General features: G+C 72.7%; 39 protein-coding genes, 1 tRNA gene, 1 other RNA gene and 19 pseudogenes (1 of these 60 only partly in view). 29 read left to right on the top strand and 31 right to left on the bottom strand.

The window, feature by feature from the left end; genetic code table 11:
* Nucleotides 1–862, bottom strand: the 5' portion of a protein-coding gene (gene zapE, locus ACZ411_RS14825; protein ID WP_464171366.1) for a cell division protein ZapE. It extends 203 nt beyond the left edge of the window; 862 of the gene's 1,065 nt are visible here — the first part of the coding sequence; it begins with the start codon at nucleotides 860–862; its stop codon lies beyond the left edge, outside the window.
* Between the two features lie 160 nt (nucleotides 863–1,022).
* Between zapE and ACZ411_RS14820 the strand changes: the two genes are divergently transcribed.
* The 9 genes and pseudogenes from ACZ411_RS14820 (at nucleotide 1,023) to ACZ411_RS14780 (ending at nucleotide 8,690) form a co-directional block, all read left to right on the top strand.
* The gene (locus ACZ411_RS14820) at nucleotides 1,023–1,934 is read left to right on the top strand and encodes a sulfurtransferase (RefSeq protein ID WP_464171365.1); all 912 of its coding nucleotides are present in this window, start codon (nucleotides 1,023–1,025) and stop codon (nucleotides 1,932–1,934) included.
* Nucleotides 1,931–2,371 (top strand): SufE family protein, encoded by a 441-nt coding sequence (locus ACZ411_RS14815; protein ID WP_464171364.1) that lies wholly within the window; start codon nucleotides 1,931–1,933, stop codon nucleotides 2,369–2,371. The genes ACZ411_RS14820 and ACZ411_RS14815 overlap by 4 nt, the downstream gene beginning before the upstream one ends.
* Complete coding sequence (locus ACZ411_RS14810) at nucleotides 2,368–3,114, top strand: dihydrofolate reductase family protein (RefSeq protein WP_464171363.1); 747 nt, start codon at nucleotides 2,368–2,370, stop codon at nucleotides 3,112–3,114. Before ACZ411_RS14815 ends, ACZ411_RS14810 begins: the two co-directional genes overlap by 4 nt.
* An 85-nt stretch (nucleotides 3,115–3,199) precedes the next feature.
* Nucleotides 3,200–3,796, top strand: a pseudogene (locus tag ACZ411_RS14805) (DUF3000 domain-containing protein).
* Nucleotides 3,793–5,273 (top strand): annotated as a pseudogene (locus tag ACZ411_RS14800) (ribonuclease D). The pseudogenes ACZ411_RS14805 and ACZ411_RS14800 overlap by 4 nt, the downstream one beginning before the upstream one ends.
* Before the next feature lie 70 nt (nucleotides 5,274–5,343).
* Nucleotides 5,344–6,555, top strand: coding sequence for a thiolase family protein (locus ACZ411_RS14795; protein WP_094115864.1), 1,212 nt, complete (start codon nucleotides 5,344–5,346; stop codon nucleotides 6,553–6,555).
* Nucleotides 6,474–7,979, top strand: a pseudogene (locus tag ACZ411_RS14790) (3-hydroxyacyl-CoA dehydrogenase NAD-binding domain-containing protein); the annotation flags it as partial. The gene ACZ411_RS14795 and the pseudogene ACZ411_RS14790, both read left to right, overlap by 82 nt.
* A gap of 91 nt (nucleotides 7,980–8,070) precedes the next feature.
* Nucleotides 8,071–8,460 (top strand): 3-hydroxyacyl-CoA dehydrogenase family protein, encoded by a 390-nt coding sequence (locus ACZ411_RS14785; protein WP_464171376.1) that lies wholly within the window; start codon nucleotides 8,071–8,073, stop codon nucleotides 8,458–8,460.
* Entirely contained in the window at nucleotides 8,457–8,690 is a 234-nt protein-coding gene (locus ACZ411_RS14780; RefSeq protein WP_464171380.1) for a hypothetical protein, read from the top strand. The genes ACZ411_RS14785 and ACZ411_RS14780 overlap by 4 nt, the downstream gene beginning before the upstream one ends.
* A gap of 76 nt (nucleotides 8,691–8,766) precedes the next feature.
* Here the strand turns inward: ACZ411_RS14780 and dxs are convergent.
* The 5 genes and pseudogenes from dxs to dut all read right to left on the bottom strand — a co-directional run.
* Nucleotides 8,767–10,742: pseudogene (gene dxs / locus ACZ411_RS14775) on the bottom strand (1-deoxy-D-xylulose-5-phosphate synthase); the annotation flags it as partial.
* A gap of 89 nt (nucleotides 10,743–10,831) precedes the next feature.
* Nucleotides 10,832–13,647, bottom strand: a pseudogene (gene acnA / locus ACZ411_RS14770) (aconitate hydratase AcnA).
* Nucleotides 13,648–13,886: 239 nt separating this feature from the next.
* A pseudogene (locus ACZ411_RS14765) lies at nucleotides 13,887–14,474 on the bottom strand (DUF3159 domain-containing protein); the annotation flags it as partial.
* 233 nt (nucleotides 14,475–14,707) lie between these two features.
* Nucleotides 14,708–15,401: pseudogene (locus ACZ411_RS14760) on the bottom strand (DUF3710 domain-containing protein).
* Nucleotides 15,398–15,868: a dUTP diphosphatase gene (gene dut, locus ACZ411_RS14755; RefSeq protein WP_464171362.1), complete on the bottom strand. Its 471-nt coding sequence runs from the start codon at nucleotides 15,866–15,868 to the stop codon at nucleotides 15,398–15,400. The pseudogene ACZ411_RS14760 and the gene dut overlap by 4 nt, the downstream one beginning before the upstream one ends.
* A 38-nt stretch (nucleotides 15,869–15,906) precedes the next feature.
* On the opposite strand from dut, the gene ACZ411_RS14750 reads away from it, so the two are divergent.
* Nucleotides 15,907–16,356: a DUF3093 domain-containing protein gene (locus ACZ411_RS14750; protein WP_464171361.1), complete on the top strand. Its 450-nt coding sequence runs from the start codon at nucleotides 15,907–15,909 to the stop codon at nucleotides 16,354–16,356.
* Nucleotides 16,357–16,402: 46 nt separating this feature from the next.
* Here the strand turns inward: ACZ411_RS14750 and ACZ411_RS14745 are convergent, their stop codons facing one another.
* Nucleotides 16,403–16,696, bottom strand: a complete 294-nt coding sequence (locus ACZ411_RS14745; protein WP_012038342.1) for a DUF4193 domain-containing protein — start codon at nucleotides 16,694–16,696, stop codon at nucleotides 16,403–16,405.
* Nucleotides 16,697–17,022: 326 nt separating this feature from the next.
* Between ACZ411_RS14745 and sepH the strand changes: the two genes are divergently transcribed.
* The gene (sepH, locus tag ACZ411_RS14740; RefSeq protein WP_464171360.1) at nucleotides 17,023–18,237 is read left to right on the top strand and encodes a septation protein SepH; all 1,215 of its coding nucleotides are present in this window, start codon (nucleotides 17,023–17,025) and stop codon (nucleotides 18,235–18,237) included.
* A 41-nt stretch (nucleotides 18,238–18,278) separates the two neighbouring features.
* Here the strand turns inward: sepH and ACZ411_RS14735 are convergent, their stop codons facing one another.
* Nucleotides 18,279–19,418 carry an alkaline phosphatase family protein gene (locus ACZ411_RS14735; protein ID WP_464171359.1) on the bottom strand — a complete coding sequence of 380 codons (1,140 nt, stop codon included), beginning with the start codon at nucleotides 19,416–19,418 and terminating at the stop codon, nucleotides 18,279–18,281.
* 69 nt (nucleotides 19,419–19,487) lie between these two features.
* Here ACZ411_RS14735 and ACZ411_RS14730 point away from each other — a divergent pair, with 69 nt between their 5' ends.
* Nucleotides 19,488–22,034, top strand: coding sequence for a DNA gyrase/topoisomerase IV subunit A (locus tag ACZ411_RS14730; RefSeq protein ID WP_464171358.1), 2,547 nt, complete (start codon nucleotides 19,488–19,490; stop codon nucleotides 22,032–22,034).
* An 82-nt stretch (nucleotides 22,035–22,116) separates the two neighbouring features.
* Here the strand turns inward: ACZ411_RS14730 and ACZ411_RS14725 are convergent, their stop codons facing one another.
* The 3 genes and pseudogenes from ACZ411_RS14725 to ACZ411_RS14715 all read right to left on the bottom strand — a co-directional run.
* Complete coding sequence (locus tag ACZ411_RS14725; RefSeq protein WP_464171375.1) at nucleotides 22,117–22,374, bottom strand: hypothetical protein; 258 nt, start codon at nucleotides 22,372–22,374, stop codon at nucleotides 22,117–22,119.
* 158 nt (nucleotides 22,375–22,532) lie between these two features.
* Nucleotides 22,533–23,768: pseudogene (locus ACZ411_RS14720) on the bottom strand (toprim domain-containing protein); the annotation flags it as partial.
* A gap of 157 nt (nucleotides 23,769–23,925) precedes the next feature.
* Nucleotides 23,926–24,120, bottom strand: a pseudogene (locus tag ACZ411_RS14715) (ATP-binding protein); the annotation flags it as partial.
* Between the two features lie 287 nt (nucleotides 24,121–24,407).
* Between ACZ411_RS14715 and ACZ411_RS14710 the strand changes: the two are divergent.
* Nucleotides 24,408–24,636 (top strand): annotated as a pseudogene (locus tag ACZ411_RS14710) (DUF7455 domain-containing protein).
* A gap of 100 nt (nucleotides 24,637–24,736) precedes the next feature.
* On the opposite strand, the gene ACZ411_RS14705 reads toward ACZ411_RS14710, so the two are convergent.
* The 6 genes from ACZ411_RS14705 to ACZ411_RS14680 form a co-directional block, all read right to left on the bottom strand.
* Nucleotides 24,737–25,471 (bottom strand): glutamine amidotransferase, encoded by a 735-nt coding sequence (locus tag ACZ411_RS14705; RefSeq protein WP_104343075.1) that lies wholly within the window; start codon nucleotides 25,469–25,471, stop codon nucleotides 24,737–24,739.
* Nucleotides 25,468–25,866, bottom strand: a complete 399-nt coding sequence (locus ACZ411_RS14700; RefSeq protein ID WP_464171357.1) for a MurT ligase domain-containing protein — start codon at nucleotides 25,864–25,866, stop codon at nucleotides 25,468–25,470. Before ACZ411_RS14700 ends, ACZ411_RS14705 begins: the two co-directional genes overlap by 4 nt.
* Complete coding sequence (locus tag ACZ411_RS14695; protein ID WP_464171356.1) at nucleotides 25,827–26,747, bottom strand: Mur ligase family protein; 921 nt, start codon at nucleotides 26,745–26,747, stop codon at nucleotides 25,827–25,829. The genes ACZ411_RS14700 and ACZ411_RS14695 overlap by 40 nt, the downstream gene beginning before the upstream one ends.
* Nucleotides 26,748–26,750: 3 nt before the next feature.
* Entirely contained in the window at nucleotides 26,751–28,217 is a 1,467-nt protein-coding gene (locus ACZ411_RS14690) for an RNA polymerase sigma factor (RefSeq protein WP_464171355.1), read from the bottom strand.
* A gap of 231 nt (nucleotides 28,218–28,448) precedes the next feature.
* On the bottom strand, nucleotides 28,449–29,774 hold the full coding sequence (locus ACZ411_RS14685) for an MFS transporter (protein WP_464171354.1): 1,326 nt from the start codon (nucleotides 29,772–29,774) through the stop codon (nucleotides 28,449–28,451).
* Nucleotides 29,775–29,934: 160 nt separating this feature from the next.
* Entirely contained in the window at nucleotides 29,935–30,855 is a 921-nt protein-coding gene (locus ACZ411_RS14680; protein WP_104290256.1) for a proteasome assembly chaperone family protein, read from the bottom strand.
* Nucleotides 30,856–31,036: 181 nt separating this feature from the next.
* On the opposite strand from ACZ411_RS14680, the gene ACZ411_RS14675 reads away from it, so the two are divergent.
* The 3 genes and pseudogenes from ACZ411_RS14675 to sucB all read left to right on the top strand — a co-directional run.
* On the top strand, nucleotides 31,037–32,545 hold the full coding sequence (locus ACZ411_RS14675; RefSeq protein ID WP_464171353.1) for a leucyl aminopeptidase: 1,509 nt from the start codon (nucleotides 31,037–31,039) through the stop codon (nucleotides 32,543–32,545).
* 91 nt (nucleotides 32,546–32,636) lie between these two features.
* Nucleotides 32,637–34,010 carry a dihydrolipoyl dehydrogenase gene (lpdA, locus tag ACZ411_RS14670; protein WP_104290258.1) on the top strand — a complete coding sequence of 458 codons (1,374 nt, stop codon included), beginning with the start codon at nucleotides 32,637–32,639 and terminating at the stop codon, nucleotides 34,008–34,010.
* 54 nt (nucleotides 34,011–34,064) lie between these two features.
* A pseudogene (gene sucB, locus ACZ411_RS14665) lies at nucleotides 34,065–35,513 on the top strand (2-oxoglutarate dehydrogenase, E2 component, dihydrolipoamide succinyltransferase); the annotation flags it as partial.
* Nucleotides 35,514–35,541: 28 nt separating this feature from the next.
* Here the strand turns inward: sucB and ACZ411_RS14660 are convergent.
* On the bottom strand, nucleotides 35,542–37,170 hold the full coding sequence (locus tag ACZ411_RS14660; protein ID WP_464171352.1) for a protein kinase domain-containing protein: 1,629 nt from the start codon (nucleotides 37,168–37,170) through the stop codon (nucleotides 35,542–35,544).
* A 254-nt stretch (nucleotides 37,171–37,424) separates the two neighbouring features.
* Here ACZ411_RS14660 and ACZ411_RS14655 point away from each other — a divergent pair.
* Nucleotides 37,425–38,136, top strand: a pseudogene (locus ACZ411_RS14655) (DUF4191 domain-containing protein).
* A 54-nt stretch (nucleotides 38,137–38,190) separates the two neighbouring features.
* A complete protein-coding gene (locus ACZ411_RS14650; protein ID WP_464171351.1) occupies nucleotides 38,191–38,910 on the top strand; it encodes a J domain-containing protein in 720 nt (239 codons plus the stop codon).
* An 82-nt stretch (nucleotides 38,911–38,992) separates the two neighbouring features.
* Here the strand turns inward: ACZ411_RS14650 and ACZ411_RS14645 are convergent.
* Nucleotides 38,993–39,419, bottom strand: a pseudogene (locus ACZ411_RS14645) (RDD family protein).
* A gap of 196 nt (nucleotides 39,420–39,615) precedes the next feature.
* On the opposite strand from ACZ411_RS14645, the pseudogene glnA reads away from it, so the two are divergent.
* A pseudogene (glnA, locus tag ACZ411_RS14640) lies at nucleotides 39,616–41,041 on the top strand (type I glutamate--ammonia ligase).
* A gap of 121 nt (nucleotides 41,042–41,162) precedes the next feature.
* Here the strand turns inward: glnA and ACZ411_RS14635 are convergent.
* Together ACZ411_RS14635 and ACZ411_RS14630 are read right to left on the bottom strand one after the other, a co-directional pair.
* Nucleotides 41,163–44,186 carry a bifunctional [glutamine synthetase] adenylyltransferase/[glutamine synthetase]-adenylyl-L-tyrosine phosphorylase gene (locus ACZ411_RS14635; RefSeq protein WP_464171350.1) on the bottom strand — a complete coding sequence of 1,008 codons (3,024 nt, stop codon included), beginning with the start codon at nucleotides 44,184–44,186 and terminating at the stop codon, nucleotides 41,163–41,165.
* Nucleotides 44,187–44,247: 61 nt separating this feature from the next.
* Nucleotides 44,248–45,586: pseudogene (locus ACZ411_RS14630) on the bottom strand (glutamine synthetase family protein).
* An 86-nt stretch (nucleotides 45,587–45,672) separates the two neighbouring features.
* Between ACZ411_RS14630 and panB the strand changes: the two are divergent.
* Entirely contained in the window at nucleotides 45,673–46,542 is an 870-nt protein-coding gene (gene panB, locus ACZ411_RS14625; protein WP_464171349.1) for a 3-methyl-2-oxobutanoate hydroxymethyltransferase, read from the top strand.
* A gap of 41 nt (nucleotides 46,543–46,583) precedes the next feature.
* Here the strand turns inward: panB and ACZ411_RS14620 are convergent, their stop codons facing one another.
* Nucleotides 46,584–46,766 (bottom strand): hypothetical protein, encoded by a 183-nt coding sequence (locus ACZ411_RS14620; protein WP_104290266.1) that lies wholly within the window; start codon nucleotides 46,764–46,766, stop codon nucleotides 46,584–46,586.
* 74 nt (nucleotides 46,767–46,840) lie between these two features.
* Between ACZ411_RS14620 and ppgK the strand changes: the two genes are divergently transcribed.
* Nucleotides 46,841–47,662: a polyphosphate--glucose phosphotransferase gene (ppgK, locus tag ACZ411_RS14615; RefSeq protein WP_104290267.1), complete on the top strand. Its 822-nt coding sequence runs from the start codon at nucleotides 46,841–46,843 to the stop codon at nucleotides 47,660–47,662.
* 83 nt (nucleotides 47,663–47,745) lie between these two features.
* On the opposite strand, the gene rnpB is transcribed toward ppgK, so the two are convergent.
* The 7 genes and pseudogenes from rnpB to ACZ411_RS14580 all read right to left on the bottom strand — a co-directional run bounded on the left by rnpB (nucleotide 47,746) and on the right by ACZ411_RS14580 (nucleotide 52,158).
* Nucleotides 47,746–48,125: RNase P RNA component class A (gene rnpB / locus ACZ411_RS14610), an RNA gene on the bottom strand.
* A gap of 51 nt (nucleotides 48,126–48,176) precedes the next feature.
* The gene (locus tag ACZ411_RS14605) at nucleotides 48,177–48,911 is read right to left on the bottom strand and encodes a zinc ribbon domain-containing protein (RefSeq protein ID WP_464171348.1); all 735 of its coding nucleotides are present in this window, start codon (nucleotides 48,909–48,911) and stop codon (nucleotides 48,177–48,179) included.
* 89 nt (nucleotides 48,912–49,000) lie between these two features.
* A pseudogene (locus tag ACZ411_RS14600) lies at nucleotides 49,001–49,827 on the bottom strand (Nif3-like dinuclear metal center hexameric protein).
* A 51-nt stretch (nucleotides 49,828–49,878) separates the two neighbouring features.
* Nucleotides 49,879–50,088: a hypothetical protein gene (locus ACZ411_RS14595; RefSeq protein WP_464171347.1), complete on the bottom strand. Its 210-nt coding sequence runs from the start codon at nucleotides 50,086–50,088 to the stop codon at nucleotides 49,879–49,881.
* 123 nt (nucleotides 50,089–50,211) lie between these two features.
* On the bottom strand, nucleotides 50,212–50,781 hold the full coding sequence (locus ACZ411_RS14590) for a CbiQ family ECF transporter T component (protein ID WP_104290270.1): 570 nt from the start codon (nucleotides 50,779–50,781) through the stop codon (nucleotides 50,212–50,214).
* Between the two features lie 35 nt (nucleotides 50,782–50,816).
* Nucleotides 50,817–51,521 (bottom strand): energy-coupling factor ABC transporter ATP-binding protein, encoded by a 705-nt coding sequence (locus ACZ411_RS14585; protein ID WP_104343089.1) that lies wholly within the window; start codon nucleotides 51,519–51,521, stop codon nucleotides 50,817–50,819.
* Nucleotides 51,518–52,158: pseudogene (locus ACZ411_RS14580) on the bottom strand (biotin transporter BioY). The gene ACZ411_RS14585 and the pseudogene ACZ411_RS14580 overlap by 4 nt, the downstream one beginning before the upstream one ends.
* 67 nt (nucleotides 52,159–52,225) lie before the next feature.
* On the opposite strand from ACZ411_RS14580, the gene ACZ411_RS14575 reads away from it, so the two are divergent.
* Both ACZ411_RS14575 and ACZ411_RS14570 read left to right on the top strand, forming a co-directional pair.
* On the top strand, nucleotides 52,226–52,702 hold the full coding sequence (locus ACZ411_RS14575) for a TetR/AcrR family transcriptional regulator (RefSeq protein WP_464171346.1): 477 nt from the start codon (nucleotides 52,226–52,228) through the stop codon (nucleotides 52,700–52,702).
* On the top strand, nucleotides 52,687–52,833 hold the full coding sequence (locus ACZ411_RS14570; RefSeq protein ID WP_464171345.1) for a hypothetical protein: 147 nt from the start codon (nucleotides 52,687–52,689) through the stop codon (nucleotides 52,831–52,833). Before ACZ411_RS14575 ends, ACZ411_RS14570 begins: the two co-directional genes overlap by 16 nt.
* 74 nt (nucleotides 52,834–52,907) lie before the next feature.
* Here the strand turns inward: ACZ411_RS14570 and ACZ411_RS14565 are convergent.
* A tRNA-Val gene (locus tag ACZ411_RS14565) sits at nucleotides 52,908–52,980 on the bottom strand.
* Between the two features lie 91 nt (nucleotides 52,981–53,071).
* Here ACZ411_RS14565 and ACZ411_RS14560 point away from each other — a divergent pair.
* Both ACZ411_RS14560 and ACZ411_RS14555 read left to right on the top strand, forming a co-directional pair.
* The gene (locus ACZ411_RS14560) at nucleotides 53,072–53,257 is read left to right on the top strand and encodes a hypothetical protein (protein ID WP_464171344.1); all 186 of its coding nucleotides are present in this window, start codon (nucleotides 53,072–53,074) and stop codon (nucleotides 53,255–53,257) included.
* Nucleotides 53,258–53,440: 183 nt separating this feature from the next.
* Nucleotides 53,441–53,764: a hypothetical protein gene (locus ACZ411_RS14555; protein ID WP_464171379.1), complete on the top strand. Its 324-nt coding sequence runs from the start codon at nucleotides 53,441–53,443 to the stop codon at nucleotides 53,762–53,764.
* Between the two features lie 38 nt (nucleotides 53,765–53,802).
* Here the strand turns inward: ACZ411_RS14555 and ACZ411_RS14550 are convergent.
* Nucleotides 53,803–54,270: pseudogene (locus ACZ411_RS14550) on the bottom strand (peroxiredoxin); the annotation flags it as partial.
* Nucleotides 54,271–54,771: 501 nt separating this feature from the next.
* Between ACZ411_RS14550 and ACZ411_RS14545 the strand changes: the two are divergent.
* From ACZ411_RS14545 to ACZ411_RS14530, 4 genes and pseudogenes are all read left to right on the top strand, one after another.
* Nucleotides 54,772–55,515: a hypothetical protein gene (locus ACZ411_RS14545; protein WP_464171343.1), complete on the top strand. Its 744-nt coding sequence runs from the start codon at nucleotides 54,772–54,774 to the stop codon at nucleotides 55,513–55,515.
* A complete protein-coding gene (locus ACZ411_RS14540) occupies nucleotides 55,512–55,802 on the top strand; it encodes a hypothetical protein (RefSeq protein WP_464171342.1) in 291 nt (96 codons plus the stop codon). Before ACZ411_RS14545 ends, ACZ411_RS14540 begins: the two co-directional genes overlap by 4 nt.
* Nucleotides 55,803–55,956: 154 nt before the next feature.
* The gene (locus ACZ411_RS14535) at nucleotides 55,957–56,205 is read left to right on the top strand and encodes a hypothetical protein (RefSeq protein ID WP_464171374.1); all 249 of its coding nucleotides are present in this window, start codon (nucleotides 55,957–55,959) and stop codon (nucleotides 56,203–56,205) included.
* Between the two features lie 40 nt (nucleotides 56,206–56,245).
* A pseudogene (locus ACZ411_RS14530) lies at nucleotides 56,246–56,890 on the top strand (hypothetical protein).
* The last annotated feature ends 56 nt before the right edge of the window (nucleotides 56,891–56,946 follow it).

Genomic DNA, 56,946 nt, shown 5'->3' with positions numbered 1-56,946 from the left:
TCACGTCGCGGAGCGCGATGACGTCGACGCCCTCGATGACCTTGACGTACTTGGAGGGGTGCAGCCGCGCCAGGTGCGCGACGAGCTCGGGGAAGCCGTCGAGGGTGACGGCCGCCCCGCCCTGTCGCGCCGCGTCGGCGCGCGCGTCGAGGTCGTGGGCCTCGACCGTGACGGCGTGGCCCTCGAAGGCGCGACGGCGGTAGTCGAGGCCGTCGATGCGGATCGTGTCGAACCGGTCGCTCATGGCCTGGATCTCGCGCAGGAAGTCGGCGGCGGCGAAGCGGCCCTCCCCCAGGGCGTTCGGCGGGGTGTTGCTCGTCGCCGCGATGCGCGTGCCCGTCTGGACGAGGTCCGAGAGCAGGCGCGTCATCATCATGGTGTCGCCCGGGTCGTCGAGCTCGAACTCGTCGATCGCCACGAGCGTCGCCCCGCGGAGGATCCCGACGGCGCCCTGGTAGCCGAGCGCCCCGACGAGCGCGGTGTACTCGATGAAGGTGCCGAAGTACTTGGGTCCCGGCATGGCGTGCCAGAGCGACGCGAGCAGGTGGGTCTTGCCGACGCCGAACCCGCCGTCGAGGTACACGCCGGGCTTCGGCGCGGGCGCCTTCCGGCGGGAGAAGAGCCCGCCGCGGGACCCGGCGCGGTCGCCGGAGAACGCGCGGAGCACCTCGACCGCCTGCGCCTGCGTGTCGTACTCGGGGTCCGGCCGGTAGGTGTCGAAGCGGGCCTCGTCGAACTGCCGCGGCGGCACGAGGTGCGCGGCGATCTCCTCGCCCGTGATGCTCGGCGAGCGGCCGACGAGCGCGCCCACCCCCGCGCCCTGCGCGTCGTGGCTCCGCGATCCGATGTCGGCGTTCGTCACAGGTGGGTCTCCGGCTGTCATCGGGAAGGTCCCGCGCAGCGCGAACCGTTACCGTGGATGGTGGTCGACGCGGTGCCCTGGGCGCCCGCGGAACACCCACCAGACTAGACCGCGTCCCACCGAGCGCGGCCCCCGCGGCCGCGAGATCAAGGAGAGCCCCATGGCCGTCGAGCCGGACACCACCCCCAGGTTCGCCGAGTACGCCCACCCGGAGCGCCTCGTCAGCGGCGACTGGCTCCAGGAGCGCCTCGCCGACGGAGCCCTGACCCCGGGCCTCGTGGTCGTCGAGTCGGACGAGGACGTGCTGCTGTACGAGACGGGCCACATCCCCGGCGCCGTCAAGGTCGACTGGCACACGGACCTCAACGACCCGGTGCAGCGCGACTACGTCGACGGCGAGCGGTTCGCCGAGCTCATGTCGGAGCGCGGCATCTCGCGCGACAGCACCGTCGTCATCTACGGGGACAAGAGCAACTGGTGGGCCGCCTACGCGCTCTGGGTGTTCACGCTGTTCGGCCACGAGGACGTGCGCCTGCTCGACGGCGGGCGCGACAAGTGGGTCGCCGAGGGTCGACCGCTCACCACCGACGCCACCGAGGTCGCCCCCGTGGAGTACCCCGTGGTGGAGCGCCGCGACGAGGAGATCCGCGCGTACAAGGACGACGTGCTCGCGCACCTGGGCAACCCGCTGATCGACGTCCGCAGCCCCGAGGAGTACACGGGCCAGCGCACGACGGCGCCGGCCTACCCGGAGGAGGGCGCGCTCCGCGCGGGCCACATCCCCACCTCCCGCAACGTCCCCTGGGCGAAGGCGGCGGCCGAGGACGGCTCGTTCCGGACCCGCGCCGAGCTCGACGCCGTCTACCGCGAGGGCGCCGGCCTCGGCGACGGCGACGACGTGGTGGTCCTCTGCCGCATCGGCGAGCGCTCGAGCCACACGTGGTTCGTGCTCACGCACCTCCTCGGCTTCGACGGCGTCCGCAACTACGACGGGTCCTGGACCGAGCGGGGCTCCGCCGTGCGCGTCCCCATCGTGCAGGGCGCCGAGCCCGGGGAGCTGCCCTCCCGATGACCGGCTCCCCCGCGCTGCCCGCCGCGCTCGCCGAGATCCGGGACGACTTCCTCGCGCTCGGGCAGCGTGACCGGCTCCTCCTGCTGCTCGACTTCAGCAACGAGCTCCCGGCCCTGCCCGAGCGCTACGCCGAGCACCCGGACCTGCTGGAGCGGGTGGAGGAGTGCCAGTCGCCGGTGTTCATGTTCGTGGAGGTCGTCGACGGCGACGTGCACGTCCACGCCCAGGCGCCCGCCGAGGCGCCGACGAGCCGGGGCTTCGCGTCCATCCTCGCCCAGGGCCTCGAGGGGCTCCGGGCCGAGGAGGTGCTGGCGGTCCCCGACGACTACCCGTCCACGATCGGGCTGGACGCGGCGGTGTCGCCGCTGCGCATGCGCGGCATGACCGCGATGCTCGGCCGCGTGAAGCGCCAGGTGCGCGAGCGGCTCGCGGGGTGAGGATCACGCGGGTCCTGCCCGTCGCGGGACCGGGCGAGGACCCGGGTCCTCGCGGGCTCGACGACGAGGGCACGCGCGACTGGCTCGAGGGCCTCTACCGCCCGGCCTCCGTCGAGCACGTGCGCCTGAACTTCGTCGCGTCCGTCGACGGGAGCGTCATCGGAGCCGACGGGTCCTCCGACAGCCTCAGCAGCGTCGTCGACCGCCGGATCCTCGGGGTCGTCCGCGAGCTCGCGGACGTGGTCCTCGTCGGCGCCGGCACCGTCCGCACGGAGCGGTACGTGCTCCCCCGGCGCACGCCGCTGGCGGTCGCCACGTCCTCGGGCGACCTCTCCGGCCACCGCTTCGACCCCGCGCAGGCCGACGGCCGGCTCGTGGTGCTGTGCCCGCCCGAGGCGCGCGATCGCGCCCTCGCGACGCTCGCGGGCGTCCCCGCGGAGCTCGTACCCGTGCCCCTCGGCGCCGCGGCGGACGGGCGCCTCGGGGGCGACGACGTCGTCGACGCGCTCCGTGGCCTCGGCCTGACGAGCGTCGTCTGCGAGGGCGGACCCGCCCTCGCCGCCGCATTGCTGACGGCGGGCCGCGTGGACGAGCTGTGCCTGACCACGTCCCCGGAGCTCGTCACCCCGCGCATCCCGCTCGTCCCCGCCGGCTCCGGCGTGGACGCGCGGATGCGCCTCGCGCAGCTCCTCGTGGACGACGACCACCGCACCTACGCCCGCTGGAGCGTCGCCCGCGGCTGATCCCCTGGTCGCTGGCGGGATCGGCGGCCGGTCGCGCCTCCGGCGTGGCTCCTGGCCGCCGGGACGGCGGACCGAGTCTGCCCCCGTGGTAGACACCCGTGACAGCGCCGAGGATCCGCCCGAGTTCCGCGCGGCGCTCGACGCGCTCCGGCGCGCGACCACCCGGTCCGAGCTGGTGCTCACCGAGATCCCCTCGCCCGCCGGCGGGCTGGCCCCGTACGCCGTGGCGCTGGCCGCCGACGTGTCCCCCTCGGGCATGCCGCCGACTCCGAGCTCGGCACGGGCCGGTTCATCCTGCTGCACGACCCGGAGGAGCCGGACGCCTGGGGCGGCGCCTTCCGCATCGTCTGCTTCGCCCAGGCGCCGCTGGAGACCGACATGGGCACCGACCCGTTCCTCGCGGACGTCGCCTGGCTCCTGGCTCGTGGACGGCCTGGCATCGCGCGGCGCCCGGTACTCCGCGCCGTCGGGGACGGCGACGCGCATCATCTCCACCGGCTACGGCGAGCTGGCCCGGCAGGGCAGCGGCGCCAAGATCGAGCTCCGGGCCTCCTGGACCCCGGCGGACAGCGACGTGACCGCCCATGTGGAAGGCTGGGGGGAACTACTGTGCATGCTCGCCGGACTGCCTCCCGCGGGCGAAGGAGTGACACTGCTATCAGCGCGACGCACCCGGACGTGAACGCCCCGTCCGACACCCCCGACCCCGACGCGACCCCCGCATCCCCGGCGGCCGCACCCCGGCTCGGCCGCCCGGCCATGGGCGCCTCGCTGTTCTCCGACGTCCCGGGATCCACCGCCACCGACGCGGTCGTCGCCCGGACGCGCCCCCGCGCACGGCGTCCGGAGGCGCCGATCGTCCCGGACCCCGTCGCCCGAGCGCAGGCGCCGGCGACGGCACCGGAGCCGTCTCCCGCTGCGGAGCCCGCGGACGGACGCGCGCCGCTGCGCGAGGCGGCGGCCACCGGCGACCTCACCGTCATCGACACGCGCGAGGAGTACCTGCGCGCCGTCGAGGCCATCGCCCAGGGCACCGGTCCCATCGCCGTCGACGCCGAGCGGGCGTCCGGCTTCCGCTACAGCCAGCGCGCCTACCTCATCCAGGTGTTCCGTCGCGGCGCGGGCACCTTCCTGTTCGACCCGCCCGCCGTCGGCGGCTTCTCCGAGCTCGACGAGGTCATCCGCGACGTGGAGTGGGTCCTGCACGCGGCCAGCCAGGACCTCGCCTGCCTCCGGGAGGTCGGCCTCGACCCCCGGCGCATCTTCGACACCGAGCTCGCCTCCCGCCTGCTCGGCCTGCCCCGCGTCGGCCTCGGCACGGTCGTCGAGGAGCTGCTCGGGATCCACCTGGCGAAGGAGCACTCCGCGGCCGACGGTCGACCCGCCCGCTCCCGCGGGCATGGCTCGTGTACGCCGCGCTCGACGTGGAGCTGCTCGTGGACGTGCGCGACGAGATCGCCCGCCGCCTCGAGGAGCAGGGCAAGACGGCCATCGCCGAGCAGGAGTTCCAGGCGACCATCGCCAAGGAGGCCAAGCCCGCCCGGGTCGAGCCGTGGCGCCGCCTCAGCGGCCTGCACGGGATCCGCGGCGGTCGCAACCTGGCCGTCGCCAAGGAGCTGTGGGAGGCCCGCGACGCGTACGCGCGCGAGGTCGACACCAGCCCCGGCCGCCTGGTCCCCGACGGGTCCCTCGTCGCCGTGGCGCGCGTCCTGCCGCAGTCCAAGCGCGACCTCGCCGCCGTGCGCGAGTTCTCGGGCCGCGCGAGCCGGAGCGAGATCGACCGCTGGTGGGCCGCCGTCGAGCGGGGCCTCGCCGCCACCGAGTTCCCGCAGCTGCGCGGCACGGGCGAGTCGATGCCGCCGCCGAAGGCCTGGGCCGACAAGGACCCCGCGGCCGACCGGCGCCTCAAGCGCGCCCGCGTCGCCGTGCAGGAGGTCGCGACCGCGATGGGCGTCCCCCAGGAGAACGTGCTGACGCCCGAGGTGCTGCGCCGCGTCGCGTGGACGCCGCCCGCCGACCTCGCTCCCGCCTCCGTGGCGACGGCGCTCGAGTCGTGGGGCGCGCGGCCCTGGCAGATCGAGGCGACGGCCGCCGCGGTCGCCTCCGCCTTTGTGGATGCCGACCAAGCCGACGACGCGACGGACGACGGGGCCTCGTAGGAACAGTCAACGGATTCGGCTCCCCACCGGCCTCTCCCTAGGGTGGGGAAATCGATGCGAGGAGGCGTCAGTGGTCGAGAGAGCCGAAGTCCATTTCGTGGACGGGGTCCGCACCCCGTTCGGACGAGCGGGTGAGAAGGGCATGTACTGGCGGACCCGCGCCGACGACCTGGTGGTCAAGGCCATGATCGGGTTGCTGGAGCGGAACCCGCAGGTGCCGAAGGACCGGATCGACGAGGTCGCCATCGCGGCCACGACCCAGACGGGCGACCAGGGCCTCACCCTCGGCCGCACCGCCGCGCTGCTGGCGGGTCTCCCCCGCTCCGTCCCGGGCTACGCCATCGACCGCATGTGCGCCGGCGCCATGACGAGCGTCACGGCCACCGCGGGCGGCATCGCGTTCGGCGCGTACGACCTCGCCATCGCGGGCGGGGTCGAGCACATGGGCCGCCACCCGATGGGCTTCGACGCGGATCCGAACCCGCGGTTCCTCGCCGAGCGCCTGGTGAGCGAGGACGCCCTCAACATGGGCCGCACGGCGGAGCGCATCCACGACCGCTTCCCGTCCCTCACCCGTGAGCGCGCAGACAGGTACGCCCTGGCCAGCCAGCAGAAGACGGCGCTCGCCTACGCCGCGGGGCACATCCAGCCGGACCTCGTGCCCGTCGCCACGCGGAACGACGACGGCTGGGGCCTCGCGACCCGCGACGAGGCCATGCGGCCCGAGACGACGCTCGAGGGCCTCGCCGGGCTGCGCACCCCGTTCCGCCCCCACGGGCGCGTGACGGCCGGCAACTCGTCGGGACTGAACGACGGCGCCACCGCGGCGCTGCTCGCGAGCGGCGACGCGGTGAAGGAGCTCGGGCTCGCGCCGAAGATGACGCTGGTGTCGTTCGCCTTCGCGGGCGTCGAGCCGGAGATCATGGGCATCGGGCCCGTCCCGAGCACGGAGAAGGCGCTGCGCAAGGCCGGGCTGACCATCGACGACATCGGGCTGTTCGAGCTCAACGAGGCGTTCGCCATCCAGGTGCTCAGCCTCCTCGACCACTTCGGCATCGACGACGCCGACCCGCGCGTGAACGAGTACGGCGGCGCGATCGCCGTCGGCCACCCGCTCGCGTCGAGCGGCGTTCGGCTCATGAACCAGCTCGCGCGCCAGTTCGAGCAGCACCCCGAGGTCCGCTACGGCCTCACCGCCATGTGCGTCGGCCTCGGCCAGGGCGGCAGCGTCATCTGGGAGAACCCGCACTTCACCGGCAAGAGGAAGAAGAGGAACAAGTGACCGACACCAGCCGCTTCCGGGAGCTCGTGGCGCTCGATCCCGACGAGGTCGTCACGCACTCGCACGTCCGCGACGTGCCGCTGCCCTCCGGCGGCGTCCTCGCGCTCGTCACGCTCGACAACGGGCGCGACCACACGCGGCCCTCGACGCTGGGTCCCGCGACCCTGCTGGAGCTCGCGGAGGCGCTCGACGGGCTCGCCGGCCGCGCCGCCCGGGGCGAGATCGCCGGGGTGGCGATCACGGGTAAGCCGTTCATCCTCGCCGCCGGCGCCGACCTCAGCAAGGTGGGCGAGATCCCGAGCCGCGAGGTGGGCCGGCAGATGGCGCAGCTCGGCCACGACACGCTCGGGCGGCTCCACCGCCTCGGCGTGCCGTCGTTCACGTTCATCAACGGGCTGGCGCTCGGCGGCGGCCTGGAGATCGGGTTGAACTCCGACTACCGCACGGTCGACGCGTCCGTGCCGGCCGTCGCGCTCCCCGAGGTGTTCCTCGGGATCATCCCCGGCTGGGGCGGCGCCTGGCTGCTCCCGAACCTCATCGGCATCGAGAACGCCCTCAAGGTCATCATCGAGAACCCGCTGAAGAACAACCGCACCCTGAAGGCGGCCGAAGTGATGGAGCTCGGCATCGCCGACGCGTCCTTCCCCTCGGCGTCGTTCCTGGAGCAGTCGATCCGGTGGGCCGACGGCGTCATCTCCGGCGCCGTCGAGGTGAAGCGCCCGAACGCGCCCGGCCGGCTCGAGCGCCTGGCCAAGTGGGACGTCGCCATCGGCATCGCCCGCAAGTCCCTCGAGCAGCGCATCGGCACGGTCGCGCAGTCGCCGTACCGCGCGCTCGACCTGCTGAAGGCGGCGAAGGGCAGCACCCGCGAGGAGGGCTTCGCCGCGGAGGACGAGGCCCTCGCCGACCTCATCTCGGGTGACCAGTTCCGGGCGAGCATCTACGCGTTCGACCTGGTGCAGAAGCGCGCCAAGCGCCCGGCGGGAGCTCCGGACAAGGATCTCGCCCGTCCCGTCACGAAGGTGGGGGTCGTCGGCGCCGGGCTCATGGCATCGCAGTTCGCGCTCCTGTTCGTGCGCCGCCTCCAGGTGCCGGTGGTCATCACCGACCTCGACCAGGCGCGGGTGGATGCGGGCGTCGCCGGCATCCACGGCGAGATCCGCAAGCTCGCCGAGAAAAGGGGCGCATCTCCCCCGACGAGGCCAACCGGCTCACCGCCCTCGTCACGGGCACGACCGACAAGGCCGACTTCGCCGACGCGGACTGGGGTCATCGAGGCCGTGTTCGAGGAGCTGGGCGTGAAGCAGGCGGTGTTCGCGGAGATCGAGCAGCACGTCTCCGAGACGGCGATCCTCGCCACGAACACCTCGAGCCTGTCGGTGGAGCGCATCGCCGAGCGCCTCGCGCACCCGGAGCGCGTCGTGGGGTTCCACTTCTTCAACCCCGTCGCCGTGATGCCGCTCATCGAGGTCGTGCGGGACGCCGCACACCACCGACGAGGCGCTGTCCACCGCTATGCAGGTCGCGCGGAAGCTCAAGAAGAACGCGGTCATCACCCGCGACACCCCGGGCTTCGTCGTGAACCGGATCCTCGCCAAGGTCCTCGGCGAGGCGATGCACGCGGTGGACACGGGCACCCCGTTCGAGGTCGTCGACCGCTCGCTCGCGCCGTTCGGCCTGCCGATGACGCCGTTCGAGCTGCTCGAGCTCGTGGGGCTCAAGGTCGGCGCCCACGTGCTGGACACGCACCACGCGGCGTTCCCGGATCCGCTTCTTCCAGAGTCCTCGAGCCTCCGCCTGGCTCGCGGACCTCGGGCGCATCTACTCGCGGGACTCCAAGGGCCGCCCGACGGGCTTCGACAAGGAGGCGCTGCGGATCGTGAAGGGCGGCACCTGATCCGATGACGGCCGACCAGATCCGGGAGCGCGTCGAGACGGGCCTCGCCGATGAGGTGCGCCGCATGCTGGAGGACGACGTCGTGCACGCGGCGGAGGACATCGACCTCTGCCTCATCCTCGGCGCCGGATACCCGTTCCAGATGGGTGGGCTGACCCCCTACCTGGACCGCGTCGGAGCGAGCGAGCGCGCGTTCGGCGACACGTTCCACCACCCGCCCATCCGCGGCGTGGCGTAGCAGCGCCGCACGACGAGGAGGGCCCGGCCGCATCGCGACCGGGCCCTCCTCCGCGAGCGGCGTGCGTCAGGCCTGCTCGTCGTCCTCGCCGGGGATGGAGACGCGCTCCCCGCTCCGCGGGAAGGGGCCGCGCCGACGGAACGCGGCTGCCGAGCACCTGGGCGACCACGTCGCGCGCGATGTGCTGCGGGCTGAAGGCCCACGCGCTCGAGGATCTCCGAGCGCGTGCCGTGGCCGAGGAACTCGTCCGGCAGACCCAGCTCGGTCACCCCCGTGTCGATGCCCGCCTCGCGGAGGTCCTGCCTGGATCCCGGCGCCGATGCCGCCGACGACGACGCCGTCCTCGATGGTCACGACCAGACGGTGCGTGCCGCCGAGCTCCACGACGCTGCGCGGCACGGGCACGACCCAGCGCGGATCGACGACCGTGGCACCGATGCCCTGGGCCGCGAGCCGCTCGGCGACCTCGATGCCCATGGACGCCATCGGCCCGACGGTGACGATCAGCACGTCTTGCGCATCCGCGGCGTAGAGCACGTCGACGCCGTCGTCGAGACGGCGGACGGCCTCGATCTCGTCGCCCACGCTGCCCTTGGAGAAGCGCACGACGGTGGGCGCGTCGTCGACCTTCACGGCCTCGGCCCAGCTCCTCGCGGAGGCGCGTGGCGTCGCGCGGCGCGCTGAGCCGGATGTGCGGCACGATCTGCAGCAGCGCCAGGTCCCACATGCCGTGGTGGCTGGGACCGTCCGGCCCGGTGACGCCCGCCCGGTCGAGCACGAAGGTCACGCCCGCCCGGTGCAGCGCCACGTCCATGAGCACCTGGTCGAAGGCGCGGTTGACGAAGGTCGCGTAGAGGGCGACCACGGGGTGCAGGCCGCCGTACGCGAGGCCGGCTGCGCTCGTCACGGCGTGCTGCTCGGCGATGCCCACGTCGTGCACGCGGTCGGGGTGCTTCTCGGCGAAGCGGTGGAGGCCCACGGGCCGCAGCATCGCCGCGGTGATGCCCACGATGCGCGGATCCTCGTCGGCGAGGGCGAGGATCTCGTCGGCGAAGACGCTGGTCCAGCTCACCGCCTGCGACGGGTCGATCGGCTCGCCCGTCTCGGGGTCGATCTGGCCGACCGCGTGGAACTGGTCCGCGACGTCGCGACGGGCCGGCTCGTAGCCCCGGCCCTTCTCGGCGATGGCGTGCACGATGACGGGGGCCCCGTAGTCGCGCGCCTGCTCGGAGCGCCTCCTCCATGGCCTGCTGGTCGTGGCCGTCGATGGGCCCCAGGTACTTGATGTCGAGGTTCGAGTACAGCGCCTCGTTGTCGGTGACGCGGGTGAGGAACCCGTGCAGACCGCCGCGCAGCCCGCGGTAGCAGGCTGTCCCCGGGCGCCCCGAACACGCCGAAGACGCGCTGGCTGGTCTCGTAGAGCCCGCGGTAGGTGCGCCGCGTCCGCACGGTGTTGAGGAACCGCGCCATGCCTCCGATGGTCGGCGCGTAGGAGCGGCCGTTGTCGTTGACGACGATGATCAGCTTCCGCGTGTTGTCGTCGGAGATGTTGTTCAGCGCCTCCCACGTCATGCCGCCGGTGAGGGCGCCGTCGCCCACGACCGCGACGACATGGCGGTCGGTCTGGCCGGTGATGCCGAAGGCGCGGGAGATCCCGTCCGCCCAGCTCAGCGAGCTCGACGCGTGCGAGCTCTCCACGATGTCGTGCTCGGACTCGGCGCGCTGCGGGTAGCCGGCGAGCCCGCCGGACTCGCGGAGCCGCGAGAAGTCCTGCCGCCCGGTGAGCAGCTTGTGGACGTACGACTGGTGGCCGGTGTCGAAGACGATGGGGTCGCGGGGCGAGTCGAAGACGCGGTGGATCGCGAGCGTCGTCTCCACGACGCCGAGGTTCGGCCCGAGATGGCCGCCCGTCTTGGAGACCTCCGCGACGAGGAACTGCCGGATCTCCACCGCGAGCTCGAGCATCTGCTCGTGGCTCAGCCGGTCGAGGTCCCGGGGTCCCGTGATCGTCTCCAGGATCTCCCATGCTGACCGCCTTCCCTCGGACGCCATGTCGCGACGTCCGCCTCATCGAGTGTACGCAGGGCCCTGCATGCACGAAGGAGGCCGGGCGTCGTCGCCCGGCCTCCTCTAGCCTCCTGTTACGCGACGAGGCTGCGCAGCACGTACTCGCAGGATCCCGCCGTTGCGGTAGTAGTCCGCCTCGCCGGGGGTGTCGATGCGCACGACCGCGTCGAACTCCACCGTCTCCTTGCCCGCGGGCGAGTCGGAGGTGGGCGCGGCGACGACGCGCACGGTGCGGGGCGTGGTGCCCTGGTTCAGCTCCTCGAGCCCCTGGATGCTGATCTCCTCGGTGCCGTCGAGGCCGAGGGTGTCCCAGGTCTCGCCGGCGGGGAACTGCAGCGGGACGACGCCCATGCCGATGAGGTTGGAGCGGTGGATGCGCTCGAAGCTCTCGGTGATGACCGCCTTGACGCCGAGGAGGCTCGTGCCCTTCGCCGCCCAGTCGCGCGACGAGCCGGAACCGTACTCCTTGCCGCCGAGGATCACGAGCGGGGTGCCCGCGGCCTGGTAGTTCTGCGCCGCGTCGTAGATGAACGACTGCGGGCCGTCGGCCTGGGCGAAGTCGCGCGTGTAGCCGCCCTCCACGCCGTCGAGCAGCTGGTTGCGGAGCCGGATGTCTTCGCGAACGTGCCGCGGATCATGACCTCGTGGTTGCCGCGACGCGAGCCGTAGGAGTTGTAGTCCTTCCGGCCGACGCCGTGCTCGTCGAGGTAGTGGCCCGCGGGGCTGTCCGCCTTGATGGAGCCGGCGGGGCTGATGTGGTCGGTCGTGACCGAGTCGCCGAGCTTCGCGAGGACGCGGGCGCCCTGGATGTCGGTGACCGGCGTGATCTCCATCGTGAGCCCCTCGAAGTACGGGGGCTTCCGCACGTACGTGGACTCGGCGTCCCACTCGAACGTCGCGCCCGTGGGCGTCGGGAGCGAGCGCCAGCGCTCGTCGCCGTCGAAGACGCCCGCGTACTGGTGCGTGAACATCCCGGTGTCGATCGAGCTGTCGATGGTCGACTGGACCTCGTCGGCGTCCGGCCAGATGTCCTTGAGGAACACGTCGTTGCCCTCGGTGTCGGTGCCGAGCGCGTCGGAGTCGAAGTCGAAGTTCATCGACCCGGCCAGGGCGTACGCGATGACGAGCGGCGGGCTCGCGAGGTAGTTCATCTTCACGTCGGGGTTGATGCGGCCCTCGAAGTTCCGGTTGCCCGAGAGGACGGCCGTGACGGCGAGGTCGTTGTCCTGCACCGCGGTCGAGATCTCGTCCAGCAGCGGGCCGGAGTTGCCGATGCAGGTGGTGCAGCCGTAGCCGACCGTGTAGAAGCCGAGGTCCTCGAGGTACGTGGTGAGGCCGGACTTCTCGTAGTAGTCGGTGACGACCTTGGAGCCGGGCGCGAGCGTCGTCTTGACCCACGGCTTCGCCTTGAGGCCCTTCTTGCTGGCGTTGCGCGCGAGGAGCCCCGCCGCGAGCATGACCGAGGGGTTCGACGTGTTCGTGCACGACGTGATGGCCGCGATGGCGACGGCGCCGTGGTCGAGCGTGAAGTCGCGGCCGTCCTCGAGGGTGACGCGCGTGGGCTTCGTGACGGAGGTCGGGCTCTGCGACGCGTGGTGGTGCTCGTGCGTCGAGTGCGCGTCCTCGGGCTGCAGCTCCCCGGGGTCGGACGCGGGGAAGCTCATCGCCGACGCGAGGTCCACGATGTCGTGGTCGACCTGCGCGTAATCGTTGAGGTCGCGCTCGAACTGCGACTTCGCGTCGGTCAGCTCGATGCGGTCCTGGGGCGCTTCGGGCCGGCGATTGAAGGGACGACCGTGGACAGGTCGAGCTCGAGGTACTCGCTGAACGACGGCTCGACGGACGCGTCGTGCCAGAGGCCCTGCGCCTGGGCGTAGGCCTCGACGAGGGCGACCTGCTCCTCGCTGCGGCCGGTGAGGCGCAGGTACTCGAGCGTCACGTCGTCGATGGGGAACACCGCGGCCGTCGAGCCGAACTCGGGGCTCATGTTGCCGATGGTGGCCCGGTTCGCGAGCGGGACGGCGCCGACGCCGGATCCGTAGAACTCGACGAACTTGCCGACGACGCCGTGCTTGCGGAGCATCTGCGTGATGGTGAGCACCACGTCGGTCGCGGCGACCCCCGTGGGGATCTCGCCCGCCAGCTTGAAGCCGACGACCTTGGGGATGAGCATCGAGACGGGCTGGCCGAGCATGGCCGCCTCGGCCTCGATGCCGCCGACGCCCCAGCCCAGCACGCCCAGGCCGTTGACCATGGTGGTGTGCGAGTCGGTGCCGACGCAGGTGTCGGGATAGGCCTGGAGGACGCCGCCCACCTCGCGCGTCATGGTGACGCGGGCGAGGTGCTCGATGTTGACCTGGTGGACGATGCCGGTGCCCGGCGGGACGACCTTGAAGTCCTCGAACGCCGTCTGGCCCCAGCGGAGGAACTGGTACCGCTCGCCGTTGCGCTCGTACTCGATGTCGACGTTGCGCTCGAGCGCGTCCTCGGAGCCGAAGAGATCGGCGATGACGGAGTGGTCGATGACCAGCTCGGCGGGCGCGAGCGGGTTGATCTTGGTGGGATCGCCGCCCAGCTCGCCGACCGCCTCGCGCATGGTGGCGAGGTCGACGATGCAGGGCACGCCCGTGAAGTCCTGCATCACGACGCGCGCGGGCGTGAACTGGATCTCGGTGTCGGGCTCGGCCTCGGGCACCCAGTCGCCGAGGGCGCTGATCTGGCTCCCCGTGACGTTCTTCCCGTCCTCCGTGCGGAGCAGGTTCTCGAGCAGCACCTTGAGGCTGAACGGGAGGCGCTCGTGGCCCGCCACGGTGTCGATGCGGTAGATCTCGTAGTCGGTGTCCCCGACGCGGAGTGTGTCCTTCGCGCCGAAGCTGTTGATTGCAGACACGTGGCCCTCTTCCCTCGCTGGATGGGCGCGGAACTCGAATTCCGCCCGTCATCCGATCTTGGTCGCCCGCCGCGGCCGGGTCCAGTAAGGCGACCCTGAACGGGGTGCCCGGCGCGGGGCGGGGACGTCGCCGATGTATCTCGACGTCGAGATGAATCTACCATCGGGCGCGACGGTCCCGTGCCCGGCGCGCGGCCGACGCACCCGCCATCGGGTCCGGCGGCAGTCGAGGCGCCGCGTCAGGCGGCGGAGGGACCGGCCGGAGGCGCGGCGGGGTCCTTCGCGTACACCGCCCGGACGAACAGCCACGAGAGCACCAGGAGCACGCCGTAGAGCGGCGTCCCCATGACCAGGCGCGCGACGCCCAGGGCGTCGATGGAGTCGGCGAGGTAGAGCGGGAGCTGCACCGCGAGACGGAGCGCGAAGAAGCCGACCCAGACGAGGGTGAGGAGCCGGAGCGCACGCGCCTTCCTGCGGTCCGCGCGCCACGCCGTCCCGTCGCCCATGAGGAAGCCCACCGCGACGCCGACGAGCGGCCAGCCGACGACGACCGAGACCAGCAGCACCGCGAAGTACGCGCCGTTCGTCCAGAGGCCGAGCGCGTAGAAGTCGCGCCCCTCGCCCGAGCGGAGCGCGAGGAGCGCGGAGATGACGATGCCGACGAGCCCGCCCACCGCGGGAGCGACGGCGGAGCGCTGCACGAGCCGGGCGACGACGGCGACGACCGCGACCGCCACCGGCACCGCGACCGAGAGGACGATGTCGCGCGTGACGGTGAAGGCGACGAGGAACAGGAGGCCCGGCACGATCGCCTCGAGCACGCCGCGGATGCCGCCCATGGCCTGCAGCAGGGCCGCCGCGGTCATCGTCTCGCCGCGCGCCGCCTGTCCGAGCCCCGCCCGTTCGGCGGCCTGCGCCATGCTGGCGCCGAGGGCGTCGCCCGCCGCCGGCGACCGGGGCGCGGACCCGGGCGCCGAGTGATCACGACCAGGCGCCGCGCCGTCGGCGTCGGCGTCGGGCCCCGCGGGATCCCGGTCGGTCGGGCCGTCGCCCGTCATGCTCAGGAGCCCAGGACGGGGGCCGGGGCATCGCCGACGGGAGCGGCACCGGAGGTGGTGCCCACCTGCGCGGCGGGCATCTTCAGCGGGATGAGGTCCGCGGGGCATCGGGGAGGCGCCGCGCACGACCACGACGCTGCGGAAGAGGTCCTCGACGGCGGCGGCGGCATCGGGGTCGGACACCGCGCGGCCGGTGATCACGCCGCGCAGGAACCAGCGGGGACCGTCGACGCCGATGAAGCGCGCGTCGCGCGTGGCTGCCGCGGGCTGGCCGGGCTGCTGCACGACGGGGATGACGGCGTGCAGCTCCGGGCCGAACGGCCCGTCGGCGAGGCGCGTCGTGCCGCCCTGCCGCTGGATCTGCTCGCCGATGGTCGTGCGGATCTCGTGCCACAGCCCGCTCGAGCGCGGCGCGGCGAACGGCTGCACCTGGAGGCTGGACTCCGCGTAGTCGAGGCCGACGGCGACGACCTGCTGCGTGCCCTCCGCCACCTCGAGGCGGAGGTGCAGGCCCTCGCGCGGCAGGATCTTGATCCCGCCGAGGTCGACGTACGGCCGCACGGGGTTCGCCTCGGTCTCGTCCAGGGGCCCCTGGTCGGCGCGGTCGTCGGGGGCGGACTTGGCGTCCTGCACGTGCTCGGCGTCGTCGTCGGTGACGGCGGCGTCGTCCGGCTGGTTCGCGTTCTCGTCGCTCATGTTCGGTCTCCTGGGTCTCGGACGGGGAGGGCGCCGGTGCCCGTGGAGCCGAAGCCCCCCGAGCCGCGGTGGCTCCCGGGCAGCTTCTCGACGGGCACGAAGCGCACCCGGCTGACCGGCATGACGACGACCTGCGCGATGCGGTCGCCGACCGCGACATCGTACGCGGCCCGGGCGTCGGTGTTGAGGAGCGTCACGCGGATCTCGCCGCGGTACCCCGCGTCGATGGTGCCGGGGGCGTTCACGATCGTGATGCCGTGGCGCGCTGCCAGGCCGCTCCGGGGCAGCACGAACGCGGCGTAGCCGTCCGGCAGGGCGATGGACACCCCGGTGTCCACGGTCGCCCGCTCACCGGGCTCCAGGCGGATCGACTCCGCGCTCGTGAGGTCCGCGCCGGCGTCCCCGGGATGCGCGTAGGCCGGGATCGGGGCGTCGCCCGCGATGAGGACGTCGACGGGATCGGGCACGGTCCGAGGCTAGTGCAGGAATCTGATCGAATAGGCGCATGCAAGCGTCCCCCTACAGGGAGCGGCTGTGGCCGGCTCCCTGGCTCTTCGTCGCCACCGCCCTCGTCATCCCCGCGAGCCTGCTCGTGTTCCTGCCGATCAGCGTCCTCGCCGGCGTGGTCGTCGCGATCGTCCTCTACGCCGGCGTCGCGGCGACGCTCGTGCTCACGAGCCCGGTGATCGAGGTCGTCGACGGGCGCCTGCATGCCGGACGCGCGTCCATCGACGTCGCGCAGCTCGGCGAGCCCGAGGGCTTCCGCGGCGCGGAGGCGGTGGCGGAGCGCGGCGTCCGCCTGCATGCCCGGGCGTACCTCGTCATCCGCGGGTGGGTGGATCCGGTGGTGCGCGTGCCCCTGATGGACCCGACCGATCCCGCTCCCTACTGGCTCGTCTCGACGAGGTCCCCGGAACGACTGATCGCCGCGATCCGAGGACCACGGCGATCATGACGTGCGGGGAGGCGTCGGGCCTCCGGGGCTCTCGCCCGGCGTCGCTCTAGGCGGCGCACTCCTGGCAGATGGGACCGAGCTTCTCCTGGTGGTCGATCTGCGAACGGTGCTTCACGAGGAAGCAGCTCACGCAGGTGAACTCGTCGGCCTGGGGCGGGAGCACGACCGTCTCGAGCTCGAGGTCGGAGAGGTCGGCGCCGGCGAGGTCGAAGCTCCCGGGGTTGTCGGCATCGTCGACGTCCACGACCCCGGACATGCGGTCCGGGACGCGCTCCTTGAGAGCCTCGATCGAGTCGGAGTCGTCCTCCGTCTTGCGCGGGGCGTCGTAATCAGTTGCCATTCCTGTCCACTTCTCGAATAACCGCCGAACGGAATCGGCGGGCACAGTTTGCATGAATCGCATCCGGATAGCAAACCGCTCCAGAGGCCCTCGCGAGGCGCCTGACCGGCTGTTTCCGATGCGGAGCACCGGCCCGTGCCCGGGCCGCAGATGCGGACTCACACGGTACACCGTTCGCGCACTAACAACCTGCGCCCGGAGGCCGTGATCCCGCCTCCCGGCGCTCTCGTCCGACACAAGTCACGGCGCGCCACGCGTATTCCCCGGAAGAGGGGCCGACTCGTGGCATCGTGAATCGTCCAGTGAGCGCGAGAGGCGTGGAACCCATGCAGGATCTGAAAATCGTCGGAGTCGAGGACGGCGCCCTCGTCGTCGAGACCGCGGGCGGTGAACGGCACCGCCTCGTCATGGACGACTCCTTCCGTCAGGCGCTGCGCCGCCAGTCGGACGCCGGGACGACGACGCGCAAGGCCGCCCCGCGCATCATCCAGTCCTTCATCCGCCAGGGCATGAGCGCCGAGGACGTCGCCCGGGAGACCGGAGCGTCCGTCGACTACGTCCGGAAGTTCGAGGGACCGGTCGTCGCGGAGCGCGAGCACGTGGTGCGCAGCGCGATGAAGGTTCCCGTGCACACGGCCATCGAGGTCGACCCGATGGGCCAGGGCACGCTCTTCGGGCAGGTCATCGAGGAGCGCCTCGAGTCGCTCGGCGCGCAGGACGTGCGCTGGAGCAGCTGGAAGGAGCAGCTCGGCGGATGGCTCGTCAAGGTGGCCTTCACGTCGGAGGAGATCGACCACGACGCCCGGTGGTCCTACGACGCCAAGAAGCACGCACTCTCCCCCGCCAACAACGAGGCGATCACGCTCTCGCAGCAGGGCGAGATCCGCGGCGCCCTCATCCCCCGCCTCCGCGCCCTGCCGCCCGAGGCCGCGGGCACGCACCAGGAGGACGGCGTCACCCGCTTCGACAGCGGTGCCTTCCGCCTCCCCGACCCCGCGTCCTCCGCCACCCAGGACACCGCGCCGCAGCCGTGGGAGACGGCACCCCGTCGCGACGAGGGCGCGGCCGTGTCGCACCTCGGCCGCCAGGGCAACCACCCCGCCGGCAGCCAGCAGCCGGCGCGCGTCGCGCAGGTGGAGCTCAACGAGACCGCCGACCTCCTCGAGGCGCTGCGTCGGCGACGGGGCGAGCGGGAGTCCCTGCCGCGCGACGACGAGGGCGACGACGCCGTCGACGACGGCCCCGCGGCGTCCCCCGCCGCTCCCGCCGCGCGTCGCGAGGAGCCGCTGTCCCGCCCGCGCGGCGGCCAGCGCCAGGCTCCTCCCCTGCGCTCCGCGGTGATCCCCGGCATCGGCCGCGTCGACTCGGGATCGGGACGCGACCGCCCGCGCGACGACGCCGACGACGAGGGCCTGCGCACGCCCGCCTCCGGCGAGGGCCGCGGGTCCGCGAAGCCGTCCGGTCGCCGCGGCCGCACGGCCATGCCGAGCTGGGACGAGATCGTGTTCGGCGCGCGCAGCGACGACGACCACCTGGCCTGAGCCGGGGTGACCCGGTCCGGCCGCGTGCGACCGGTGCCGGGTCAGCCGCGTGCGAAGGCGCCGGCCCGGATGAGGGGGACGAGGCGCTCCTCGTCCGAGAACGACCCGTGCTGGCCCACCATGCGCCGCGCGCCCTGGTCGCGCGGCCGTCCGTCGTAGTAGGCGATGAGCGCGCGGGTCGCGACGACGACGTCGCCGATGCGCGCCCCGACGCCCTCCCGCACCGGGCCGTACCAGTCCGCGTCCACGGCCTCCGCGCGCGTCGCCACGTGGGCGCGCACGCCCTCCGACGCCCGCCACGCCTCGGCCAGCGCGTCCGCATCCGCGCCCGGCTCCAGATGGAGGTGCAGGCACCGCGGCTCCCCTGCCACGTGGCGCACCCCGGCGACCAGCTCCGGCACCCGGTCGAACAGCACCTGCGACGCGGCCGGCACGTCGACGATGCCGTGGTCGGCGGTGATCAGCGCGCCCTCGCGAGGGCGGAGGCGGTCGAGGAACGGGCCGGCGGCCGCGTCGAGCTCCTCCAGGATGCGCAGCCAGCGGTCCGACTGCCAGCCGTGCGCGTGCGCCGCCTGGTCGAGCTCGGGGACGTAGAGGTAGACGAGCGCGCGCGGCTCACGGTCGAGGAGCGCGCGCGTCGCGGCGAACCGGTCGGCGATCGACTCCGCCGGGACGAAGACCGCCCCGCGGAGGGCCGCGCGGGAGAAGCCGGACCCGGCGTACCGCGAGGACCCGACGACGAAGGCCGGCACCCCCGCTGCCGTCGCGCGCTCGAAGGCGGTCGGCACGGGCTGCCACTGCTCGGGGACGCTCCGTGCGTCCCACCCGGACAGCAGCTTGAGGATGCGGTCGTGGGCGGGGTCGAGCGCGCTGTAGCCCAAGAGGCCGTGCTCCCCGGCGCGGACGCCGGTCGTGAGCGACGTGATGCTCGCGGCGGTGGTCGTGGGGAAGCCGACGTCCACCACGTCGCGCTTGCGCCACCCCTGCACGAGATGTCGGGCGTGGCCGGCGCGGGAGCGGAGGGCGGCGGACCCGAGCCCGTCGACGAGGACGACAACCGCGCGGTCCACCGGCGGGAGGCCGGCCTCCGACTCCTCCCCCGCGAGGGCGGCGAGGCAGCCGGGCATAACCGCGGTGAGGCTCATCCGGCCGGATCCGGGCGCCGGTAGCATGGGGGCCATCCGGCCCAGTCTGCCACAGCAGCCCCGCGCGCATCCGCGCCGCGACGCCGATCCCGACCCAGAGAGTCCATGAGTCCCTCCACCACGAACACCACGCCCGACGATCCCGCGGAGCGGATCGAGGACGTCGACGTCTCCACCGAGATGGAGAACTCGTTCCTCGAGTACGCGTACTCCGTCATCTACTCGCGGGCCCTGCCCGACGCACGCGACGGCCTGAAGCCCGTCCAGCGCCGCATCCTCTACCAGATGAGCGAGATGGGCCTCCGCCCTGACCGCGGGCACGTGAAGTCGGCCCGCGTCACCGGCGAGGTGATGGGCAAGCTCCACCCGCACGGCGACACCGCCATCTACGACGCCATGGTGCGCATGGCGCAGCCGTTCACGCTGCGCGTCCCCCTCATCGACGGCCACGGCAACTTCGGCTCCCTCGACGACGGGCCCGCCGCGCCCCGCTACACGGAGGCGCGCCTCGCGGCGTCCGCCCTCGCGATGGTGGAGGGGCTCGACGAGGACGTCGTCGACTTCGTCCCGAACTACGACAACGCCTTCATGCAGCCCGCCGTCCTGCCGGCGGCGTTCCCCGAGCTGCTGGTCAACGGCGCGAGCGGCATCGCCGTCGGCATGGCGACGAACATGGTGCCGCACAACCTCATCGAGGTCGTCGGCGCGGCACGCCACCTCATCGACCACCCGGACGCGTCGCTCGACGACCTGATGGCGTTCGTGCCCGGGCCCGACCTCCCCACGGGCGGCACCATCATCGGCCTCCAGGGCGTCAAGGACGCGTACCTCACGGGCCGGGGCAGCTTCAAGACCCGCGCGCGCGTCTCGGTCGAGAGCCTCACGCCCCGGAAGTCGGGTCTCGTCGTCACCGAGCTGCCGTACCTCGTGGGGCCCGAGAAGGTCATCGAGAAGATCAAGGACGGCGTCCAGAACAAGAAGCTGTCCGGCATCACCAACGTGACCGACCTCACCGACCGCACGCACGGGCTCCGGCTGGTCATCGAGATCAAGACGGGCTTCAACCCCGAGGCGGTGCTCGAGCAGCTGTACCGCTACACGCCGCTCGAGGACGGGTTCAGCATCAACAACGTCGCGCTCGTCGACGGCAGCCCGCAGACCCTGGGCCTGAAGGAGCTCCTCCAGGTCTACGTGGCGCACCGGCTCGACGTCGTCACGCGGCGCACGCGCTACCGCCTGGCGCGCCGGCAGGAGCGCCTGCACCTCGTGCTGGGGCTCCTCATCGCCATCCTCGACATCGACGAGGTCATCCAGGTCATCCGCGGCAGCGACGACACCGAGCAGGCGCGCGCCCGCCTCATGGACGTCTTCGACCTGTCGACGCTGCAGGCCGACTACATCCTGGAGCTCCGCCTCCGCCGGCTCACGCGGTTCAGCCGCATCGAGCTCGAGGAGGAGCGCGACCGGCTCCAGGCCGAGATCGCGGAGCTGGAGGCGATCCTCGCCGACCCGCGTCGCCTCCGCTCACTCGTCTCGACCGAGCTCCAGGAGGTCGCGGACCGCTTCGGCACGCCGCGGCGGACCCTCCTCACGGAGGCGGCGCCGAGCGTCGCCGGCGCGTCCAGCCGGCGGTCCGCGCCGGTGCTCGAGATCGCCGACGTGCCGTGCCGGGTGCTGCTCTCGACGACGGGCCGGGCCGTGCGGGTCGACCTCCCGACGGACGCGCCGGGCACGCCGCTCCAGGCCGTCCGCCGGAGCTCGCACGACGCGGTGCTCACCGCGATCGAGACGACGAGCCGCACGCGGATCGGGGCGATCACGAGCACGGGACGCTTGGTGACCATGACGCCGGTCGATCTGCCCGTGGTCCCGGTGGCGAGCGTGCAGCTCGGCGCGGGCGTCCGCATCCGGGACTACCTCGGGCTCACCGACAGGAAGGAGCGCGTCGTGGCGCTCGTGGCGCTCGGCACGGAGGAGGCGATCGCGATCGGCACCCGCCAGGGCGTCGTGAAGCGCGTCGCCCCGTCCGCCCTGCCCGCGAAGCCGGAGTACGAGGTGATCGCGCTCAAGAAGGGCGACGAGGTCGTCGGCGCGCGCCAGGGCGCGGAGACGGACGAGCTCGTGTTCGTCACCAGCGAGGCGCAGCTGCTGCACTTCCCGGCCGTCTCCGTCCGTCCGCAGGGCATCCAGGCCGGCGGCGTCGCCGGCGTGAACCTCGGCGCGGGCGCCCGCGTGGTGTTCTTCTCCTCCGTCGCGCCCGAGGGAGCGCAGGTCGTCACGATCTCGGCGTCGTCCGCCACCATCTCCGGCGTCGACCCGGGCCGCGCGAAGGTCTCCGCCTTCGCGGACTTCCCGCGGAAGGGCCGCGCCACGGGCGGGGTGCGCGCGCACGCGTACCTGAAGGGCGAGGACCACCTGGCGCTCGCCTGGGTCGGCCCGGGCCCTGCCCTCGCGGTCGGCCCCGCCGGCGAGGTGCGGCAGCTGCCGCCCACGGGCATGAAGCGCGACGGCTCGGGCATCCCGCTCGAGAAGTCCGTCGGCAGCGTCGGCCAGGCCGTCACGCCCGCGGAGGCGCCGGATGCGGCGTCCGGCGCGGCCGTGGGCGTCGTCGAGTCCGCGGCGGAGGACGGGTCCGCGCCCCTCGACACCTGACGCGCCGATCGGCATCGACGCGGACGGCCGCGGACCCATGGGTCCGCGGCCGGCCGCGCGTCCGGCGTTGCCGCGCCTCCCGTCACACGTCGATGCGGTCGCGCACCGTTCCCGCGCCGTCGATGATGAACTCCTTGCGCGGGGCCACGTCGTTGCCCATGAGCAGCTCGAACATGCGGGTGGCCGCCTCCGCGTCGTCCACCCGCACGCGGCGCAGGGTGCGGTTCCGCCGGTCCATGGTCGTCGTCGCGAGCTGGTCGGCGTCCATCTCCCCGAGGCCCTTGTAGCGCTGGATCGGGTCCTGGTAGCGCTTGCCCTGCCTCTTGGCCTGCGCCAGCACCGCCGCCAGCTCGCGCTCGGAGTACGTGTAGACGACCTCGTTGGGCTTCGAGCCGGGTTCATGATCACGACGCGGTGCAGCGGCGGCACGGCGGCGAAGACGCGCCCCTCGTCGATCATGGGCCGCATGTAGCGGAAGAAGAGGGTGAGCAGCAGCGTGCGGATGTGGGCGCCGTCGACGTCCGCGTCGCTCATGATGATGATCTTCCCGTAGCGTGCTGCCGACAGGTCGAACGTGCGCCCGGAACCGGCACCCAGCACCTGGATGATCGACGCGCACTCGGTGTTCGAGAGCATGTCGGGCAGCGATGCCTTCTGCACGTTGAGGATCTTGCCCCGGATCGGCAGGAGCGCCTGGTACTCGCTGTCCCGCGCCAGCTTCGCCGTCCCGAGCGCGGAGTCGCCCTCGACGATGAAGAGCTCGCTGTTGGCGACGTCGTTGGAGCGGCAGTCCACGAGCTTCGCCGGGAGGGACGAGGACTCCAGGGCGTTCTTGCGGCGCTGCGTCTCCTTGTGCGTGCGCGCGGAGATCCGCGACTTCATCTCCCCGACGACCTTCTCGAGCAGCACGGCGGTCTGCGCCCTGTCCTCGCGGCGCGGCGACGCGAAGCGCTCCGCCATGGCCTTCTGGACGACCTGGGAGACGATCGCGCGGACGGCGGGCGTGCCGAGGACCTCCTTGGTCTGCCCCTCGAACTGCGGCTCCGGGAACCGCACGGTGAGCACGGCGGTGAGCCCCGCGAGCACGTCGTCCTTCTCGAGCTTGTCGGTGCCGACCTTCAGCCGTCGGGCGTTGGCCTCCACCTGCGCGCGGACGTACTTCAGCAGCCCCGCCTCGAACCCGGCCTGGTGCGTGCCGCCCTTGGGCGTGGCGATGATGTTCACGAAGGACTTGAACCGGGTGTCGTAGCCCGTGCCCCAGCGCAGGGCGATGTCGACCGCGCACTCGCGGGTGAGCTCCGTCGGCACCATGGCGCCGCCGTCGGTGAGGACGGGGACCGTCTCGGTGAACGTGCCGGACCCCTCGAGCCGCCAGGTGTCGGTGAGCGGCGCGTCGACGGCGAGGTGGTCGACGAACTCGGCGATGCCCCCGTCGAAGCGGAAGGACTCCCGAACCGGCTGCTCCCCGCGGAGGTCCTCGATGTCGATGCTGAGCCCCGGCACCAGGAAGGCGGTCTGCCGCGCGCGGCCGAGGAGCTCCTCGGTGAGGAACGACGCCCCGCGGGTGAAGATCTGCCGGTCGGCCCAGTAGCGGATCCGCGTGCCGGTGACGCCCTTGCGGACCTTGCCCACCACCCGCAGCTCGCTGCCGGATGTGAAGGGCCGGAAGGGGGCGTCGGGGCTCGGCTCGCCCTGGTCGTCGAAGATCCCGGGCTCGCCGCGTCGGAACGACATGGCGTGGGTGCGCCCGCCGCGGTCCACCTCCACGTCCAGGCGCTCCGACAGCGCGTTCACGACGGAGGCGCCCACTCCATGGAGGCCGCCGGACGACGCGTAGGAGCCGGACCCGAACTTGCCGCCCGCGTGGAGCTTCGTGAAGACGACCTCGACGCCCGACAACCCGGTCTTCGGGCTCGATGTCGACGGGGACGCCGCGTGCGGTGTCCCGCACCTCGACGCTGCCGTCCGCATGCAGCCGGACGTCGATCCGGTCGCCGTGCCCGCCGAGCGCCTCGTCGACGCTGTTGTCGATGATCTCCCACAGGCAGTGCATGAGCCCGCGCGAGTCGGTGGATCCGATGTACATGCCGGGCCGCTTGCGCACCGCCTCGAGCCCCTCGAGGACGGAGAGATGGCGGGCGGAATAATCGGATGCTGCCACGTGCTGTCCTCCATGTGCGTCCGGCGATCGCCGGACGCGAGCCGGTGTCGATCTTAACCGCCACCCGGTGCCTCCCCCTCCGACCCGCCGTCCCCGGCCTGCGCCTACGCGCAGAGCGAAACGGCGGCCGCAGGGTGAGCCGGCACCCGGGAGCACGTGGTGTACTTGACGCATTCGGCTCGACCCAGACCCGACCCGGAGGGGAGCATCACATGACACCGACCGCCACCGAGCGTCCCGTGGACGAGCTCGACAACCACCAGCTCACCGCCAACGACCGCTGCGACAGCTGCGGCGCGCAGGCCTACATCCGAGTCGAGGTCAACAGCTCCGAGCTCCTCTTCTGCGCCCACCACGGGCAAGAAGTACCAGGAGAAGCTGTCGGCCATCGCCACGAGCTGGCACGACGAGTCGAGCCGCCTGCTCGACGAGCGCGCCTAGGGCGCCACGCGCCGAGGCTCACGCCGACGCACGACGAAGGGCGCGTCCCCCGCGGGGGACGCGCCCTTCTGCATGTCCTGCCTCGACCGGCCGACGCGCCTCAGTAGTGCGCGGGACGGGCCGCGACCGTGGCGCGCGCCTCGCGCGCCCACCCGTCGAGGCGGTCCAGCACGCCGGAGATGTCCGCCGACAGCTCGCGTCCATGCCGCGCGAGCGCCGCAGCGAGGAGCTCGTCGGCGAGCCGCGGGTTGAGCGCCAGCACGGGCCCGCCCAGGTGCGTGCCGATCGACGCGCCGACGCGCACGCCCTCGCCGCCGCCCGGCCCCGAGTTGCCGAACCCCGCGCGGACGGTGCCGAGGGGCGGATGATCCCCGATGTCGAGCGTGGATCCGTGGTTCTCGTAGCCGACGAGCTCGCCGTCCGGGGTGTCGAGGACGAGGTCGCCCACCCGGCGCTCGGCAGTGAGCGTCGTCCGCACCGGGAGGACTCCGGCACCGACCAGCTCGCCGCCGTCCGGGAGCCGCACCGACTCCCCCAGCAGCTGGAGCCCGCCGCCCACGGCGAGGACGGGGACGCCGGAGCCCTGCAGCGCGATCAGGTGCGATGCGTGGGAGACGAGGTCCGGGAGCACGGCGCGCTGCGCCGTCAGCGGCCCGGATCCCACGACGACGAGGTCCGCGCCGCCGGGGTGGCCGCCTCCCGGAGCGTGCCGCACGACCTCCGTGCGGATGCCGCGGATGCGCGCCCGCTCCACCAGCACCGTCACGTTGCCCCGGTCGCCGTTGATCCCGAGCTCGTCGGGATAGAGGTGCAGGATGCGCAGGGCGTCGCTCACGCGGGTCCTCCCTCGAGGTCCGTGTAGCCGAGGATGCGGCGGATGGCCATCATCTGCTCGTAGTTGACGATCATGGTCTTGACCCCGCGCGACGGCCTCTCCATGGCGAGGAACGTCTGGACCGCACGGCGCAGGTCGGGCTCGACGCGCCCCACCTCGAGGCCCTCGTAGCCGAAGCGGACGGCGAGCTGGTAGCCCTTCGTGCCGGAGACGACGTCGGCGTGGGTCAGCGCGGACAGGTCGGTGTCGTAGATCCACGACGGGTCGGGCGTGCCGTCGTCCACGGCGAGCAGCACCTGCTCGGGCGGATCGCCCAGCGCGTCGAGGTTCATCTGCAGGCTCGCGGGGTTCTTCATCATGATGATCTCGATGTCCTCGTCGCCCGCGCGCAGCATCTCGCCGCGCCCGTAGACGGCGGCGACGGACCCAGCCCCTCGGCGGCGAGCAGCGGGTCGAAGCGCTCCCCGAGCACGCGGCGCGCGGTCGCGAGCGCGCCCGCGGCGTCCACGGCGTAGTGCAGGCCGCGGGACGGGAGCGTGACGGGGATGTCGCCGGACGGCAGCCGGAACACCGCGTCGCGTCCGGTGAGCGCGACGGCCTCGACGCCCGCGGCCACCTGGACGAGGTCCGGTGCCTCGGATCCGAACCGCGGGGCGGAGGCCAGCCCGTGCTTGCTGTCGCCGAGCAGCTCCTCGGACACGCCGAACCAGTCGACCGCAGCGGCACCGGACCGTGCCGTCTGCGCCGCGAGGGCGTTGACGTGCGCGTCGTCGCGGTTCGCGACGACCGCCTCCGTCGCGGTGGCCGCGATCCGCTCGAGCATGCCGACGACGCGGTCGGGCTCGTGGAAGCGGTTCAGCTGGTCGATCTGGATGTTGAGGAGCAGGACCGTCCGCGGCGTGAGCAGCGCTGAGAGCGCGACGCCGTAGGCCTCGTCGACCTCGAGCACGGCCACGTCGGCGTCGAGCCGGCCGGAGGCGTCGGCGTCGGCGAGCACGGCCGACGCGATGCCCTGCGGCAGGTTCCCGCCGGAGGGGTTCGTGAACACCCGGAGCCCGTGCGCACGGAGGATCCCGGTGAGCATGTGGGTGGTCGTGGACTTGCCGTTCGATCCCGTGACGGCGACGACGCCGTGCGGGAGGCCGGCGATCGTCCGCTCGAGGAAGCGGGGCTCGAGGCGGAGGGCGACGACGCCGGGCACGGCGGAACCGCCGCCGCGGAGACGAGCGGCCCAGCGGGCGGCCCGTCCTGCGGCGACGGCGAGGCGCAGCGGCACGGCCTACTCGAGGTAGTCGCGCAGCGACTGCGAGCGCGACGGGTGGCGGAGCTTGGCCATGGTCTTCGATTCGATCTGGCGGATGCGCTCGCGCGTGACGCCGAACGTGTCGCCGATCTGGTCGAGCGTCTTCGGCATGCCGTCCCCCAGGCCGAAGCGCATGCGGATGACGCCCGCCTCGCGCTCGGAGAGGGAGTCGAGCAGCGACTCCAGCTGCTTCTGCAGCATGGTGAAGCCGACAGCGTCCGCGGGGACCACGGCCTCGGTGTCCTCGATCAGGTCGCCGAACTCGCTGTCGCCGTCCTCGCCGAGCGGCGTGTGCAGCGAGATGGGCTCGCGGCCGTACTTCTGGACCTCGATGACCTTCTCGGGCGTCATGTCGAGCTCGCGCGACAGCTCCTCGGGCGTGGGCTCGCGGCCCAGGTCCTGGAGCATCTGCCGCTGGACGCGGGCGAGCTTGTTGATGACCTCGACCATGTGCACGGGGATGCGGATGGTGCGGGCCTGGTCGGCCATGGCGCGGGTGATGGCCTGGCGGATCCACCACGTGGCGTACGTGGAGAACTTGAAGCCCTTGGTGTAGTCGAACTTCTCGACCGCGCGGATGAGGCCGAGGTTGCCCTCCTGGATGAGGTCGAGGAACTGCATCCCGCGACCCGTGTAGCGCTTCGCGAGGCTGACCACCAGGCGGAGGTTGGCGCCGAGGAGGTGGCTCTTGGCGCGCTGCCCGTCGCGGGCGACCCAGCGGAGCTCGCGCTCGAGCTCCCGCGAGATGCCCGGGGTGTTCGCCAGCTTGTCCTCGGCGAACAGGCCGGCCTCGATGCGCATGGCGAGCTCGACCTCCTCGGCCGCGTTGAGCAGCGCCACCTTGCCGATCTGCTTCAGGTAGTCCTTGACCGGGTCGGCGGTGGCGCCCGTGATGGTCGTCGAGTAGACGGGGACGTCCTCGTCCTCCTCCTTGTTCGACAGCACCATGGCACCGGTCGGCAGGGGCTCGAGCACGACGGGCGGGGTGACGGCGCCGCCCTCCTCGACGGCCTCGTCCTCCGAGTCGTCCTCGGCCACGGGGACCACGACGTCGTCGCCCTCGTCGTCGGACGCCTCGCCGGGACCCGCGGCGGCGGTCTTCTTCGCTGCGGTCTTGCGCGGCGCCTTGGCGGGTGCGGCTTCGCCGGCTGCGGCGGAGGCCTTCTTGGCGGCGGCGGCCTTGGCGCGGGCGGTCGGCGCCTTCGCGGGTGCCGTGGCGTCCGCGGAATCGGTCTCAGCGTCGGACTCGGCAGCGGCAGCAGCTGCGGCCTTCGCCGCGGCGGCCTTGGTGGGCGCCTTGGCGGCCGCCGTCTTGGGGGCGGCGGCCTTGCGGGCGGGGGCGCGCTTCGCGGGTGCCTTCGCCTCACCCGTCGCGGCGTCGTCGGCCGTGCTGGTCGCGGCAGCCGCGTCCAGGGTGGCGGACGGGGTGGAGGGGGTGGCCATGCGAACACCTTTCGTCCCCACGACGACCGGTCGCGCGCTCCGCGTTCTCGCTGCGGGGTGACCTGCCGGAGGTGGGTCGGGGTTGTTTTCGGACATTACTAGGACCCATGTCAAGTCCGCGGCTCGTGCACCACCTGGGCGGTGCGAGATGCAGGACATGAACGGGTCCGTACCTGATTATTGCACGGATGGGCGCGCGGACGAGCCACGGCTGCCCTGTGACGGGCGATGTCACGCGCGGCGTCGGCGTCGCCTGTCGATGTAGGCAACCCACAGCGGCCCCACGCGTATTCCCTCGTCGGCGAGCACCCGGCGCGTGCGCCGTCGCGTGCGGACGAGCATGACGGCCCCGAAGCCCACGATCAGGTACTGCACGGCGAAGGCGATGCGGAACGAGTCGAACGAGTAGAGGTCGCTGGGGGCTCCGCCGGCCACGCGGATCCCGTCCTGCACGTCGAGGGCGATGCCGATCAGCAGCATCATCGTGAAGCTCGCGGTGAAGCCCGCGACGTTGACGATCCCGGATGCCGCCCCGAGGCTCCGCGGCGGGTTGAAGGTCCGGGCGAAGTCGAGCCCCACCTGGGAACCGGGCCCGCCGATGCCGATGGCGACGACGACGAGCACCACGACCGCGAGCGGCGGCACCCCCGGCCAGAGCAGCAGCACGGCCCAGGCGGCGCCCATCATGGCGACGATGCCGAGCACCAGGTTCGAGCGCCGGAAGGGGAAGCGCCCCGTGAGGATCCCGATGACGGGCCCGACGACCATGCCCGACGCCACGATGACGATCAGGAGCCCGGAGGCGAGCGCCGGGCTGTATCCCAAGCCGCCGACGAGGAACGGGAATCCCCAGAGCAGGCTGAACATGACGCCGGACGACTGCGTGACGAAATGGGACCAGAAGCCCAGCTGCGTCCCCGGCCGACGGAGGCTCCTCCCGAGCTCGCGCATGGAGTCGCCCCAGGGGACGCGTGCGGGCGGCGCGTCGCCGGCGGGGCGGTCGCGGACGGCGACCACGACGGCGATGAACGCGACGACGGCCACGGACGCGGAGCCGAGGAAGGCGGAAGTCCACCCCGCCGTGTGCAGCACCAGGGAGAGGGGCACGGCGGACAGGACCTGGCCGAGCTGGCCGACGTTCGCGAACCACTGGGAGAGCACGGGCACCCGGGGTCCGGAGAACCACGAGTTGATGAGGCGGAGCCCTGACACGAAGGTCATCGCGTCCCCCGCCCCGACCAGTATGCGCCCGAGCACGGCCACCTCGAGGGACGTCGAGAGCGCCAGGGTCGCCTGGCCCGCCACCATCAGCAGCGCGCCGCTCGCCAGCAGCGCCCGTGGGCCGACGCGGTCGATCAGCACGCCCACCGGGATCTGCAGCGCCGCGTACACCACGAGCTGCGTCACGGCCAGCGTCGACAGGAGCGAGGCCGACGCGTGGAACCGCTCCCCTGCCTCGACGGATGCGATCCCGAGGGAACCGCGCTGGAGCACGGAGGAGAGGTACGCCACCATCGCGACGCCGAGGACAATCCGGGCGCGACGTGTGCTGCTCATCGGGACGACGATACCGCCGCCGCCGCCGCCGCCGCCGCAGCTGACGCTGCCGCTGCCGCCACTGTCACTGCCGCCGGGCCCGCCGCTCTTCCCCACGCGGCCACGGCGAGCACGCGACCGCGTCCGCGCGCGATCGGCTCCGCGCCTCAGGGAGCCGGGATCAGGCGGGGTCGCCGTCGGCCGGACGCCGGCGCGCGAGGAACTTCTCGAGCTCGGCGGCGATCTCGTCCGCCGTCGGCAGGGCCCCGTCCTCGTCGGTCAGGGGGGACTTCAGGGGCGTGTCCTCCATGTAGCTGTCGTAGCGCTCCTCCAGCGTCGTCACCAGGCGCGCGAGCTCCTGGTTGCCGGCGACCTGCTCGTCGATCCGGCCCACGAAGTCGCGGCCCTCCTCCCGGAGGCGGTCGGTGGGGAAGATCAGGCCCGTGGCCGCGCTGATGCTCTCGAGCGCGGCGACCGCGGCGAGGGGGAACTCCGTGTCGGCGAGGTAGTGCGGCACGAGGAGCACGAAGCCCGCGACGGGGTGACCCGCGTCGTGCAGGCGGTGCTCCACCAGGTGCAGGGCGTTCGCCGGCACCTGCGTGTGCGGCTTCCAGACGCTGAGCGCGTCGATGAGCTCGGAGCGGTTCCCGCTGACGGTGACGTTGATGTCCCGCGTGTGCGGTACCGGCATCGGGATGCTGTGAACCCAGGTGGTGGTGGAGATGCGGTACCTGTCGACGATGCCGAGCACCGCAGCCGTGAACGCCTCCCAGCGGAAGTCGGGCTCGAAGCCCGTGAGGAGGAGGAACGGCTGGCCGATCTCGTCGTGCGCGAGGTACAGGGCGAGGCGGGCCGGCCGGTAGTCGGCCAGGTGGTCCTGGTCGAAGTAGATGGTGGGGCGGCGGGCGCGGTAGTCGAGCAGCGTGTCGGTGTCGAAGCGCAGGACGTCGCGGTGGCTGAGCGTGCTCAGCAGGTACTCGCTGACCTGCGAGACCCCGGAGCCGGCATCGGAGAAGCCGGTCAGGCCGGCGACCAGCGGCAGCCCGGTCGGCACCTCGCCGATGTCCGTGTCGATCTCGTACAGTCCGTCCGCGTCAGCCATGCACCGATCCTAAAGCCGCCCTTCGATCGACCCCGGCCCGACGGCACCCGGTGCGTGGTGCCCAGAGCGAACACGCCGGCCCATCGGACGAGGGGCTCCCGGGGCTCCGCGGGACCACCGCGGACGGCGCCCCGCGCGGAGCGGCGGACGCGCCCGCCGTGCGTCGGTAGGCTCGGCGCCCATGACCCTCCCCACCCTCTCCGTGTCCCCCGACCGTGCCGCCGACATGGAGGCGGACGTCCTCGTCGTCGCCGTCTCCAGCGAGAGGGACGGGATCCGCGTGCACGTGCCCGAGGGCGTGGAGCTCGACGCCGAGGGCCTGTCCGCCATCGGCGTGACGGGAGCCCGCGACGAGGTCGTGCGCGTGCCGGGCACGGAGACCGCGGCGCGCGCGATCGCCCTCGTGGGCGTCGGCTCGGCTCCCCTCGACGCGATCGTGCTGCGGTACGCCGCGGGCACCGCTCTGCGGCAGCTGCGCGGAGTCGGGCGCGTCGCCGTGGCGGTCCCCGTCGCGTCGCTCGCGGAGCTCACCGCCGTCCTCGAGGGCGCCGCCCTCGGCGTCTACTCCTTCGACGCGTACCGCCGCGACTCGCTGGCCGGGCAGAAGCCGCGGGCCTCCGCCGTCGTCGTCCTCGCCGACGGCGCGACCTGGACCACCGAGGACGCCGACGAGGCGGTGGCCCGCGCCATCGCCGTCGCCGGGGCGGTCGCCGGCACCAAGGACCTGGTCAACACCCCGCCCATCGACCTGTACCCCGCGACGTTCGTGGACGCGGTCCACCAGCGCACGGCCGGGCTGCCCGTCGACGTCCGCGTCTGGGACGAGGAAGCGCTCGCGGCGGACGGCTTCGGCGGCATCCTCGGCGTCGGGCAGGGGTCGACCCGTCCGCCCCGGCTCGTGAAGGTCGCCTACTCCCCCGCCGGTGCCACGCGGCACCTCGCGCTCGTCGGCAAGGGCATCACCTACGACACCGGCGGCATCTCGCTGAAGCCGGCGGTGCCCATGATCGGCATGAAGTACGACATGACCGGCGCCGCCACGATCCTCGAGGTCGTCGTCGCCGCGGCCCGGCTCCAGCTCCCCGTCCGGCTCACCGCCTGGCTCTGCATCGCCGAGAACATGCCCTCGGGCTCCGCCATCCGCCCGGACGACGTCCTCCGGATGCGCGGCGGCACGACCGTCGAGGTGCTGAACACCGATGCCGAGGGCCGGCTGGTCATGGCCGACGGCATCGTCGCGGCGAGCGAGGAGCACCCCGACGCCATCGTCGACATCGCCACCCTCACGGGCGCGCAGGTCGTGGCGCTCGGCGAGCGGTACTCGGCCGTGATGGGGGACGACGCGCTCGTCGCCCGGCTCCTCGACGCCGCACGCGACCAGGGCGAGAGCATGTGGGGGATGCCGCTGCCGGAGGAGATGCGGGCGCTCCTCAACTCGGACATCGCGGACATCGCCAACGTCAAGCCGGGGAACCCGGCCGGCGGCATGCTCGTCGCGGGCGTGTTCCTGCAGGAGTTCGTCGGCCGGACCGGCGACGCGGAGGGATCGCCGCGCATCCCGTGGGCGCACATCGACATCGCGGGTCCGTCGCACAACAAGGGCGGCGGGCACGGCTTCACGGGCAAGGGCCCGACCGGTGTCGCGGTGCGGACGCTCCTCGCCCTGGCCTCCGGTTTTTCCCGCGCGTAGTAGGCTCGGAGAGGCCTCCTGAGGGGGTCCCGCGCCTGCCCGGTCGGGCGGTCGCAAGAGACGACCTTGATGCATACGAGGGAGATCCTGGGTGTCGGAACAGAACTTTGACGTGGTGGTGCTCGGCGGCGGGAGCGGTGGCTACGCGGCCGCCCTCCGCGCGGTTCAGCTGGGCAAGACCGTGGGCCTCGTGGAGAAGGGCAAGCTCGGCGGCACCTGCCTCCACCGCGGCTGCATCCCCACCAAGGCGCTCCTGCACTCGGCCGAGGTGGCCGACGTCTCGCGGGAGTCGGAGAAGTACGGCGTCAACGTCACCTTCGACGGCGTGGACATCGCGCGCGTCACCGCGTACCGCGAGGCCATCGTCGCCAGCAAGTACAAGGGCCTGCAGGGCCTCATCAAGGCACGCGGCATCACCGTGATCGAGGGTGAGGGGCGCCTGACCTCCGGCACCACCGTCCAGGTCGGCGACCAGACCATCACCGGCACGAGCATCGTCCTCGCGACGGGCTCGTACTCCCGCACGCTCCCCGGCCTCGAGATCGGCGGCCGCGTCATCACCAGCGAGCAGGCGCTCGAGCTCGACTACATCCCGAAGAAGGTCGCCATCCTGGGCGGCGGCGTCATCGGCGTCGAGTTCGCGTCCGTGTGGCGCTCGTTCGGCGTGGACGTGCAGATCATCGAGGCCCTCCCCCACCTCGTCCCGAACGAGGAGGAGTCGATCAGCAAGCAGTTCGAGCGTGCCTTCCGCAAGCGCGGCATCGCCTTCTCGCTCGGTGTGCGCTTCAAGTCGGTCACGCAGGACGACCAGGGCGTCCAGGTGACGCTCGAGGACGGCACCTCCTACGACGCCGACATCCTGCTCGTCGCGGTGGGCCGAGGCCCCGCGACGCAGGGCCTCGGCTTCGAGGAGGCCGGCGTGCGCACCGACCGCGGCTTCGTGCTGACGGACGAGCGCCTCCAGACCAGCGTCCCCGGCGTCTACGCCGTCGGCGACATCGTGCCCGGACTGCAGCTCGCGCACCGCGGCTTCCAGCAGGGCATCTTCGTCGCGGAGGAGATCGCGGGCAACAAGCCCGTGGTCGTCGAGGACATCAACATCCCCAAGGTCACCTACTCGGACCCCGAGGTCGCGAGCGTCGGGTACAGCGAGGCGAAGGCGGCCGAGAAGTTCGGCGCCGACAAGGTGTCGAGCTACGAGTACAACCTCGGCGGCAACGGCAAGAGCTCGATCATCGGCACCGCCGGATCCGTCAAGGTCGTGCGCGTCCAGGACGGCCCGGTCGTCGGCATCCACATGATCGGCGCGCGCGTGGGCGAGCTCATCGGCGAGGGCCAGCTCATCGTGAACTGGGAGGCCTACCCCGAGGACGTCGCCGCCCTGGTGCACGCCCACCCCACCCAGAACGAGGCGCTCGGCGAGGCCCACCTGGCACTCGCCGGCACCCCGCTGCACGCCCTCTAGCACCCCGTCAACACCGACACACGAGCCGGGTCCGGAGCCGGACCTGAAGGAGACAACCCCATGAGCGAATCCGTCAACCTCCCCGCACTCGGCGAGAGCGTCACCGAGGGCACGGTGACCCGCTGGCTGAAGAACGTCGGCGACCACGTCGAGGTCGACGAGCCCCTCCTCGAGGTGTCGACCGACAAGGTCGACACCGAGATCCCCTCGCCCGTCGCGGGGATCATCGAGGAGATCCTCGTCCAGGAGGACGAGACCGTCGAGGTGGGCGCCGTCCTCGTGCGCATCGGCGATGGATCGGGTGGCGGCGACGCACCCGCGGAGGAGCCCGCTGCCGCTGCCGAGGAGCAGCAGAGCGAGGCCCCGGCCGAGGAGGCGGTCGAGGACCAGGTGACGCCGTCCACGGAGGCGGACGACGACGCAGAGGCTCCCGCGCCTGTCGAGCCGGAGCCCGCTCCGGCCGCCGAGCAGCAGGCGCCGGCCCCCGAGGAGACCCCGGCCCCCGCCCCGGCCGCTCCGGCTCCCTCCCCTGCCGCTGCTCCCGCGCCGGCCGCTCCGGCCACGGCTCCCGCACCCGCCTCCGGCAACGCCGGCTACGTGACGCCGCTCGTGCGCAAGCTCGCGAACGAGCGCGGCGTCGACATCTCCGCCGTGACCGGCACCGGTGTCGGTGGGCGCATCCGCAAGGAGGACGTGCTCGCTGCCGCGGAGGCGGCAGCCGCCAAGTCCAGCGCCCCGGCGGCGTCGGCACCGGCGACCCCGGCGGCGGCTCCCCTGGAGACCTCGCCGCTGCGCGGCACGACGGCCAAGATGTCCCGCATGCGCAGGCTCATCGCCGACCGCGCCGTGGTCTCGATGCAGTCCACCGCGCAGCTCACGTCCGTGGTGGAGGTGGACGTGACCAAGGTCGCCCGCTTCCGCGACCGGGTCAAGGGCGACTTCCTCGAGAAGACCGGCGTGAAGCTCTCCTTCCTGCCGTTCTTCGCGCTGGCCGCCGCTGAGGCCCTCAAGGCGTACCCCGTCGTGAACGCCACGGTCGACGGTGACAGCATCGTCTACCCCGACCACGAGAACATCAGCATCGCGGTCGACACCGAGCGCGGCCTGCTGACCCCCGTGGTCAAGAACGCCGAGGGCAAGAACCTCGCGCAGTTCGCCGCCGAGATCGCCGACCTCGCCGCCCGGACGCGCGACAACAAGCTCTCCCCGGACGAGCTCGCGGGCGGGACGTTCACGCTCACCAACACGGGTTCGCGGGGTGCGCTCTTCGACACCCCCGTCGTGTTCCTGCCGCAGTCGGCCATCCTCGGCACGGGCATCGTCACCAAGCGTCCCGTGGTCATCACGGCGGACGGCCAGGACACCATCGCCATCCGGTCGACCGTGTACCTCGCCCTGTCGTACGACCACCGTATCGTGGACGGCGCGGACGCCTCGCGGTTCCTCGTGGCCGTGAAGAACCGACTCGAGGCGGGCGCCTTCGACGCCGACCTCGGCATCTAGCCACCTGCTCGGGACACGAGCGACCGCCTCACCGGTTGTCCATCAGGTCCCGGATCCGCCACCCGGCCTCCCCCCTGACGATCAGGAGGGAGGCCGGTCGGCGTTCCGGCTCCGGCGGTCCCGCCTCCTGGGGCTCCGCCGAACCCGTCTCCGGGAGGAGCTGGACGAGCACGGTGTCGCCCATCCGCTGCGTGCCTCCCACCCTGTCGTCCTCGTGCGACGACGCGGCGCCGGGGCCCGCGCCCCCGGCGACGAGCGCCTGATCCGCATCCTCCGCGGCGGATCCGAGTTGATCCGCTCCCGCGAGGCAGGACACGTCGCGGTCCTGCACGCACGTGGCACGGATCCGGAGGAGGGCCGAGGCCGCCAGCGCAGGGTCGTCGCCGGCGACGGCGGCGATGTCCCCGTCCGTCACGGGGGGTGTCGTCGCCGCTGCGGACGGTGCCGTGTCCGACGGCACGTCCTCGGACGCCCCATCGACCCGCGCGTCCGCCGGATCGGCCGATCCGCCACGGGCGGAGCTCGCCATGGTCGGCAGGGCGGAGGCGACGAGCGCCACCAGCAGGAGAGCAGCGCCGCCCAGGACCCAGACCCGCGGTCGGACCTCGGCCAGCCCGCGACGCACCCCGTGACGCAGCGCACCGAGGCACCCGGCCGCCCGCACCGCCGCGCGGTCGGGCGTCGCCCGGTGCCGTCGCACCGAGGCCGTCGGGGTGGCTCCACGTCGGCGCGGGGCGCGGGCGTCGCGGAAGTCGTCGTCCGCACGCGGTTGCGTGCCTCCCGGCCCGAGCCGTGCGACGTCCGGCAGGCGGACCGCGCACCCCGCCAGCCCGTCGCCGCCGTGCGTCGACGCCTCGGCCAGCGGAGCCGCGTCCGCGACCTCGAGAAGGCGGTCCGCGAGCTCGTGCGCCGACAGGTCGGACTCCCCGTGGATGACGGCATCGAGGAGCTCCTCCCAGGCGTCCCACCGCTGGTCGGAGACGCGCGGGCGTCCGATCGCCGGATCCCGCAGGGCCTCGGCGATCCGCGCGACCCGGACGAGGTCCTGCCCGACCGGGTCTCCGTCCTGGCCGTCCGCCTCGTCCCTGCCGGTCGACGGACGCGATGATCCCAGGCCGCACAGGAGCGGACGTCCCGACGCGTCGATCAGCACATGGCCGAGGTCGAGCGCGCCGTGGGCGAGACCGGCGTCGTGCAGGTCCCCGAGGCCGCGCAGGATGGACGCCACGAGGGTCACCGTCTCCCCCGGTGTGATTCCGCCCCTCCTCGCCACGAGCGAGGCCGCCGTGCCACGCGCGGCGAGCGTCTGCACGAGGCAGACGCCGCCGTCCGCGAGGGTCGCGACGTCGACGAGGCCGACCACGTGATCCGACTCCACGGACTGCAGGGCGAGGATCTCCGCCTCGCCCCGGCTGCGCTCCGTCGGGGGCACGATCTTCACGGCGACGCTCTCCGCCCGTGCCTCCGGCACCGCCCCCCGATGCGCCGGTCGGGCGAGGAACACCTGGCAGCCGCCACCCGTCCCGACGAGCCGCACGAGCCGGTACCCCGCCACCGTGGTGCCCGCCTCCGCGGGGGCGTCCCTCCGGCGCCTCCGGACGCTGCCGGCGCGCTCGTCGAGTCGAGCGTCCCCCGCCTCCGCCCGGTCCCCGGACATCCTCCGGCCCGACCCCGGATACCGCTCGCGTCGTCCGTGCATCGCTCCTCGTCCTCTCCTCCCCGGACCGTGGGCGTCCTCGGCTGGACGGCGCGGGGTCGCGGCGAGGGCAGTGTGCAGCGGGCGCGGCCCGGCCGCCGGGCTCGCGCGCGCACCCGGGGCGGGCGCGCGTGACCGTGCCCTGTGAGGGGGCCGGGCGGATGGACCGTCGCGCACGTCCCGGCAGGGGCCCCGGCACCGGTATCGTGGGGATCATGGCCCGCAAGACAGCCTCTCCGAAGGCACCCAAGGAACCCGGCCGCATCAAGCAGATGTGGCAGGTCTTCCAGATGACCCGGCGCTACGACAAGAGCTCGGTCTGGTGGATGCTCCTGGCGCTGGTCGGCCCCATCGTGGTGGGCATCCTGCTCGCGGTCTTCGCGACCGGCGGCAGCTGGCTCACCGCCATCCTGTTCGTCATCGCGGGCGTGTTCGCCGGCATCCTCGCGTTCCTCATCGTCCTGGGGCGGAAGGCGGAGCGTGCCGCCTACCTGCAGATCAAGGGCCAGCCGGGCGCTGTCGGCGTCGTCCTCCGCAGCTCGTTGAAGCGCGGATGGGTGGGCAGCGAGATGCCGGTCGCCGTGAACGGCAAGTCGCAGGACGCCGTGTACCCGCGCGGTGGGGCGCCCCGGGGTGGCTCTCATCGGCGAGGGTCCGAAGAGCCGCACCACGCGCATGCTCGAGGACGAGCGTCGCAAGATCGCCCGCGTGCTCCCCAACGTGGCGGTGCACTTCGTCTTCGTCGGTCCGGACGCGGACTCGGTGGAGCTCCACAAGCTGGCGGGGCGTCTCCAGCGGTTCCCCCGCACGATCACCAAGGCGGAGGTCATGGCCGTGAACAACCGCCTGACCTCCCTCGGCCAGAACAGCATGCCCATCCCGAAGGGCGTCGACCCGTTCAAGGTCCGCCCGTCGCGGGCACGCTGATCCAGGTCCGATCGGCCGTTTGCGCGGGCTCCTCGCCCGGCGCAGGCTGAGCCCATGGATCCGGCCTCCGCTGCGGCGCTGCTCGGCGTCGACGCGGACGCCGACCGTCCGACCATCAGCCGCGCGTATGCGCGACGTGCACGGGAGACGCATCCGGACCGGCTGCCCGGTGCCACCCCGCAGCAGCTGCGGGCGGCGCACGAGCGGTTCGTCCAGTTGACGCTGGCGCGTGACGCGCTGCTGCTGCGTCGGCGTATGCGCGACGGGGCGTCCCCGTCGGCCGGGACGGCGCCTTCGGCGGCTCCATCCGCATCTCCTCCCCCGCCATCCGCCTCCGCATCGGCCGAGCGGCTCTCGCCATACGGGCGCTCCCGCCGTGAGCGCGCCCGACGAGGCCTGGGACCGTCGATCGCCGCGGTCTGCGCCCTGGCGGGCGTGCTCGTCGTGCTCGTGAGCTTCCAGGACTCCTCGCGCGCCCGGTTCACGACCGTCGGTGCCGACCTCACGCAGGGCGCCACCGTCGTCGCGGTCCTCGATCCCGCCAGCCGGGCCAGCGAGTGCGTGGACACGACCTCCTGCACCCTCCTCGACATGATCGCCCCCGAGGACTGCAGCGCGGCCCTCGTCCGCTTCGAGGTCACGACCGGGCGGTCCGACGACGGCCGGGAGATGGAGAGCCGGGAGCTCGGCGCGGTCCGCGCCGGGTCCCCGGCCCGTGTGGTCCTCGGCGGGGTCGACCCGGAGCTCGTCTACCTGGGGTGCGAGCCCGGCTGATGCGGTGGCCGACCTTCGGGGTCCTTCGGGCGCGTACGCGGTTCCGTGCGACGGCCAGCCGGTCGCACGAGCGCTCCGACGGTCAGGAGGTGCGGACGAGGACAGTCCCGGAGAAGACATCGTGGAGGCCGCGCTGGTCGGCGTTCCACACGACGGCGGGCAGGACGAGGCAGACGAGGACGGTGCGCACGGCGGGCCGCCACAGCGACACGTACCCGCCGCCCAGCGGCCGGACGCGCATGCCGAGGACCACGTGCCCCACGCTCCCGCCGAGGGTGACGATCAGCACGTACTGCATGACCGCGAAGATCGCGAGCGTCGCCGTGGCGTCGTAGGCGAAGAAGGCCCAGGAGACGAGCACCGCGAGGGCCCAGTCGATGCAGATGCCCACGATGCGGCGGCCGGCACGGGCGACCGAGCCGCGTCCTCGCTCCGGGAGCCCGACGCTCCCCCGGCCAGCGGTTGCGGGACGGATCGCCGAGTTCGGGGTACGTGGGAGTCGCGGGCACCTGCCGATCCTAGGCGCGCATCCCGCGGATCCCCTGATCCGCCGGGGGTGGCAGCGGCTCGCGACGCGCCCGGGGTCCGTCCTGCGTAACATCGCGGAAACACGGCGGTTATGGCGAGGTAACCCCTTCCCCCTAGGGTCGGAGGGGCTGAATCCGTCAGTCCCATCCGCTCCGGCCCCCCTTTTGGAGACACCACATGTTCAGAGACTCATCCGAGGTGCTCGCGTTCATCAAGGACACCGACGTCAAGTTCCTCGATATCCGGTTCACCGACCTCCCCGGGGTGCAGCAGCACTTCAACATCCCCGCGTCGACCGTCGACGAGGAGTTCTTCTCCGTCGGCCAGCTCTTCGACGGCTCCTCGATCCGCGGCTTCGCGAGCATCCACGAGTCCGACATGCAGCTCATCCCGGACGTCACGACGGCGTACGTGGACCCGTTCCGCATCGAGCGCACGCTCATCATGGTGTTCGACATCTACAACCCCCGCAACGGCGAGATCTACGCCCGCGACCCCGCGCCAGGTGGCCAAGAAGGCCGAGAAGTTCCTCGCCGCGTCCGGCATCGCCGACACCGCGTTCTTCGCCCCCGAGGCCGAGTTCTACATCTTCGACGACGTCCGATACGAGGTGAACCAGCACACGAGCTTCTACTCCGTCGACTCCGAGGAGGGCGCCTGGAACTCGGGACGCGAGGAGGAGGGCGGCAACCTCGGCAACAAGACGCCGTACAAGGGCGGCTACTTCCCGGTCAGCCCCGTCGACAAGCAGGCCGACCTGCGCGACGACATCTCCTCAAGCTCATCGACGCCGGCCTGATCCTCGAGCGCGCGCACCACGAGGTGGGCACGGGCGGCCAGGCCGAGATCAACTACCGCTTCGACACGATGGTGCACGCGGCGGACGACATCCTGAAGTTCAAGTACATCGTCAAGAACACGGCCGAGCAGTGGGGCAAGACGGCCACCTTCATGCCGAAGCCGCTGTTCGGCGACAACGGCTCGGGCATGCACACGCACCAGTCCCTGTGGAACGACGGCAAGCCGCTGTTCTACGACGAGGCCGGCTACGGCGGGCTCTCCGACCTCGCGCGCTGGTACATCGGCGGCATCCTGAAGCACGCGCCGGCGATCCTGGCGTTCACGAACCCGACGGTGAACTCCTATCACCGCCTGGTCCCCGGCTTCGAGGCGCCCGTCAACCTGGTCTACTCGGCGGGCAACCGCTCGGCGTCGATCCGCATCCCGATCACGGGCACGAACCCGAAGGCCAAGCGCATCGAGTTCCGCGCGCCCGATGCCTCGAGCAACCCGTACCTCGCGTTCGCGGCGCAGCTCATGGCCGGCATCGACGGGATCAAGAACCGCATCGAGCCGCACGAGCCCGTCGACAAGGACCTCTACGAGCTCCCGCCCGAGGAGGCCAAGAACATCCCGCAGGTCCCCGCGTCGCTCGGTGCCGCGCTCGACGCCCTCGAGGCCGACCACGACTTTCCTGACGGCCGGCAACGTGTTCACGCCCGACCTCATCGAGACGTGGATCGAGTACAAGCGCGAGAAGGAGATCAAGCCCCTCGCGCAGCGCCCGCACCCGTTCGAGTTCGAGCTGTACTACGGCGTCTGACCGCCACCCGGGCGTGCCCTGACCGGCCGTCCGCAGCACGGGCCGTCCTCCTCCGGGAGGGCGGCCCGTCGTCGTCGGGCAGGCACGGGCTGGGAGCGAGCGGTGCCGGTCGGCGGAGGCGTCAGGCGCCGCGGGGATCCGGGCGGTCGTCGATGCCGTAGAAGAGCCGCTCGAACACGGCGCGGGAGCGGCGCGTGACGCCGAGGTACTCCTCCTCGAGCACGGACGCGGAGCCCGGCGGGTACTCCAGGAGGCGGGCGATCGCGTCGAGGGCCGCGCGATCGGCGGGGAGTACATCGGCGGTGCGGTTGGTCCACAGCGTCATCGCGGAGCGGACGCGGGAGGCGAGCACCCACGCGTCCCGCAGGCGACCGGCGTCCTCCGCCTCCATGAGGCCCGCCTCCACGGCGGCGTCGAGTGCCCCTGTCGTCGTCGGCGTACGCAGGGCGGGATGGTCGTGGGCGTGCTGCAGCTGGATCAGCTGCACCAGCCACTCCACGTCGCTCAGAGAACCGCGACCGAGCTTCAGATGGCGCGTGGGGTCGGCGCCCTGCGGCAGCCGCTCGTTCTCCACCCGTGCCTTGATCCGCTTGATCTCGCGGACGTCGGCGTCGCCGATGCCGGCCGGGTAGCGGAAGCGGTCCGCGAGGGCGGTGAAGTCCGCGATGAGGCCGCTGTCGCCGACGACGCCGCGCGCCCGCAGGAGCGCCTGGGCCTCCCACGTCAGCGACCAGCGCTCGTAGTAGGCGCGGTAGGAGGCGAAGGAGCGCGCGACCGGTCCGTTGCGCCCCTCGGGACGGAGGCCGGTGTCGAGGTCGAGGGGCAGGCGCGAGTCCTCGGTGAGGCGCGTCAGCTCGGAGACGATGAGCTGCGCACGGCGCTGGGCGAGCTCGGGATCCATGCCCGCGATGGGGCGGAACACGTACATGACGTCGGCGTCGGATCCGAAGCCGAGCTCGGCCCCGCCGTAGCGGCCCATGGCGACCACGGCGAACTCCGGCCACGGCCCGTCCTCGCGGCGGATGGCGCGCATGACGCCGCGGAGGGTGGCGGTCGTGATGTCGGCGAGCGATGGACCGAGGGTCTCGACGTGGGTGACCCCCACGATCGCGCCGATGGCGAGCCGCAGGATCTCCCGGCGGCGCAGGGTCCGGAGGGCGGCCGCGGCCGCGTCGGCCGTGGGATGCCGGTTGACCGTGGCGACGGCCTCCTCCTCGAGCGCGGCCCAGGTGCGCGGGCGGAGGTCCTCGTCGCGGGCGAGCCAGGCGGCGGCCTCGGGGACGCGGTCGAGGAGCTCGGAGACGTAGCGGGAACCGGAGAGCACCTGCGCCAGGCGCTGGGCGGCGCCCGCGGAGTCCCGCAGCATGCGGAGGAACCACGTGGCCTCCCCCAGGGCCTCGCTGAGGCGGCGGAACGCGAGCAGGCCATGATCGGGATCCGGCCCGTCGGCGAACCACTGCAGGAGCACGGGCAGCAGGTGGCGCTGGATGGCGGAGCTGCGCGACACGCCCTGCGTCAGCGCCCGGATGTGCCCGAGGGCGCCGCGCGCGTCCACGAACCCGATCGCGGACAGGCGGGCCGCGGCCTGGTCGCTCGTGAGCGCGAGCGTCTCCTCGGGGAGCGACGCGACCGCCGCGAGGAGCGGCCGGTAGAACAGCCGCTCGTGGAGGGTGCGGACGCGCGTCTTCGTCGTGGTCCAGCGCGCGACGAGCTCCTCCGCGCGTGCGTCGAGCCCGGTGCTCCGCGCGAGCACGCGGAGCCGCTCCTCGTCCGTGGGCATCAGGTGCGTGCGGTGCAGGCGCTCCAGCTGCAGACGGTGCTCGAGCAGCCGGAGGTAGCGGTAGTCCCGGGCGAAGTCCCCGGCCTCGGTGCGCCCGATGTATCCGGCGTCGGCGAGGGCCACCAGCGCGGGAAGCGTGCCGCGGTGCCGGACCTCCTCGTCGGTCTGCCCGTGCACGAGCTGCAGCAGCTGCACGGTGAACTCGATGTCCCGGATCCCGCCCGGCCCGAGCTTGATCTGCTGGTGCAGCTGGTCGGCGGGGATGTTGTCGGTCACGCGCGTGCGCATGCGCTGCACCTGGCCGACGAAGCCCTCCCGGCTCGCGCTCGACCAGACGAGGGGCGCGACGGCCTCCGCGTAGCGCCGGCCCAGCTCCGCGTCGCCGGCGAGCGGCCGGGCCTTGAGGAGCGCCTGGAACTCCCAGTCCTTCGCCCAGCGGTCGTAGTAGGCGAGGTGCGAGTCCAGCGTCCGGACGAGCGCCCCGGCCTTGCCCTCCGGGCGGAGGTTGGCGTCCACCTCCCAGAGCGCCGGCTCGACCTCGTGCTCGTCGATCCCGCGCATCGTGAGGACCGCGAGCCGCGTGGCGAGCTCGACGGCGCGGTGCGGTTCGATGACGGGATCGCCGTCGGCGTCCGTGGCGGCCTCGGCGACGAAGATGACGTCGACGTCGCTCACGTAGTTGAGCTCGCGGGCCCCCGCCTTGCCCATCCCGATCACCGCGAGCCGGGTCGCCCGGATCTCCTCGGACCGGGCCCGGCCGAAGGCGCCCGGAGCCGACAGCTCGGCGCGCGCGACCGCGAGCGAGGCCTCGAGGGCCGCGCCGGCGAGGTCGGCCAGTGCCGCCGTGACCGGGCGGACGGCGACGAGGGGATCCGGGTGCACGAGGTCCCAGGCGGCCACGCGCGCCACGAGCGCGCGGTACCGCACGCGCAACGCCGCCCGGGCCGGGGTGCCCGTGAGGGCGGCGACGCCGTGCTCGTCCGCACCGACCGCGGCGAGCAGCAGCTCCCTCACGTCGTCCGGCGCCGGTGCGTGGCCGAGCGGACGGGCGAACGCGTCGAGCTCGGCGGGGTGCCGGACCAGGAACTCGGCCAGGCCCTCCGACGAGCCGAGGACGCGGGCGAGACGGTGCCGGGCGTCGCCGTCGTCCAGGACGGCGCGCGTCCGGTCCGGGTCGGTCCGCAGCAGCCGCACCAGGGCATCGAGGGCGCCGTCGGGGTCCGCGCTCGGGGTGAGCGCGTCGACCAGATCCGCCTCCGCCCACCCCGACAGCTCGGCCGCCTCCGCGAGGGTCGCCCCGACCTCGCTCAGGTGGGCGAACCCGGCGCGGGCGAGCGCGCCGGTCAGTGTCTGTCCGCGTCTCATCGGGTGCTCCGGACTCGTCGGATGCCGCCCGGGGTGCCGGTCGGCCGGTGGGTGGACCGGGTCAGAGCATCTCGAGGTTGGAGCGCAGCTCGTACGGCGTCACCTGGGCGCGGTAGTCGCGCCACTCCTGCCGCTTGTTGAGCAGGACGTAGTTGAACACCTGCTCCCCCAGGGTCTCCGCGACCAGCTCGGAGCGCTCCATGAGCTGGATGGCGTGGTCGAGGCTCGAAGGCAACGGCGAGTACCCGAGGGCACGCCGCTCGGCGTCGCTGAGGCTCCACACGTTGTCCTCGGCCTCGGCCGGGAGCTCGTAGCCCTCCTCGATGCCCTCTGAGGCCGGCGGCCAGCATGAGCGAGAACGAGAGGTAGGGGTTCGCCGCGGAGTCGATGGCCCGGTACTCGACCCGGGAGCTGTTGCCCTTGTTCGGCTTGTACAGCGGCACGCGCACGAGCGCGGACCGGTTGTTGTGCCCCCACGTGACGAAGCTCGGGGCCTCGCCCCCGCCCCAGAGCCGCTTGTAGGAGTTCACGAACTGGTTCGTGACGGCCGTGATCTCGGGAGCGTGTCGGAGGAGGCCCGCGATGAACTGGCGCCCGATGGTGGAGAGCTGGTACTCGGCACCCGAGGCGTAGAAGGCGTTGACGTCGCCCTCGAAGAGGGACATGTGCGTGTGCATGCCGCTTCCGGGCTGCGCCGCCAGCGGCTTCGGCATGAACGTCGCGTAGACGCCCTGCTCGATCGCCACCTCCTTGATGACCGTGCGGAAGGTCATGATGTTGTCGGCGGTGGTGAGGGCGTCCGCGTAGCGGAGGTCGATCTCGTTCTGGCCCGGACCCGCCTCGTGGTGGCTGAACTCCACCGAGATGCCGAGGTCCTCGAGCATGCGCACGGAGCGGCGTCGGAAGTCGTGCGCCGTGCCGCCCGGCACGTTGTCGAAGTAGCCCGCGGCATCGACCGGCTCGGGCCCGTCGACGCCGAACTCCGACGACTTGAGGAGGTAGAACTCGATCTCCGGGTGCGTGTAGAAGGTGAAGCCGCGGTCGGCGGCCTTCTCCAGCGTGCGCTTCAGGACGTTGCGCGGATCCGCGATGGCGGGCTGGCCGTCGGGCGTCGAGATGTCGCAGAACATCCGCGCGGTCGGGTCGATCTCGCCGCGCCACGGCAGGATCTGGAAGGTCGTCGGATCCGGGTGGGCCAGCATGTCGGCCTCGTACGAGCGGGTGAGGCCCTCGATGGCCGAGCCGTCGAACCCGAGGCCCTCGGCGAACGCCCCCTCGACCTCGGCCGGGGCGATGGCCACCGACTTCAGGGTGCCGGTCACGTCGGTGAACCAGAGGCGCACGAACTTGATCCCGCGCTCCTCGATCGTCCGCAGGACGAAGTCACGCTGCTTGTCCATCCACCTGCCCTCTCGTCGGTCTCCAACCTACCGGCTGACCAGGGGCCCGACGGCCCGCCACGGGGGCCCGCCGTAGACTGCCGGACATGCAGAGACCCGACGCTGCCGTCACCCCGCCCGAGCCCGCCCGCCTCCCCTCGGAGCCCGCCGGGCCGCCGAAGAGGGTGCGCATCCGGCACTTCGCGCGGGCCAAGGAGCAGGGCCTCAAGATCACGGGGCTCACCAGCTACGACATGCTCACGGCGGGGGTGTTCGACGAGGCCGGGATCGACTTCCTGCTCGTCGGCGACTCGGCCGGGAACACCGTGCTCGGCTACGACACGACGGTCCCCGTCACGGTCGACGAGCTGATCCCGCTCGCCCGCGCCGTCGCGGCCTCCGCCCAGCGTGCGCTCGTCGTCGCGGACCTGCCGTTCGGCTCCTACGAGTCGGGTCCGGACCAGGCGCTCGCCACCGCGGTGCGCTTCATGAAGGAGGCGCGCGCCCACGCCGTGAAGCTCGAGGGGGGGGTGCGGAGCGCGGAGCAGATCCGCCGCGTGGTCTCGTCCGGGATCCCGGTCATGGGCCACGTCGGCTTCACCCCGCAGAGCGAGCACGGTCTGGGCGGGCACATCATCCAGGGACGCGGGGACGCCGCCGAGGCCCTGCTCGCCGACGCCCGCGCCGTCGAGGACGCCGGTGCCTTCGCCGTCGTCCTCGAGATGGTCCCGCAGGAGATCGCGCGCCGCGTCAGCGCGGAGCTGAGGATCCCGACCATCGGCATCGGCGCCGGCAACGGGACCGACGGGCAGATCCTCGTCTGGACGGACTTCGCGGGCCTCACCTCGGGACGCGTGCCGCGGTTCGTCCGCCGCTACGCGGACATGCGGGCGGTCCTGCTGGACGCGGCCACGCGCTACCGGGACGACGTCACCAGCGGCGCGTTCCCCGCCGAGGCGGAGAGCTACTCCGACTGACGTCGCGTCGGCCGCCGGCACCTCTTCGGCGGCGTCAGCCGCTAGTCGTCGTCGCGCTCCTCGGCGGCCCACTGGTCCGCGCGCTCGCGCAGCCTCTGCGGCGCCCGTGCCGCCTCCTCGGCGGTGGCGAAGGGGCCGATCCGGTGGGCGGCCGGGGACAGCATCCCCTTCTCCACCTCGCCCGTGCGGTCGTCGTACCAGTACTGCTCGTCGGTGTCGCTCATGCTGCCGATCGTAGGCCCGTCCGACGGCCGCGCGGAGGGCGGACCGGGGTCGGCCAGCCGGTAGGGTCGCTCTCATGAGCGACGACGCGACGACCGCAATCGGCATCGACATCGGCGGGACGGGCATCAAGGGCGCCATCGTCGACGTCGCGACCGGAGAGCTGCGCAGCGAGCGCGTCAAGCTGCCGACGCCGCAGGGCGGCGAGCCGGAGGACATCGTGGCCACCGTGAAGCAGATCATCGAGGCACTCGGGGAGGTCCCCGCGGGCACCCCGCTCGGTGTGTGCTTCCCCGCCGCGATCGTGCACGGCACGACCATGTCGGCCGCCAACGTCTCGCCGACCTGGATCGGGCTCGAGGCGGAGAAGCTGTTCGAGGAGCGCCTCGGGCTCGAGATCACGTTCGTCAACGACGCGGATGCGGCCGGCTACGCCGAGGCGCGGTACGGCGCCGCGAAGGACGTCCGGGGCCTGGTGATCATGACCACGCTGGGCACCGGGATCGGGACCGCGCTGATCCACGACGGGGTCCTCATCCCGAACGCCGAGCTCGGCCACATGGACGTCGCCGGACGCCGCGACTTCGAGCGCCGGGCCTCGTATGCCGCGAAGGAGCGCGCCCACCTCAACTGGAAGCGCTGGGCCGCGCGGCTGCAGGTGTACTACGGGCAGCTCGAGAAGCTCATGTGGCCGGAGCTGTTCATCGTGGGCGGAGGCGTGTCCAAGAACCACAAGCACTTCCTGCCGCTTCTCCGACTCCGCACCCCGATCGTCCCGGCGGAGCTCCGCAACAACGCGGGCATCATGGGCGCCGCGGCCCTCGCGGCGCACGCCGTGGGCGCGAGCACCCACGCGCCGGCGTCCGACCTGGTCGACAAGACGAAGCCCGAGGACTGAACGCACACGGCCACGGGCCGGATGCACGACGAGACGGCCGGGACCCTGAGGGTCCCGGCCGTCTCGTCGTGATGCGCGAGGTGCGGATGGGCCGGCTGATACGCCGGGTTCTGTCCCGGTGCCGGAGCACCATGGACGGCCATCTATCTCGGAGCTGCGTCACCGCAGCCCTCCAGCGGTCTACCCGGGGACTGGACGAGCAGCCTGTGCGTCCCCTGTTCGACCTTGCTCCGGGCGAGGTTTGCATAGCCGACCCGATCACTCGGGCCGCTGGTGGTCTCTTACACCGCCGTTTCACCCTCACCCGCCGCTCGCGCGACGGGCGGTCTGCTCTCTGTTGCACTGTCTCGCGGGTCGCCCCGGGTGGGTGTTACCCACCGCCCTGCTCTGTGGAGCCCGGACGTTCCTCGACGCGGTCGGTGTCCCGGAGGATCGACCGCGGCGCGACCGTCTTGCCGACCCATCCGCGACATCGAGTCTAGGGGCGCGCGCGGCGCCCGGAGCGCGGAGGCGCCTAGAGGCCCGACTCGTCCGTGCGCACGAGGATCGCGCTGGACTCGGGATCCAGCACCACGTCGTCCGGGGCGAGCTTCCGCAGGGCGTCGAGGTCGCTCTGGTTCAGCGTGATGTTGCTGCCGAGCGAGATGCCGCGGTGCAGCATCGCGGCCCCGACGCCGTAGCGCGCGCGCTGCTTCTCGTAGAGGGCGATGAGGTCCGCCGGGAACCGGGGCGCGAGCGCGTCGCGGTCCTTCTGCGCCTGCTCGGCCTGGACCCGCAGCTCCGCGGCCGCCGCATCCCGCTCCGCCTCGGCCCGGGCGATGCGCTCCGCCAGCCCGTCGCGCTCGACGACGACCTCGGACTGCGCGGCCTGCGCCTCCTCGAGCCGCTGCATGACCTCGAGCTGGACCTCCTCCAGGGTGTCGCGACGGCGCAGCAGCGACTCGAGCTCGCGCTCGAGCGCCTGCACGTCCTTCGAGCTGCCGCCCGACGCGATGCGGGTGCGGTCGCGGTCCATGCGCGCCTGGACGACGGCGACGTCGGACTCGATGCGCGAGAGCTCCGTCCGCGCGTCCTCGACGACGCCCGTCCGCTCCCCGAGCCGCCGGCGGACCAGCTCCATCTCCCGCTGCAGGGCGTCGATCTCCTTCAGCTGCGGGAGCTGCCCGAGCTGCCGCTTCAGGTGCGTGAGCCGGGTGTCGATCTCCTGCAGGTCGAGGAGCTCCTTCTGGATGCTCGGGTCTGCCTTCATGCTCTCCCTCTCGTGGTGCGGCGCTGCCGGCCGGTGCGTGCGCGCGGTGCGTGTCGTGGCATGCGCGCCCGCGGGCGCGCGGTGGGCGGTCACTGCGTGACGACGAAGTCCCAGGGGTCGGTGCGGATGTCGCTGACCGTGATCTCGACGTCCGGCAGGGCCGACCGCAGGGTGTCCGCGGCCTGGTCGAGCCAGAGCCACTCGCTCGCCCAGTGGGAGGTGTCGACGAGGTAGGGCGCGCCGCCGCGGAGGATCGCCGACTCGCGCGCCTCGCTCGCGGGATGGTGCCGCAGGTCCGAGGTGATGTACACGTCCGCCCCGGTCACCCCGGCCGACCCGAGGAGGGAGTCGCCCGCTCCCCCGCAGAGCGCGACGCGCGTCACGGGAGCGTCGTAGGGGCCGGAGACCCGGATCCCCGTGGCGGTCGGGGGCAGGATGCGGGCGAGCTCCCCGGCCAGGCGGCCGAGCGTCGTGGGCGCGGGCAGGTCGCCGACGCGTCCGATGCCGCGCACGCCGCCCTCGGCGGGCTCGAGCGGGCGGACGGTCTCCGGGACGAGGCCGAGGAGTGCCGCGAGCCGTCCCGAGGTCCGCCCTCCACCACGTCCGCGGTCGTGTGCGCGGCATACAGGGCGCAGCCGCCGCGGATCAGGTCGGCGAGGAGCGCGCCCTTGTAGCCGGTCTCGGCCACGGAGGTGACGCCGCGGAGGAGGAGCGGGTGGTGGACCAGCAGCAGGTCGGCGTCGACGGCCAGCGCCTCGTCGACGGTCGCGCGGACGGCGTCGACGGCGAGGTGGATCCGCCGCACGGGGCGGCGCAGGTCGCCGGACACGAGCCCCGACGAGTCCCAGTCGGCGGCGCCGGACGGCGGCCAGGCGTCCTCGACGGCACGGACGACGTCGGCGAGGGTGGGGATCACGGTCCCATCGTAACGACGGCGGGGTCCCGGCCCGTCACGGTGCGGGTGCGGTCAGCCGCGTCGCGCGGAGCGGCGGGACGCGTCGTCGCCGTCGGAGACGGCATCGCCGTCCGCGGAGTCGGAGGACCGCGCGGGCGTCGGGACGAGCGGCTCGAGGGGCCAGAGGCTCCGCTGGGCCGACCCGCGGTGCGTGCTGGATCCGTGCGTCGCGGCGTCGACGACCGACCAGGCGGCGGCGGCGTCGGCCGTGTCGGAGCTCATGGGGCCGATGCTACCGCGACACGCCCGCGGCGACACGGGTGGCGCCGCGGGCGGACACGCCGTCGCCGGCCGCGCCGAAGCCCGTCGAGCGGCGACGGCTCGGGGAGGTGGGTTCGGGAGGACTCAGCGCACGCCGCGGGCGGTGAGCGCGTCGCCGAGCTCGTCGGCGTGCTTCAGGGCGACGACGAGGAAGGGCACGACGAAGGTGCGGAGGCCCGCGCGGGCGCCACGGGCCCGCTGGGCCTGGCGGACGTCCCCGGCGAGCCGGCCGAGCACCGGGACGGTCCCCGCGGTCACCGTGAGAAGCAGCGACACCCGCTCGGTGTCGACGCCGAGACGCCGGAGGGGACGCAGCCCGCGCTCGATGCCGTCCAGGAGCTCCGTCATGGTGGTGGTGAGCACGAGCAGGCCCGCGATCGCGATCGCCGCCGTGACGCGTGCGGTGTTCGCCACCGCGGGCTCCGGTCCCAGCAGGACGAGCTGGCTGACGAGGGTGAGGAGCATCACCCAGCGCACGGCCCGCACCTGGCCGACCAGCCGCCGGAGGCCGAACGCACCATCTCCGAGCTGAGCGACCGCGTAGGCGACCACGGCCACGACGGCTGCCGTGCCGGCCGCCCACCAGGTCGAGGGCAGGAGCGAGACGCCCAGCACGACGGCCATGAGAAGGAGGAGCTCGCGTCCCGCGGGCATGCGCCCGAGACGACCGCGCCGCGCATCGCCGGGGGTCAACCGAGCGCCGTCTCGTACGCGGCGATGACCTCCCCCGGCTCCCCGCGCCGGATCACCCGCCCGTCGGCGAAGAGCACGGCGGCGTCGCACCGGGCGGCCGCGGCGAGGTCGTGCGTGACGAGCACGAGCCGGTGCCCCTCCTCGAAGAGGTGGTCGGCCACCCGGCGCGCGTTCCGGGCATCGAGGTACGCCGTCGGCTCGTCGGCCACCACCAGCTCGGGTCGCCGGACGAAGGCCCCCGCGAGGGCGAGCAGCTGCTTCTGCCCGCCGGAGAGCTCGTGCGAGGAGCGGTCGGCCAGATGCGAGATGCCGAAGCGCCGTAGCGCCTCGGCGACCCGTGCCGCGGACTCGGCGCGGGGCAGCCGCTCCGGACGGAGCGAGAAGGCGACGTCCTCCGCCACGGTGGGCATGACGATCTGCGCGTCGGGGTTGCTGAAGACCAGCGCGACGCGGCGCCGGAGGTCGCGCGAGCCGCCGGCCGGATCGATGCCGAGGACGCGCAGCTCGCCCGAGCTGCGGTCGACGAGGCCGCCGACGAGCCGGGCGAACGTGCTCTTGCCCGAGCCGTTCTCGCCGATGACCGCCAGGGTGCGCGCATCGACGTCGAGCGTCACATCGCGGAGCGCCTCGAGCTCGCCGAGGCGGACGCCGACGCCGTCCAGGTGCAGCGCCGCCGGAGGTGCGCCGTCGGGCGCGATCACCGCGCCGCGGTCGTGCCGACGGACGGCCGGGAGGAGCGCCAGCCGCCCGCACGGCGGAACGCGCGCGGGTACCCGCGGACGAGCGTCATGACGATGCCGGTGGCGATGGCCGCCTTGACGAGGTCCCCCGGGAGGAAGACGAGGCTCGTGAGCGCGGTCTCGGCCAGCGGCAGGCGCGTGACGAGGCTCTGCACGGGGATGCCGACGGCGTAGATGACCGCGATCCCGCCGGCCAGCATCGCGAGAGCGGTGCGCCAGGCCGTCGGGCGCCGTCCACCCAGGTGCACGACGAGCCCGACGACGGCCGCGCCGAGGATCCACCCGACGAGGTAGCCCCCGAGGGCCCGAGGAACACGCCCAGGCCGCCGGTGCCTCCCGAGAGCAGTGGAAGACCGACCGCCACGAGCGCGAGGAGGACGGTGAGCGCGAGCGCACCGAGGACGGGCCCGAGCACCGCACCGGCGAGCATGACGCCGAGGGTCTGCGCGGTGATGGGGACGCCGCCCATGACGCTGATGCTGCCGGGCAGTCCCAGCACGGCGACGACCGCGGCCATCACGGCGACCCGGGCGAGGTCGGTGGCGTCGAGCCGTGCCGCGCGCTCGGAGCCGGCGGCGAGGGGGCGGGTCGTGGTCATGGGCGTCCTTCGGTAGGAGGCGAGGAGGCGGGCCTGAACGGCGTTCACCTGAACGCCGTTCACTATAGTGGGGGCATGGTTCGACAGGGCGACCGGGAGGCACACGCGCGACGACGTCGCGCGGACCGCCCTGCGGATCCTCGACGAGCACGGCCTCCCCGACTTCACCATGCGGCGTCTCGGCGCCGCCCTCGACGTGCAGCCGAGCGCCCTCTACTGGCACTTCCCCGACAAGCAGAGCCTGCTGGCGGAGCTGGCCGACCGGATCGTCGCCGAGGCGACTGCGTCGATCACGGACGCCTCACCGTCGGCCGGTCCCGGCGGCGTGTGGGGCGAGCGCGTCCGAGAGCAGGCTGCCGCCCTCCGACGGGCGCTCCTCGCCCACCGCGACGGTGCCGAGGTCGTGGCCAGCACGACCGCGCTCGGGCTGGGCGCCACGGCGGCCCGTGACGCGCTCTCCGCGGCCGTCGCGGCGGCGGCGTCGGCGAGCGGGAGGCCGCGCGGGCGGCGTCGGCCGTCCTGCACTTCGTGCTGGGGCACGTGACGCACGAGCAGCAGCGGATCGGGCTCCGGCGCCTGGGTCTGCTCCCGGCAGGGACGGGCGGCGAGGATCCGGACGAGGACTTCGCGTTCGGACTCGACATGCTGGTCCGGGGGCTGTCGACGCTGGCATGACGCGACGCGCCGGGCGGATCGGCGAGCCGTCGAGGCGGTCAGGACGCCGCCGGGACCGGCGGTCCCGAGCGAGGTGGGCCCTGCCGGGCTCGAACCGACGACATCCACGGTGTAAACGTGGCGCTCTACCAACTGAGCTAAAGGCCCTGGCGTCCGGTGACCCGGCGCCTGGCAATGGTAGCCGAGCGCATCGGCGTGCCCGCGCTCCGACGCGCAGGCCCGACGCAGCCTCTCCCCCGTGCCCATCCATCCGTCCCGCCGCACCGTCGCGGAGCCCCGCTGGCCCGCCGCGGTCGGGCTGCTCATCGCGGTGGCCCTGTACGGCATCGCACCGACCGCAGTGCCCCTCGGCGTGCGTGCCGCGGTGGTGGTGATCGCGGTGGCCCTGCTCGTGCCGCTCGTCGTGCTCAATCCCGGCGGCTGACCCGGGAGACGGCGTGGTCGCGGGGTCTGGGGCTCGCGCTCGGCGGGCTGCTGCTCTGTCGCGAACCAGGTGTAGCCTCGTCGTGCTCGGCGAGGGCCCTGGTCGACGCCTCGGAGGCGGGGCCGGAGCTGCTCATGACGGCACTCCAGGTGTGGACGACCAACGTCCTGGTGTTCGCGCTCGGTGTTCTGGGAGCTCGACCGCGGGGGTCCCGTCGCGCGTCGCACGCACGCGCGGGCGGCTCTGGCGCCGGCCGACTTCCGGTTCCCGCAGGATGAGGACGCAGGCGCCGTCTCCGAGGTCGCGCGCCGCTCCTCCGAGCACGCGGACTGGGTGCCGGGCTTCGTCGACTACGCCTACTTCTCGCTCACGAACTCGATGGCGTACAGCCCCACCGACACCATGCCCCTCAGCCACCGCGCCAAGGCGCTGATGGCGCTGGAGGCGTTCGCGGGGTTCGTGATCCTCGCGCTGGTCATCGCCCGGGCCGTCAACATCCTGAGCTGAGGCGCCGGCCGTTCGCGCGCGTTCGCCCGATCAGGCCGGACGAGCGCCAGGTCGCGGATGGCGCTGCGGTACGCCTCGAGCTCGCGCGCCTCGCCCGGCGCCGTGATGAAGCTGCCGCGGATGATGCCGCGGGTGTCGATGAGGAAGGTCGCGCGGTTCGCGAACCCCTTCTCCTCGAGGAACACGCCGTACTCCTTCGCCACCTGGCCTGTGCGGCCAGAAGTCGGCGAGGAGCTGGAAGTCGATGCCCTGCTGCTGTGCCCACGCCCGCAGGGTGTGCTTGCTGTCGACGCTGATGCCGATGAGCTCCACGCGGCTGTCGGCGAACAGCGCGAGGTTCTCCTCGAGCTGGCACATCTCGCCGGTGCACGTCCCCGAGAAGGCCAGGGGGAAGAAGACGAGGGCGACCGCGCGGTGGCCGCGGTACTCGCCTGCAACCGGACCCGCTCGCCCAACCGGTCGGCGAGCTCGAAGTCGGGAGCCTGTGTGTCCTTGGCCAGGGCCATGGGGTGCGGACTCCTTCCGTGCCGGCGAGTGTCTCCTGTCTGGCACGAGCACCGATCCTACGCCGGGGATCCGCGATGTCCAGCGGCGGGCGGCCGGGGGCGCGTCGCGGGCGGTCGGCATCGGCCATGGCCCGTCGTCGTCCGTCGCGGTCGGTCGGCATGGGTAGGCTGGCTCTCGGCGTACGCGCGGCTCTCGCACCCTTCGAGCCCCGTGGCACCGAAGACGATGTCTGCACACCACAGGAAGAGGGTCGAGGGTGACTGTCAACGACCAGGATCCTGTACTCGGTGAACCACACCGACCAGGATCCGGAAGAGACCGCCGAATCGGACCGAGTCCCTCGACGGGCTCGTCGAGACGCAGGGCCGGGGTCGCGCGCGCGACGTCATGCTCAGCCTCCTCAAGCGCTCCAAGGAGCTGCACCTCAACGTGCCGATGGTCCCCACCACGGACTGACATCAACACCATCGCGCCGGAGAACGAGCCGGAGTTCCCGGGCGATGAGGACCTCGAGCGCCGATACCGCGCCTGGATCCGCTGGAACGCGGCCGTCACGCGGGCACCGGGCCCAGCGGCCCGGCATCGCGGTCGGCGGCCACATCGCGACGTACGCGTCGTCGGCCGCGCTCTACGAGGTCGGCTACAACCACTTGATCTTCTTCCGCGGACAGGACCACGCGGGCGGTGGCGACCAGATCTTCGTGCAGGGACACGCCTCCCCCGGCACCTATGCGCGCGCCTTCCTCGAGGGCCGCCTGAGCGAGCACCAGCTCGACGGCTTCCGCCAGGAGAAGAGCCACCAGGGCGGCGGCCTCTCGTCGTACCCGCACCCGCGTCTCATGCCGGAGTTCTGGCAGTTCCCCACGGTGTCGATGGGCCTCGGCCCGATCAACGCGATCTACCAGGCGCAGGCGAACAAGTACCTCACCAACCGCGGCATCAAGGACGCCTCCGACCAGCAGGTCTGGGCGTTCCTCGGCGACGGCGAGATGGACGAGGTCGAGAGCCGCGGCCGGCTGCAGGTCGCGGCGAACGAGAAGCTCGACAACCTGAACTTCGTCATCAACTGCAACCTCCAGCGCCTCGAACGGACCGGACCCGTCCGCGGCAACGGCAAGATGCATCCAGGAGCTCGAGAGCTTCTTCCGCGGCGCCGGCTGGAACGTCATCGAAGTCGTCTGGGGCCGCGAGTGGGACGACCTGCTCGCCCGCGACACCGAGGGCGCGCTGCTCGACCTCTATGAACCGCACGCCCGACGGCGACTACCAGACCTTCAAGGCCGAGAGCGGCGCCTACATCCGCGAGAACTTCTTCGGGCGCGACGAGCGCACCGCGAAGCTCGTCGAGGGCTACAGCGACGACCAGATCTGGACCCTCTGCAGCGCGGCGGCCACGACTACCGCAAGGTCTACGCGGCGTTCAAGGCGGCCAGCGAGCACACCGGGCAGCCGACGGTCATCCTCGCCAAGACCGTCAAGGGCTACGGACTCGGCCCGAGCTTCGAGGGCCGCAACGCGACCCACCAGATGAAGAAGCTCACGCTCGACAACCTCAAGCAGTTCCGCGACGAGATGCGCGTGCCGATCGACGGACGCCCAGCTCGAGCAGGACCCGTACCTGCCGCCGTAGTACTACCACCCCGGTCAGGACGACGAGGCGATCCAGTACATGCAGGAGCGCCGCCGTGCGCTCGGCGGGGTACTCCCCGGAGCGCCGCACGGCGCACACGGCCATCTCGCTGCCGGACGACTCGGCGTACCGCATCTCGAAGAAGGGATCCGGCACGCAGGAGATCGCCACGACCATGGCGTTCGTCCGCCTGCTCAAGGACCTCATCCGGTCGAAGGACTTCGGCAACCGCGTCGTCCCGATCATCCCGGACGAGGCCCGCACCTTCGGCATCGACGCCTTCTTCCCCACGGCGAAGATCTAGCAACCCGAACGGCCAGCACTACACGTCGGTCGACCGCGAGCTGCTGCTCTCCGACAAGGAGAGCCCGCAGGGCCAGATCGTGCACGTGGGCATCAACGAGGCGGGCGCCCTGGCGGCGTTCACCAACCTCGGCACCACGTACTCCACGCAGGGCGAGCCCCGCTGATCCCGATCTACGTCTTCTACTCGATGTTCCGGGTTCCAGCGCACGGGCGACGCGATCTGGGCCGCGGGCGACCAGATGGCGCGAGGCTTCCGCACTCCGGGCGCGACCGCGGGACGCACGACGCTGACGGGCGAGGGCCTGCAGCACGCCGACGGGCACTCGCTCGTCCTGTCGCAGACGAACCCGGCGGTGGTCTCGTACGACCCGGCGTACGCCTACGAGATCGGGCACATCGTCCGGTCCGGGCTCGAGCGCATGTACGGCGGGGACCACGAGGACCCGAACGTCATGTACTACATCACGGTCTACAACGAGCCGATCATCCACCCGGCCGAGCCGGAGGGCGTGGACGTGGACGGCATCGTCCGCGGCGTCTACAAGCTCAAGGACGGCTGGATCGACGGGCCGAAGGCGCAGCTGATGGCGTCCGGCGTCGCCGTGCCGTGGGCGCTCGAGGCGCTGAAGCGGCGCACGAAAAACGCGAAAGCGTTTCACGATAAATGCGAAAACATCTCTTGACACTGCACGAGGAACGGTTAATATCGGCTGCACAACCCAACGAAGTACAGGAACAT

The organism is Clavibacter sp. AC415 (genome assembly GCF_979252985.1).
The sequence above is the reverse complement of the archived record's forward strand: the minus strand, read 5'-3'. Positions and strand labels throughout refer to the sequence as shown.

Coding starts and splice junctions, on each gene's coding strand:
- ACZ411_RS14820 (WP_464171365.1), top strand. CDS start 1,023: ATGGCCGTCGAGCCGGACACCACCCCCAGGTTCGCCGAGTACGCCCAC.
- ACZ411_RS14815 (WP_464171364.1), top strand. CDS start 1,931: ATGACCGGCTCCCCCGCGCTGCCCGCCGCGCTCGCCGAGATCCGGGAC.
- ACZ411_RS14785 (WP_464171376.1), top strand. CDS start 8,071: ATGCAGGTCGCGCGGAAGCTCAAGAAGAACGCGGTCATCACCCGCGAC.
- ACZ411_RS14780 (WP_464171380.1), top strand. CDS start 8,457: ATGACGGCCGACCAGATCCGGGAGCGCGTCGAGACGGGCCTCGCCGAT.
- ACZ411_RS14750 (WP_464171361.1), top strand. CDS start 15,907: ATGCAAGCGTCCCCCTACAGGGAGCGGCTGTGGCCGGCTCCCTGGCTC.
- ACZ411_RS14745 (WP_012038342.1), bottom strand. CDS start 16,696: ATGGCAACTGATTACGACGCCCCGCGCAAGACGGAGGACGACTCCGAC.
- sepH (WP_464171360.1), top strand. CDS start 17,023: ATGCAGGATCTGAAAATCGTCGGAGTCGAGGACGGCGCCCTCGTCGTC.
- ACZ411_RS14735 (WP_464171359.1), bottom strand. CDS start 19,418: ATGGCCCCCATGCTACCGGCGCCCGGATCCGGCCGGATGAGCCTCACC.
- ACZ411_RS14730 (WP_464171358.1), top strand. CDS start 19,488: ATGAGTCCCTCCACCACGAACACCACGCCCGACGATCCCGCGGAGCGG.
- ACZ411_RS14700 (WP_464171357.1), bottom strand. CDS start 25,866: ATGCTGCGCGCGGGCGACGAGGACATCGAGATCATCATGATGAAGAAC.
- ACZ411_RS14690 (WP_464171355.1), bottom strand. CDS start 28,217: ATGGCCACCCCCTCCACCCCGTCCGCCACCCTGGACGCGGCTGCCGCG.
- ACZ411_RS14685 (WP_464171354.1), bottom strand. CDS start 29,774: ATGAGCAGCACACGTCGCGCCCGGATTGTCCTCGGCGTCGCGATGGTG.
- ACZ411_RS14680 (WP_104290256.1), bottom strand. CDS start 30,855: ATGGCTGACGCGGACGGACTGTACGAGATCGACACGGACATCGGCGAG.
- ACZ411_RS14675 (WP_464171353.1), top strand. CDS start 31,037: ATGACCCTCCCCACCCTCTCCGTGTCCCCCGACCGTGCCGCCGACATG.
- ACZ411_RS14660 (WP_464171352.1), bottom strand. CDS start 37,170: ATGTCCGGGGACCGGGCGGAGGCGGGGGACGCTCGACTCGACGAGCGC.
- ACZ411_RS14650 (WP_464171351.1), top strand. CDS start 38,191: ATGGATCCGGCCTCCGCTGCGGCGCTGCTCGGCGTCGACGCGGACGCC.
- ACZ411_RS14635 (WP_464171350.1), bottom strand. CDS start 44,186: ATGAGACGCGGACAGACACTGACCGGCGCGCTCGCCCGCGCCGGGTTC.
- panB (WP_464171349.1), top strand. CDS start 45,673: ATGCAGAGACCCGACGCTGCCGTCACCCCGCCCGAGCCCGCCCGCCTC.
- ACZ411_RS14620 (WP_104290266.1), bottom strand. CDS start 46,766: ATGAGCGACACCGACGAGCAGTACTGGTACGACGACCGCACGGGCGAG.
- ppgK (WP_104290267.1), top strand. CDS start 46,841: ATGAGCGACGACGCGACGACCGCAATCGGCATCGACATCGGCGGGACG.
- ACZ411_RS14605 (WP_464171348.1), bottom strand. CDS start 48,911: ATGAAGGCAGACCCGAGCATCCAGAAGGAGCTCCTCGACCTGCAGGAG.
- ACZ411_RS14595 (WP_464171347.1), bottom strand. CDS start 50,088: ATGAGCTCCGACACGGCCGACGCCGCCGCCGCCTGGTCGGTCGTCGAC.
- ACZ411_RS14590 (WP_104290270.1), bottom strand. CDS start 50,781: ATGCCCGCGGGACGCGAGCTCCTCCTTCTCATGGCCGTCGTGCTGGGC.
- ACZ411_RS14545 (WP_464171343.1), top strand. CDS start 54,772: ATGAGGACCTCGAGCGCCGATACCGCGCCTGGATCCGCTGGAACGCGG.
- ACZ411_RS14540 (WP_464171342.1), top strand. CDS start 55,512: ATGAACCGCACGCCCGACGGCGACTACCAGACCTTCAAGGCCGAGAGC.